Consider the following 43,050-nt stretch of genomic DNA (forward strand, 5'->3'; position numbering starts at 1 on the left):
CCCCCCGACCTAATTCACCTTTACTGTCACCAGCCATACTATCCAGATTCGGATTATTAGCCGCCGAGGCCGCCAGCATTCTGGCATTAGGATTTAAGCGTGGATCGCTATCAAATAACCCATCCTGGTCGGTAAGGATAACTAATACATCGGCTTCCACCAGATTGGCGGTCATTGCAGCCAGAGTGTCATTGTCACCAAAACGGATTTCGTCCGTGGCAATGGTGTCATTTTCATTCACTACTGGCAGAATTCCCATCTCAAGCAAGGTATGCAACGCACTACGGGCGTTAAGATGGCGACCGCGGTCAGCAAGATCAGAGTGGGTCAAGAGGATCTGGGCAGTATGAATACCATGCTGCTCACAGGCTGTCGCATAAGCATGGATAAGTCCCATTTGCCCAACACTGGCTGCCGCTTGTAATTGATGCAAGGCATGGGGACGTCGTCGCCATCCTAATCGTTGCATCCCCGCTGCAACCGAACCGGATGTGACCAGAACAATCTCCTTACCCTGACTTCTCAGCTCAGCGATTTCGCCACTCAGCCAGCGGATACGATCCACATCCAGGCCTTCTCCCGGCTTGGTTAATAAAGCACTACCAATTTTAATCACCCATCGTTTGGTTGATAAAAGTTGCTGATGCGGATGTTCCACAGTTATTCCTCAATGGGGTTAGCGGGAGGCTGCTCACTTTGACGTAAATCATCAAGATATTGCATGATATCTTCACACAACTTCGCGCAGCCTTCACCTGTCTGGCCACTGATTTTATAGACCGGTCCCTGCCAATTCAGCCGGGACAGCACTTCTTGTGTAAGTTCATCACGAATATCGTCCGGGACCAGATCCATTTTGTTGAGGATCAACCACTGCGGTTGCTTGCCAAGGGCTTCACTGTAATGAAGCAGTTCACGATTAATGATATTCACGCTTTCAACCGGATCCTGTTTTACATCTACTGGTGCCATATCAACCAGATGCAATAACAAGCGCGTGCGGGTTAAATGTTTCAGGAACTGAATACCTAAACCGGCACCTTCGGCCGCGCCTTCTACCAGCCCTGGTATATCAGCAATGACAAAGCTGCGTACATCTTTAAGTGTCACCACACCAAGATTGGGGTGCAAGGTAGTAAAAGGATAATCGGCTACTTTTGGCTGAGCGGCTGAAACCTGACTGATAAACGTCGATTTTCCGGCATTGGGTAATCCCAATAATCCGACATCTGCCAACAGCTTCATTTCCAGACGCAAATTGCGTTCTTCCCCCGGTGTACCATCGGAGGTTTGACGAGGAGCACGATTGATACTGGATTTATAACGGGCATTACCTAAGCCGTGCCAGCCACCTTTCGCTACCATGAGTTTGTCGCCGTGCTTGGCAAGATCACCGATGAGTTCGTTGGTATCATCATCCCAGGCTTCTGTACCAACCGGCACTTTGATAATTAAATCTTCGCCACGGGCACCGCTGCACAATTTGCCACGACCATGTTCACCACGTTGTGCTTTAAAGTTACGTTTATAGCGAAAATCAATCAGTGTATTAACCTGAGTATCTGCCAGTAAATACACATCGCCACCGTCGCCACCATCACCGCCGTCCGGACCACCGAAGGGGATATATTTTTCACGACGAAAGCTCAGGCAACCATTTCCGCCGGCACCCGCGCTGATTTTTATTTTCGCTTCATCAACAAATTTCATACTGCCGACCAGATAATTTTTTAATAATTGCCACAAACAAAAAACCCCGCATCAGCGGGGCTTTCAGCTGTTTGCCCCAACGGGCTAACAAATTCTTTATTCAGCGATAACGCTAACAAATGTGCGGTTATTTGCACCTTTTGTTTCGAATACAACTTTACCATTTGCTGTCGCGAATAATGTATGGTCTCTACCGACACCAACATTGCGACCTGCATGGTAACGTGTACCACGTTGACGAACCAGAATATTACCGCCTAATACAGCTTCACCACCGAAGCGTTTTACACCAAGGCGTTTCGACTCGGAATCGCGACCGTTGCGGGTACTACCGCCAGCTTTCTTATGAGCCATGTTAAATCCTCTTTAAATTTGGAAATCTTAGGCGCTGATGCCAGTGATTTCGATTTCTGTATAAGATTGACGATGTCCCATCTGTTTCCGATGGTGCTTACGGCGACGGAATTTGATGATTTTGACTTTGTCCGCACGACCGACTGAGGCCACTGTTGCTGTGACTTTTGCGCCGTCTAAGAAGGGTGCGCCAACTTTAATGTCTTCGCCTTCACCGATCAATAAAACTTCACCCAGTTCAATGGTATCACCCACTTCACCTGGCAATTTTTCAACACGGAGCTTTTCGCCCTCTTTAACTCGGTACTGCTTACCACCAGTCGCGACAATAGCGTACATCGCTTTCTCCAAAAAAATAAATGTTATTGTGGGTAACCCAACAAAAGACCGGGAATTTTAACCGCTTTCTACATACAGATCAAATGCAAATTGAATTATTTGCGAATCACCGTTACCCATGAGAAAGTACGCGTTTAATTAAACTAGACAGGCAGACACAAGCCCCGTGGATATACAATCCATTTACGCACTTATCCAACAGGATATGGATGCAGTTGACACAATGATACAACATCGGCTGCAATCTGAGGTTGTATTAATTAATCAGCTCGGACATTACATCATCAATAGTGGCGGTAAACGCTTACGGCCGGCTATTGCTTTGCTTAGCGCACGAGCTTGTAATCATCAGTCAACCGCGCATATTAACCTAGCGACCATTATCGAGTTCATCCATACCGCGACGCTATTACATGATGATGTGGTGGACAATTCGACTATGCGTCGCGGTCAGGAAACCGCAAACACAGTTTGGGGAAATGAAGCCAGTGTCCTGGTTGGGGACTTTCTCTATACCCGGGCTTTTGAGCTGATGGTAGAACTTGATTCCATGCGCTTGATGAAAATCCTCTCGCACACCACTAATGTCATTGCCGAAGGCGAAGTATTACAGCTGCTCAATGTGCATGATGCCGACACAACTGAAGAACGCTATCTGCAGGTGATTCATCATAAAACCGCAAAATTATTTGAGGCCGCAGGACAGTTAGGTGCCTTAATCAGTAATGCTTCTGCGGAAGTTGAAACGGCACTCGCGAAGTATGCCATGCATCTTGGCAGCGCGTTTCAGCTTGTGGATGACTTACTGGATTACAGTGCCTCCAGTGAAACCATTGGTAAAAACATTGGTGATGATCTGGCTGAAGGTAAACCGACATTGCCGCTTATTTACGCAATGCAACATGGGTCCGGAGAACAATCGGCGGTTATTCGTGAGGCGATTGAACAGGGCCAGCGCAATAAAATTAATGACATTATTGACATAATCCATAGCACTGGCGCTATTGACTACACCGCTGCTGCCGCTCGCAAAGAAGTCGAACAAGCCAAGGCGAATCTCGACATCGTTGCCGACTCAGAATATAAAGCCGCTCTGATTGGACTGGCTGATTTTGCGGTTTCCCGGCAGTTTTAATGACGATTTATGCAAAATAATTCATTTTGTATATTCAACACGGTTTGTTTAGGCTGAACCACTATGGCTGAAATATATAAATATCATATGTTTATTTGCACGCATCAACGTGATGATGGCAGTGACTATTGCGAAGAGCATGGGGCGCAGTCTCTGCGTGATTACGCTAAACAACGTGTCAAAGATCTCAAATTAAAAAAAGTCCGGGTCAATAACTCAGGTTGCCTGAATCGCTGTAAATTGGGCCCAATAATGGTGATTTACCCTGAGGGCGTCTGGTATCAATATCATGACAAGGCTGATATTGACGAAATCATTGATACTCATCTGGTGAACGGCAAAATTGTCGAGCGCTTGCTAAAATGACACCTCAGCAATATTGCCGGGATAAAGCGGCAAAGAGTGGCTCAAGCTTCTATTACAGCTTTCTTTTTTTACCAACCAAAAAACGTGATGCCATCATGGCGCTATACGCTTTTTGTCGTGAAGTTGATGATGCTGTTGATGAGATAAGTGATCCACTCGTGGCGGCACAAACGCTTGCCTGGTGGCGTCAGGAAGTATCAAACACCTTTCTCGGCCAGCCAACTCATCCAGTGGGTAAAGCGCTCACCGAAACCTTGCAGAATTTTGATCTGCATGAAGAATATTTTCACGAGATCATTGATGGCATGGAAATGGATTTAACTCAGCACCGTTATCCAGCTTATAAAAATTTAGCTTTATATTGTCACCGTGTTGCCAGCGTGGTGGGTTTGCTGTCGGCACAAGTATTCGGTTTTTCCGATCGGAAAACGCTGAAATTTGCCGAAAAGCTTGGCCTTGCTTTTCAGCTCACAAATATTATTCGTGATGTACGCGAAGACGCTGAACGCGGCCGGATTTATCTTCCTTTAGACGAGATGCAACAATTTGGAGTCAGCGAACAAAGTATCCTGACTTTGCAACAAACTGATGAATTAACCAGGTTATTGGAGTTTCAGGCTAAACGTGCTGAAGGATTTTACCAGGAAGCTATGCAGCTGCTGCCACCCAAAGATCGCTATCATCAATGCACTGCACTCATCATGGCGGAAATCTATCGCACGACATTACAAGAAATTGCTGCTGATAAATTTCAGGTAATGAAACAACGGGTATCACTCACACCTGTTCGTAAATTATGGCTGGCATGGTGCACTATACGACGTGAAAAAAAGCTCGCTAAAAGTAACCGATAACATGCGCCCCCTCATTATTGGTGGTGGATGGAGTGGTCTTGCGGCGGCGGTTCGTCTAGCGGAAGCAGGACATAACCCCATAGTTTTTGATGCCGCAAAACAACTTGGTGGGCGTGCCCGCACCGTCAAATGGCAAGATCGCGAACTAGACAATGGTCAGCATCTGATGATTGGTGCATACCAAAATATGCTGGATCTGCTTAAGCGAATCGACATCGAAGAAAACAGCGTTTTTCAACGAAGACCATTGGATCTTAAAATCATTGATCCCGACTTTCCACCACTGCATTTATCAGCACATCCATCATTACCCTGGCAAATAGCCCTTCTGCCAAAGCTTTGTTCGAGTCTAGGCTGGCAGGATCTCTTGCGATTTTTACGTATTGCAGTTCAGATAAAATCGGCTTCCTATTCCGAAAACATCACGGTGCAACAGTGGTGTCAACAGACCAATCAATCATCGCGACTCGTTACTCAATTGTGGATGCCTTTATGTCTGGCGATTATGAACACGCCCATAGAGCAAGCATCAGCCAGTGTATTTGCCTCCACGCTGAGAGACAGCCTGTTGGCCAAAAGGCACTCAGCTGATTTATTAATACCCAATAAACCTCTTGGGGATTTAATACCGCAGCCCGCGAGGCATTTTATTGAAGAACACGGTGGTGAAGTAAGATTACAAAATCGTATTGAAAAAATAGTGATTGAGTCTGGCAAGGTTTTGGGTGTGGTTACAAGTCACCATGAATTTATTGCTACCAATAATCTTATTGTAGCGGTATCTCCCCATATGCTTTACAAGCTCTTGGGTGAAGAGCTTACTCTTCCAAAAGTTATCGACTATCCAATCAGCACCATCTACTTACAATATTCCCCGAATTTTCGACTGGGCACGCCTATTATTGGTTTGAGTAATTCATTGCCTCAATGGGTATTGGATCGGTCCAACCAGTCTCCAGGTTTAATCGCCGTCGTTATCAGCGGACCTGGAGAACATGAATCACTGACAAAAATGCAACTGACTGAACAGGTCCTTATAGAGTTAACAAAGCTTTTACCGGAATTACCGGCTAACTATCAAACCGCGCATGTGATCAGAGAGAAAAGAGCTACATTTTGTTGCGGTGTGGTTGAGAACAAACAAAGACCAAGCTGTAAAACAACAATTGATGGCCTTTGGATTGCTGGTGATTACGCTGAAAACCGTTATCCAGCCACATTAGAAAGTGCCGTTATAAATGGCTATCGTGCTGCTGAAAGCATTTTAATGGGAAATTTACCTTAGACATGTCGATATCCTTGCGATTGCTTGTTATACTCGGATATTAGTTCATTAAACCTAAAGAGGGGATGCCATGTTAAATCGTATGCGTTTAATTTTTACCGGTCTTTTTCTGAGTCTGGCCCTGATCGCCTGCAGTGATGAAAGTGATACTGCTGTTACAGATAGCAGCGAAACAGAAACATCATCTCCTGCAACTGCTGAATCAGCACCCGAAGCGACAGAAGCAACCTCTGAAGCTAACGAAAACGGTATTCAAGCTGGAATGACCAGAGACGAACTTATCTCGGCTTATGGTGAACCAGATATTGCTCAGGAAAGAACTTTAGATCAAATGAAGATGGAAACGCTTGAATGGCATAATGATGATGCTTTAATCAGCGCACAATTATTAGATGGTAAAGTCACCTACGGTCGTATTGTTCCTAAATCCGAATAAATATACATGTTGTCACAAGCTGAGCAATCTATACTCAGCGGTAAAGTTGTGCTTGTTACCGGTGCCCTTGGCGGCATCGGTAGCGAAGTAGCTTTAGCCTATGCAAGACATGGTGCGACAATAATTCTGCTAGACAAAAATATTGCCCAGTTAGAAAAATTGTACGATGTCATTCTTCAGGAAAGTGGTATTGAACCCGCCATATTCCCTGTGGATTTCAAAGGCGCGAAAGCTGATGATTACCAGCAACTTATCCAAAGTATTCACGATACATTTGGTCGCCTTGATGGATTGGTCCATTGTGCAGCGGATGTCGGTCAATTAGCGCCGATTGCTAATCAGGACATCAAGCAGTGGTGCGATACGCTACAGGTGAATTTGACTGCAGCATTTTTATTAACCCATGCATGTCTTCCTCTGCTGCAAGCTAATGAGCAGCAATCCTTCATTATTTTTACTACTGACAGCCAACATGATAAGGCTTATCGTGGCGCTTATGGATTGAGTAAAGCGGCCTTGGAGTGTCTATGTCATCAATTATCGCTAGAAATGGCTGCCGCCGCTAAGGTCAGAGTAAATTGTATCGATCCTGGCCAAGTAAAAACCAAATTGCATGCCAGAGTCTATCCAGCTGCCGATGCTCAACATCTACCAGAACCCACTGCTGTCATTCCGGCTTACCTCTACCTTGCCAGCGATCAAAGCGGCCATTTACATGGTCAATGTTTGAATGCGCAGATGGAACTCCCCGTCAAAGTTTTGGCATAAAAAATAACGCATTGTATTTATTGATAATTTAAACCGTGGCATACATTTAGCATGGTTTTAATACATTATTTTATTTACGAGCGTGTTTATGATCCATTCACTCCCCTCAGACACCACCAATTTGCGGCGGTTAGAACAAAATACGGTTTCTGTTGTAACGGCCAAACCGGCTTCTGTTGAGCGTGATGATACGTTAGTAAAATTACCTTTAATTTTGCAGACCTCGTTGGATACCAGACAATTGCTGAGACTTTTTGACGAACAGATCAAACCTCTTCTGGCCCATAGTGGCCTGCAGTTTACGCATCCTGATAATAAATTTGAGTTTAGACTTGGGTCAAAACGCCACCATAAATGCAATTATCAATTGGAAATTGACCGTGAGTATCTGGGACAAATCACATTAAGCCGTGCTTATCGCTTCTCTGACTCCGAGATTCATCTGGTAGAAGATTTACTGTGCAAGCTGGTCTATCCGCTTAGAAACAGTCTGCAATATGCTCGGGCATTAGACGCTGCATTAACAGACACATTAACTCAGCTTCCAAACAGACAGGCTTATAAAAATACGATTGAACGTGAAGTCGACCTTGCCCATCGTTTACGATTGCCACTTTCACTGTTAATTTTAGACATTGATTGCTTTAAAAAAATCAATGATATCTTTGGTCATCAGGTGGGCGATGAAACATTATGTCGTGTGGCCGATGCATTGTTTTCAAGTCTGAGACGTAGTGATGCTCTGTTTCGTATTGGGGGTGAAGAATTCGCAGTTGTACTTAGTCACAGTCACCATGAAGCCGCTCTACTTGCAGCAGAACGGCTTCGCCTGGCAATTTCCGACTTAAATCAATTCAATATCGAACAACAATTTCCACTTACCATTAGCATTGGTCTGGCAGAGCTATGCGTAGGTGAATCCGCGGAGAGTTTATTTCTGAAGGCCGATGAAGCGCTGTATCAGGCAAAATTTGCCGGCCGCAATCAGGTCGTCACCTCGCGCAGTGATATTTAACGTTCACTCCGACCACGAACACGCGGGCCTTTTTTAGTTTGTGGCACTTCACGTTTTCCTGATCGGGGAGAGGTGCTCTTTGTTGCCGCTTTTGCTGATTTATCTGGCCATTTTGGTTTTGCCGCTTTTTCGACATTGGCAGCTTTAGCCGGCACACCTTTTTCGGCAGCTGCTTTGGCGCCTCGTTTAGCAGCTTTGGTTTTCAAGCCCGCCTCTTCATAGAGATACTCTAATTCTTTACCTTCCAGCATCATCCAACGTCCCGGTTTAAGCTTATTAGGCATAATCACCGGTCCGTAACGCAAACGGACTAAACGGCTCACCTGGACACCCTGGCTTTCCCATAACCGTCTTACTTCACGATTACGGCCTTCCTGGATAACCACATGAAACCAGCTGTTTGCACCTTCACCACCGCCTGGCTGAATATCAGAAAAATGTGCTTTACCATCTTCCAACTCAACCCCATCGCGTAATGTCTGCATCATTTCGGATGTCACATCACCCAAGACCCTAACCGCGTATTCTCTATCCATTTCATTGGATGGATGCATTAATTGATTCGCCAGTTCCCCATCGGTCGTCAGAATAATCAAACCACTGGTATTTAAATCCAGACGCCCAACACTGACCCAACGGCCCTCTTCTGGAACCGGTAAAGATTGATAAATGGTTCTACGGCCTTCCGGATCGTTGCGGGTGCAAACTTCACCAACCGGTTTGTGATACAGCAAAACCTGAGGCATAGCCTGTTGCCAGATACGCTTGGATGATAAAGGCCGGCCTTCAAGCGTAACTCTGTCTTTCTCAGAAATCTGATCACCCAATGTGGCTGGCACACCGTTGACCTGCAATTTGCCATCTTTGATCCAACTCTCAATCAAGCGGCGTGAACCGTAACCGGCACGCGCCAGTACTTTTTGTATTCTTTCAGACATAATGATTATTCCTTGGGCTATTTACTGGGGCTATTTATAAGCCAGACCCATTGCTGCACGCACTTCACTCAATGTTTCCTGAGCCACTTCTCTTGCTGCAGCACTACCATCATCAATAATACGTCGTACATCTTCTGGATGTCGGCTGAAATCTTCCGCACGTGTGCGGATGGGTTTAAGTTCGGCAATCACCGAATCAATAAGCGGTCCTTTACAATCCAGGCAACCGATTGCAGCTGAACGGCAACCTTCTTGAACCCATTGCTTTTGCGCTTCGTCAGAATAGACTTCATGTAATTGCCATACAGGACATTTTTCCGGCTCACCCGGATCAGTACGGCGCACCCGATTTGGATCCGTTGGCATCCGTTTAATTTTTTCGGCTACAGACTGATCCGATTCTCTTAATGAAATCGTATTGCCATAAGACTTGGACATTTTTTGGCCATCCAATCCTGGCATTTTCGACGCTGGCGTCAGTAATGCTTTAGGTTCAGGCAGAATGACCTTTCCGCCACCTTCCAGAAAACCAAACAAGCGTTCCATATCGCCGAGCGCCAGACTTTGCTGATTTTTTAACAGTTCACGCGCAGTCTGCAACGCTTCTGCATCACCCTGTTCCTGATAGGCTTTACGCAAATGGTTATATAATTTCGCGTTTTTCTTACCCATTTTCTTTACGGCTGCTTCGGCTTTTTCTTCAAAATCCGCTTCACGTCCATAAATATGATTAAAACGACGGGCAATCTCCCGTGTTAATTCAACATGCACGACCTGATCTTCACCAACTGGAACTTGTCCTGCCCGATAAATCAATATATCTGCACTTTGCAGCAGGGGATATCCCAAAAAACCATAAGTCGATAAATCTTTTTCTTTCAGTTTTTCCTGCTGATCTTTGTAGGTCGGCACACGTTCCAGCCAGGAAAGAGGCGTAATCATAGATAACAATAAATGCAGTTCGGCATGTTCGGGCACACGCGACTGCAGGAAGAGTGACGCAGAGGACGGCTCAATACCTGCTGCCAACCAATCAATGACCATTTCCCAGACACTGTCTTCAATCACCCGGCTATCTTCATAATGCGTCGTCAAGGCATGCCAGTCAGCCACGAAAAAGAAGCAATCAAATTCATGTTGTAATTTAATCCAATTTTTCAGTACGCCATGATAATGCCCCAAATGCAATTGCCCTGTAGGGCGCATGCCTGAAACAATACGTCGTGACTGATAAGCTACCGTGTCCAAAATAATCTCCTGATGAGCTTGCTCAATTCAGTGTTCTACAAAATAAAAAATACTTGCATCGGCATATCAAAAATAAATGCCAGCAATCCCATATAAGCCTGCATCAACGGCCATAAAATCATCATAACGATGCCAAAATAGAGTAATGCCAGCAAGATAAAAAAACCGTAAGGTTCAATTTTTTCCACTCGCCAGGCCAGGTGAGGCGGCAAAATACTCACTAATACTCTACCGCCATCCAATGGTGGCAGGGGTAATAGGTTAAGCAACATCAACATACCATTGACCAGAACACCCGCTACACCCATATAAATCATAGGGCCAGATATAAGCACATCCTTTACCGCCAACAATAAACCGAGTTTGGCCACCATAGCCCATAAAAACCCCATGACCAGGTTGGCGCACGGTCCAGCTAAAGCGACCCATGCCATATCTTTTTTTGGATTGCGCAAATTCTGGAAAGTCACCGGGACGGGTTTGGCCCAGCCAAACATAAATCCGGTAAACATTAATAATAATCCAGGCACGAGAATCGTCCCTAAAGGATCAATATGTTTAATGGGATTAAGCGTCAGACGCCCCATCATCTGGGCGGTTTTATCACCCAGCTTTAATGCGGCCCAACCATGTGCAACTTCATGTACGGTAATCGCAAATAAAACCGGTAATGTCCAGATAATGATCTTCTGGATCAGACTAAACTCATCACCCATGAATTTTATCCACACCGCCCATATAGGCACGAAGTGGCTCGGGGATAATGATACTGCCATCGGCCTGTTGATGATTTTCCAGAATAGCTAATAAGGTCCGCCCCACAGCCAGACCGGAGCCATTTAATGTGTGGACCAGCTCCGGTTTACCGGTTTGAGGATTACGCCAGCGCGCTTGCATGCGGCGTGCCTGAAAGTCACCAAAGTTACTGCAGGAAGAGATCTCACGATAAGTATTCTGGCTGGGTAACCAGACTTCGAGATCGTAAGTCTTCGTTGAAGAAAACCCCATATCGCCAGTACAAAGCAGCATTTTACGATAGGGTAAATCCAGCATCTGCAGGATTTTTTCAGCCTGTCCGGTCAACTGTTCATGCGCATCAGCCGATGCTTCCGGCGCAACAATTTGTACCAGTTCGACTTTTTCGAATTGATGCTGACGAATCAACCCACGCACATCACGACCATGAGAACCGGCTTCGCTACGAAAACATGGCGTATGCGCGACAAACTTCAATGGCAACTGTGCGGCATCAACAATACTGTCACGCACAATATTTGTCACTGGGACTTCAGCAGTCGGGATTAAATAAAGCTGACCATCATCAACAGCAAACAAATCTTCGGCAAACTTGGGTAACTGACCGGTACCACGTAATGAATCGGCATTGACCAGATATGGTACATAGGTTTCGGTATAGCCATGTTCGGTGATATGGGTATCCAACATCAACTGGATTAAAGCCCTTTGCAGACGAGCCAGCTGACCGGTTAATGTAACAAACCGCGCACCGGTAATTTTTGCTGCCGTTTCAAAATCCATCTGCTGCAGACCGGCACCCAGATCGACGTGATCTTTTGCTTCAAACTCAAATTGCCGTGGCGTGCCCCAACGGGAAACCTCGACATTGTCCTGTTCATCTTTCCCTGCAGGCACATCGTCCTGTGGGATATTGGGAATACCCATAGCCAGATCATTAAGCTGATCCAGCACTTTGGCTAACCGGGCCTCTGCAGCCTTATGTTGATCGCCTAAATCATCAATTTCAGCGAGCAATGGTGCAATATCTTCACCCGATGCTTTTGCTTTACCAATCATTTTTGACCGAGCATTACGTTCCGTTTGTAATGATTGTGCATCAAGTTGTGCCTGACGGCGCTCTGCTTCGAGTGTTTCCAGCAGCTCGACATCCAACTTAAAGCCACGACGAGCCAAAGCCGCAGCGACTGATTGCGGTTCAGTTCGTAATAATTTTAGGTCTAACATGTTAAATTCCGCTTTGCACTGGCCAGCTGACTATATGATCAGCTTCAACCATTGTTTTTATTTTGTTGATGATATCGTTTATTTGCTCAGGTTTATCAAAAAACTCAATAACCATTGGCAGATCCGAAGAAAGATCCAATATGGAGGCTTTGTGAACTAAACCGTCGGAACCCAGGCCTGCGATGCCCCGAAACACTGTAAATTGAATCTTGTTTTGCTCAAACCATTGAATCATCTGCCGCACTTCATGTCGTCCATCAGATAAATAAACTCTTACCAATGTCAGATTCATAGTTGTCTTCCAAGACTAATACCTAACCAGGTTGCGGCCAGACATAACACAACGCTTAAGAACACATTTAATCCCGCTTTAAGAAAAGCCCCATTTTCCATCAACGTAAAGGTTTCCAAAGAAAATGTTGAAAAGGTTGTGAAAGCGCCAAGTAACCCAACCAATAAACCTGCACGCCACTCTGTTGCTATAGCCAGTTTTTCAATCAGCAGGATAAACAATACTCCAATGAGCAATGAACCAAGTACATTGACCGCTAATGTTCCATATGGGAACTCGCGACCAAATAGTTTATGGACACCGTTGGACATAACAAAACGCAATAAAGCTCCAACAGCGCCACCAATAGCGATAGCAAAAAGTTGTAACACGGGATAAGCCCTGTGATTCGCAAGTAGGTTATTTTACCTGAATCATGACAAAGACTGGCAGCGAATGTATTAACCTCTGTCTGTTACTCATGATCAGTCGAGAAAAAGCAATGATTGATCCTAACTCCTGAGCAAATCAACACTAATTTACCTGGGGTGCCAGTTCGCCACTACGATAACGTTCTACCATGTCATGTAATGAAATTGGCTTGATCTTGCTGGCATGACCCGCACTACCAAAAGCTTCATATCTGGCCTGACAAATGGATTGCATGGCTTTGGTCGCTGCTTTATAAAACTTACGCGGGTCAAATACCGCTGCATTTTTTTCATCGCTCAAAAACTGTCGGATAGCCCCGGTCGACGCCATCCGCAAATCGGTATCAATATTCACTTTGCGTACGCCATACTTAATGCCTTCCACAATTTCTTCAACGGGCACGCCATAGGTCTGACCAATATTGCCGCCATGAGTATTGATGATTTCCAACCAGTCCTGAGGCACTGAACTGGAACCATGCATTACAAAATGCGTAGTTGGCAGACGCTGTTGTAAGGTTTTCAAATGGCTGATGGCTAATACATCCCCGGTCGGTGGCTGGGTAAATTTATAGGCACCATGGCTGGTTCCAATCGCCACGGCTAAAGCATCAACATGGGTTTGTTTCACAAATTCAACAGCTTCATCAGGATCAGTTAACAACTGACTATGATCCAGTTTGCCCTCGGCTCCATGACCATCTTCTTCTCCCATCATGCCGGTTTCCAGTGACCCCAGACAACCGAGCTCTCCTTCTACCGAAACCCCACAGGCATGTGCCATTTCACTGACTTTACGAGTTACTGTCACGTTATAGTCAAAATCCGAAGGCGTTTTCATATCCTCCAGCAATGAGCCATCCATCATCACCGAGCTGAAGCCGGATTGAATGGAACGGGCACATATCGCGGGATTGGCACCATGATCCTGATGCATCACTAAAGGAATGTGAGGATAAGCTTCAACCGCGGCGAGAATTAAATGACGAAGAAATGGCTCACCCGCATAATCACGGGCACCGGCACTGCCCTGCATAATCACGGGGCTGTCTTCGGCATCGGCAGCCTGCATAATGGCATGCACCTGTTCCATATTACTGACGTTGAATGCAGGAATAGCAAAGTGATGTTCAGCAGCATAATCCAGTAACTGTCGCATTGATACTAATGCCATTTGCTAATCTCCACACACTGATATTTATTCACTAGCGTTTCCTTGAGAAGGAAGCTCAACCAGTTCACCCACCTTTACAATTTTGATTGTATTGGTGCTGCCCTGTACTTCAAGATCACCTTTGGTAATGATCACTATATCACCATCTTTCACGACGCCGCGACGCTGCAATTCTTCAATAGCTTCCTTATTGAGTGCAACGTGATCGGTATGTTCAACCACAAAGCTTACCGGGTATACCCCCCGATATAGCGTCACTTTGCGTGCTGTCGCCACATGCGGCGTTAACGCAAAAATGGGAATACCGGAACTGATACGCGACATCCACAAAGGCGATGAGCCCGATTCTGTCATGGCCGCAATTGCTTTGACATCGAGATGGTTAGCCGTATACATGGCTGCCATAGCTATGGCTTCATCAATACGTTCAAATTTTGAATCGATGCGATGCCTGGAAACACGAATCTCCCGCTGTTGTTCAGCCTGTAAACATATGCGGTCCATCGCTTCAATTACCTTGACAGGATAATGGCCTACCGCCGTCTCACCTGACAACATAACGGCATCAGTGCCATCCAATACGGCATTGGCTACGTCGAATACTTCTGCCCGGGTAGGAATCGGATTTTCAATCATGGATTCCATCATTTGGGTCGCTGTGATGGTCAGTCGGTTCATCCGCCTGGCTTTAGATATAAGCTGCTTTTGAATGGGGGGTAACGCAGCATCGCCCATTTCTACCCCTAAGTCGCCTCGGGCGACCATAATTCCTTCGGAAGCCTCAAGAATGGCATCAATATCGTCCAACGCTTCCGCCCGTTCAATCTTGGCAATAATACCGCCATGTCCTCCGGCATCACGTAGTAAACGACGTGCTAAATGGATATCTTCAGCGCTGCGAGGAAATGAGACAGCAAGATAATCGGCCTGCATCGCAGCGGCGGTCTTAATGTCGGCCATGTCTTTGGCAGTCAAAGCCGAAGCCGATAATCCACCACCCTGTCGGTTTATGCCTTTATTATCGGTCAGCAACCCGCCAACGCTGACACGACAATGAATTTGTTGCCCAATGACCGTTTCAACCAACAGTACAATCCGCCCATCATCAAGTAATAAGGTATCACCCCGCTTTACATCGTGAGGAAGGGATTTATAGTCGACACCAACCTGATGATTATCGCCTGCATCGTTCGCTAACGCGGCATCTAACACGAAATGCGCATTTTCAGTCAGTTCTACCCCACCCTGTTTAAAGCGGGAAATACGTATTTTCGGTCCTTGTAAATCAACCAACACACCGATCTGGCGATCAAAAGCCTGAGCCCGGTTTCGAACGCGTTCCGCCATATCAATATGAGTTTGTGCTGCGCCGTGGGAAAAATTGAGCCGCACTACATCCATACCTGCGGCTATCAACGCGTCAAGGACAATAGAGTCTTTTGTCGCAGGCCCCAAGGTAGCAACAATTTTCGTTCTTCGACGCGCTGGCATATTAATAACTCATTGATTACTCACGGGCTCGCTGTTCCAGGATGTCCACAGCCGGTAATTTTTTGCCTTCCAGAAATTCCAGAAAAGCACCACCACCCGTAGAGATATATGAAACATCATCACAAATTTTGTATTTTGAGACTGCTGCAAGGGTGTCACCGCCACCGGCAATTGAGAAGGCATCAGATTCTGCGATAGCCATCGCAATCTCTTTGGTGCCTTCACTAAACTGGCTGAACTCAAAAACCCCAAGTGGTCCATTCCACACCACCGTACCAGCTTGTTTGATTATTTCAACCAGCTCAGCGGCTGATTTCGGCCCGATATCAAAAATCATGTCGTCATCCGCCACCCTATCAACCGGCTTTAATTCGGCTTCCGCATTTTCAGCAAAATATTTACCACAGACAACATCCCGGGGGACAGGGATACTACCACCACGACTAATTGCTTCCGCTGATAGTCGTTTACAGGTATCCACTAAATCAGGCTCATATAACGATTTACCAACATTGTAGCCAGCAGCGGCAATAAATGTATTAGCAATACCACCGCCGACAATTAACTGATCCACTTTTTTAGACAGGGTTTCCAATACCGTCAGTTTGGTGGACACCTTGGAACCACCCACGATGGCGACCATCGGTCTGGCAGGATTGTCCAATGCCTTGGATAACGCTTCTAACTCTGCCGAGAGTAAAGGACCGGCACAAGCAGTAACGGCATATTTCGCAATACCATGAGTTGACGCATGCGCGCGATGAGCCGTGCCAAAGGCATCCATCACAAATACATCACACATTTTGGCCATTCGCTTTGCCAGCGCATCATCATTCGCTTTTTCGCCAATGTTAAACCGCACATTTTCACAAAGCACAACCTCTCCGACTTCGACTGGAATAAATTCAGGTTCAAGCCAGTTCTGTTCAAGCCGAACCGGCATTTCCAATAATGCTGAAAGATAATTGGCTACAGGCGCTAACGAGTATTTATGTTCATATTCGCCTTCCGTAGGCCTTCCCAGATGGGACATGATCATCACTTTGGCACCTTTTTCCAATGCCAGTTTAATGGTCGGTAAAGAGGCATGGATGCGAGTGCCATCTGCTACAACGCCAGACTTGAGCGGTACGTTCAAATCCTGTCGTATTAACACCCGCTTTCCTGCCAAATCCAAATCGGCCATTTTTATTACTGACATAAGGTCTTGTCCTCTCTTATAAATTTTGTGAACTAGTTCTGATTATAGCCTTCACGTTACATAAAAAAAGGCTTCCTTTGCAGGAAGCCTTGAATTAATCAACGAATTTGATGATTAAGTCATCATTAAACCGCTACATGTTGAACCAAACGCATCATGTTGCAGGTATAGCCATATTCATTGTCATACCATGCCACGACCTTAACAAACGTGCTGTCCAGCGCAATTCCTGCTCCGGCATCAAAGTTTGATGGCGCAGTGTGACCACGAAAATCGGTTGATACTACATTCTCTTCGGTATATCCCAGAACGCCCTTCAGCTCACCTTCCGCAGCTGTTTTCATTGCCGCGCAAATCGCTTCATAGCTAGCGTCACTGTTTAACTCAACGGTTAAATCGACCACTGAGACATCTGATGTAGGTACGCGGAAAGCCATACCAGTCAATTTACCATTTAATTCAGGCAGCACCTTACCAACTGCTTTAGCAGCGCCAGTAGAGGAAGGAATGATATTTTCAAGAATACCGCGACCACCGCGCCAATCTTTCATAGATGGACCATCTACCGTTTTCTGTGTCGCAGTGGCAGCATGTACCGTGGTCATCAAACCACGTTTAATACCAAAGCTGTCATGCAACACTTTGGCAACTGGAGCCAGTGCATTGGTAGTGCAGGATGCCGCCGACACAATTGCCTGACCAGCATATGAATTATGATTCACACCATAAACAAACATCGGTGTGTGATCTTTAGAAGGGGCGGATTGAACGACTTTCCTGGCACCCGCCTCGATATGAGCCTGACAGGACTCTTCGGTCAGGAAAAATCCCGTGCATTCGATAATCAAATCAGCACCGACCTCATCCCATTGCAAATCAGCAGGATTACGTTGAGCTGTTACACGGATGGTTTTACCGTTCACAACCAAATGTCCATCCTTTACTTCTACATCACCGTCAAACCGACCATGCACAGAATCATATTTGAGCATATAGGCCAGATACTCGGGATCAAGCAGGTCGTTAATCGCGACTACCTCGATCTCAGGAAAATCTTTGGCAGCCGCCCTAAATGCCATACGACCGATACGGCCAAAACCATTAATACCCACCTTGATAGTCATTCTGTTTCCTCTGAATCGGTTTGATATCGTGTCTCAGAACTGAAATCTTTTAAAAACTGCAGTTATCAGACAAGGATCTGTTTATCTTTAGAAAAATGACCAGTAGATTTTCATCTACTGGTCATTCCCATTTAGCTCGCTAAAAACAGTTCTTTAAATTACAGAACCGATTTAACCGTTTTAACTACATTTTCGACAGTAAAGCCGAAGTGTTTCATCAAAACACCACCTGGAGCAGATTCACCGAAGGTATCGATACCAACAGTGCCGCCTTCCAGACCAACATATTTACGCCAGAAGTCAGTAACACCTGCTTCAACAGAAACACGTTTTACGCCTGGTGTCAGAACGCTGTCTTTATATGCCTGATCCTGACGATCAAAGACATTGGTAGAAGGCATAGACACAACGCGAGCGTTGATACCTTCTTCAGCGAGTGCTTCCTGAGCTTTAGCCGCCAGATCCACTTCTGAACCGGTTGCGATCAGAATAACGTCAGCCTTGCCACCTTTGGCTTCAGACAGAACATAACCACCTTTACGAATCGCTTCAAAGTCGGCTGCATCATGTTTACGGCCTGGGATGCCTTGACGGCTCAATACCAAGCTGGTCGGACCATCCATACGTTCTACGGCGAATGTCCAGGCAACAGCCACTTCAACTGAATCTGCAGGACGCCAAACATCCATATTCGGGATGTAACGCAAACCAGCAGTATTTTCGATGGGTTGGTGAGTAGGACCATCTTCACCCTGACCGATTGAGTCATGCGTCAACACAGCGATAGTACGTTGTTTCATCAACGCAGCCATACGCAGAGCTGATTTCGCATAGTCAGAGAACATGTGGAAAGTACCGCCAAATGGCAGCAAACCACCATGCAACGCCATACCATTCATGATCGCGTACATACCAAACTCACGAACACCATATGAAATGTAGTTACCTGGCTCTTTACCAGAAACATGTTTGAAACTTGGGCAGCTTGTCAGGTTAGAACCAGTCAAGTCAGCAGAACCACCCAGGAATTCAGGCAGGATCGGTGCTAAAGCAGTAATTGCTTTTTGCGAAGCTTGACGTGAAGCCAGGCTTTCCGCTTTTTCATTGGTTTCAGCGATAAATGCATCAGTTGCCTGTTTCCAGTTAGCTGGCAAGTCACCCGCCATACGACGTTTGAATTCAGCAGCTAATTCTGGATATTCTTTTTCATAGGCTGCAAATTTTTCATTCCATGCCGCTTCTGCAGCATCGCCTTTATCTTTGGCATTCCAACCAGCATAAACATCTTCTGGAATGACAAACGGCTCATATTCCCAACCAAGTTGTTTACGAGTCAGTGCAACTTCTTCTTCACCCAATGCAGCACCATGGCAATCATGGCTTGAACATTTGTTTGGTGAACCGTAACCAATGATGGTTTTGCAGCAGATCAGTGATGGTTTGTCTGTGACTTTCTTCGCTTCTGCAATAGCTTTGTTGATTGCATCGGCATCGTGACCATCAACAGATTGGACGTGCCAGCCGTAAGCTTCAAAACGCTTGACGGTGTCATCGGTGTACCAGCCATCAATGTGTCCGTCGATAGAGATATTGTTGTCATCCCAGAATGCGATCAGATTGCCCAGACCCCAGGTACCGGCCAAAGCACATGCTTCATGAGAAACACCTTCCATTAAACAGCCATCACCCATGAAAACATAGGTATGGTGATTAACGATGTCATGACCAGGTTTGTTGAACTGATGCGCCATTAACTTTTCAGCCATCGCAAAACCAACGCCGTTGGAAATACCTTGACCTAAAGGACCCGTCGTCGTTTCTACACCCGGTGCATAACCATATTCAGGGTGACCAGCACATTGTGAGTGCAGTTGACGGAAAGTTTTGATTGAATCCATCGGCAAGTCATAACCACTCAAATGCAACAATGAGTAAATCAGCATAGAGCCGTGGCCGTTAGACAAAATGAAACGATCACGATCAGCCCATTTCGGGTTGTTCGGGTTGTGTTTCATGTGGTCATTCCACAATACTTCAGCAATATCCGCCATACCCATTGGGGCACCTGGATGGCCGGAATTCGCTTTTTGCACTGCATCCATACTTAACGCACGGATTGCATTTGCTAAATGTCTACGTGTAGCCATTATCTACGTTCTCCTATTAAAAAAAATTAAGCTGCTCGCCATTTAATGGAACAGCCCATACTGGGTATCTGTTGTTCTGGACCGTGACCCGTTTCAGCAACTTGTTTCATCGCTTCAAATAAATCACGGCGTACGTCCGCTGGAGCGGCTTCTTTACGGCTGGCATCAAGGCGGCCACGATACTGCAAGGTCAGATCTTTGTTATAGCCAAAAAAATCCGGGGTGCATACCGCGCCATAAGCTTGCGCAACCTCTTGGCTTTCGTCATACAGATATGGAAAAGAAAACCCGTTTTGTTCGGCAACCGTTTTCATGTTTTCGAAAGAGTCTTCAGGATAATCAGCGACATCATTGGCAGAAATTGCCACAGAATTGATGCCCAGCTGTTTGAGTTCATTAGTATCACGGACTAGTCTATCCAACACAGCTTTAACATAAGGACAGTGATTACAAATAAACATAACCAAAAGGCCTTTTTCGCCACGACAGTCATTTAAAGTCCAAATCTTGCCATCCGTTCCCGGCAATGAAAAGTCGATGGCTGGCTTGCCAAATTCACATATTGGTGTTTCTGTACTAACCATAGGCTTCCGTTAGATTTTTAAGATTTTCGGCGCATATCAAACCGAAAATGACCGTTATGGAAATAAATTGCGACTCGGGATCGTACCAGAAAAAATTTAACAACGCTAAATTAGGAATTTCAGCAGAAACCACAACTTAGTAGCAGATGGCGACATTGTCGAATCAGTTTACAATATGTTATCTGCAAAGTTTGTCCTGAGACTATGCCGGCACTGGAAGAAAATTAGAAGGACAAGAAGACATTAACGTAAAACCTGATGAAACTACCTTAATATTTTGCTGACATATGCAGTCCGCCCTTTATATCAATTTAATACTTTAAGATCCCATTGTGACCAAACATAAATCATTCAAAACTAAAAAATCAAAATCAGTCTTTCGCCGCGTAATGAGCGCAAGAGTCATTCTGTTTTTGTTGTTGCTTGTTACTGTCAGCGGAGCGGTCGGCATTGCCATTCTGGATTTCCGAGTTCGTAGTGAGTTTGAAGGTAAACGCTGGGCCTTGCCAGCTAAAGTGTATGCCAGACCACTTGAACTCTACAGTGGCGCGCAACTCTCAATCGATGATCTGAAAATTGAGTTAAAGGCATTGGGGTATCACTTTGTAGAACAAGTTGATGCAACTGGTGAAGTCGCTTTCTCTCGTTCCAGTGCAACACTTTCCACTCGTGGCTTTCAGTTTCCAGAGGAGTATGAACCTGCCAGACAACTCATCTTGGAGTTCAATGGTGACAGCTTGAATCAGATGCGTTCAGCAGATCAGCAACCACTGACCTTAATTCGTCTGGAACCGGCTCTGATTGGCGGTATTTACCCTCTGAATAACGAAGATCGCGATTTAATTCAGCTTGAAGAGGCGCCTCAGGCTTTTATTGATGCTCTGATCGCCATTGAAGATCGCGACTTTTACGATCACTTTGGGATTTCTCCAAAAGGTATTGCCCGCGCGATGTGGGCTAATCTTCGGGCAGGGGCATTTGTACAGGGTGGCAGTACGTTAACCCAACAATTAATCAAGAACTTTTATCTGACCGCCGATCGCACGCTGCTTCGTAAAATGCTGGAAATACCCATGGCGATGATCCTCGAATGGCATTACAGCAAAGAAGAAATTCTTGAAGCTTATTTAAACGAAGTTTATCTGGGACAATCTGGAAATCGTGCGATTCATGGTTTTGGTCTCGGCGCGGCCCACTATTTTGCTCAACCCATACAGGAGCTCGAACTACATCAATTGGCATTACTGGCTGGACTGGTGAAAGGTCCGTCATATTACGATCCGCGCCGTAACCCTGAGCGTGCCAAAGCACGGCGGAACCTGGTACTTAGCGTTTTGCATCAGCAAGGTTCGATCAATGATGAAGAATATATGTTGGCCTCAACGGCAGAGCTGGATGTCGTGCCAGCAGGTAGTTCCATGAAAGAAGCTTATCCGGCCTACATTGACCTAGTCAAAAGACAGTTACGCCGCGAGTATAAAGACGAAGATCTTGGCTCAGAAGGCCTGCAGATTTTTACCAGTCTCGATCCGATTAGTCAGCATAAAGCAGAAACGTCTCTGGTTAGCACAATTGATGAGTTGACTCGCTCTTATGGTGAAAGCATGACTAAACTGCAGGGCAGTATGGTCGTTACCGATCCCCAGACGGGTGAGGTATTGGCATTGATTGGCGACAAAAACACTCGTTATCAGGGGTTTAACCGCGCTTTGGATGCCAGTCGCCCGATAGGTTCACTGGTCAAGCCAGCTGTTTATCTTACGGCATTAGAGCAGGGCTACACCTTAATAAGTGAGCTGGATGATTCACCTTTTAGCCTCACTTTGCCCAACCAGCAAAGCTGGACTCCCAAAAACTACGATGGACAAACTCATGGTTTGGTTCCACTGCATGCTGCGTTGACACATTCTTATAATCTCTCGACTGCACAACTGGGAATGGAGCTGGGTGTAGAGAAAGTGATCGACACCTTGAAACGTCTTGGTGTTGATCGGCCTATGGATGCTTATCCGTCATTGTTATTAGGTGCGCAAAGTTTATCAACGCTGGAAGTGGCAGCAATGTACCAGACAATTGCTGCTGGAGGATTTCAAATTCCCCCTCGCACGATTCGAACGGTGACAGATAGTGCTGGTGAGCCATTATCGAGTTATCCATTCCAATTGCAACAGAGCATTGACGAAAAGCCTATGTTTTTGCTGCAGTACAATTTGCAACAGGTCACCCGTAGTGGAACAGCACGGAGCATTTATCAACAGTTGCCAATTAATATCAATAGCGCAGGGAAAACAGGAACATCGGATCAACAACGCGACAGCTGGTTCGCGGGATTTACCGGAAATCGACTGGCCGTCGTCTGGCTAGGACTGGATGATAACAGTCCAATGCCGATTACCGGCTCAACTGGTGCTCTTCGAGCCTGGACCAGATTTATTGCACAGGAACCATTACAGTCATTTGAACCCGCCATGCCTGAAGGGATTGAAATGTTATGGGTTGATCCGTTAAGTGGAAAACTTGCCGACGGTTTGTGCGAGAATGCACTACAAATTCCGTTTATTGCAGGTACCCAACCGACTGAGACCGCAGCCTGTGCCCTGCCAGAAGAAACATTTATTGAAAACCCCATCAAACGGTCTATTGATTGGGTCAAAGATATCTTCAGATAGGTTTTAAAATGTTGAATACCGTAGCAAAGCCCTTTTTTATCTTGGCCTTGATGGTCATGTTTTTATCTGCCTGTACTACCGCACCGGTTCAAAAACCACCCGTAGAAAATAGAGAAATACCCGCTCGTTCACAGCCTTCAACTCCGACTCAACCGCAGTCTGACGCAGCGTCAACGGCCAGATCACAAACAATGCCCTTACCACCGGACGTGCCAACTGCCGAGGAACTTCCTGCACCAAAACCTGCACCGGCCCCCACCAATCCAGCAGTATTGGCATTATTAAGCGATGCTGAAAAATACCAACAACAAGGCAATATGTCAGCAGCCCAATCACGATTACAACGTGCTCAACGAATAGCGCCACGCGATCCAAAAGTCTATTACCAGCTCGCAAAAGCACACTATGCGCTGGAAGATTTTCGTTTAGCGGAACAAGTAGCGTTAAAAGGGGTGTCCTACGCTCAAGGCAATAATGCCGAGCAAAAACGCTTTTGGTTATTACTCGCCGATATTCGCATTAAAGCGGGAGATAAAGATGGAGCAAAAACAGCGCGCGAACAGGCGGCACGCTATTAGGCCGCAGTTTGTAGCAGTTAATAACGGCTACCAATGCTCAAACTAGTTTCGTAAATCTAAAACGTCCTGCATATCAAACAGTCCGGTTTGCTGCTCCATCAGCCATTTGGATGCTCGCATTGCACCATAGGCAAAGGTCATTCGGCTTGAAGCTTTATGTGTAATTTCAACACGCTCTCCCTCAGCAGCAAATAACACCGTGTGATCACCAACAATATCGCCCGCTCTGACAGTCGCAAAACCAATAGTATTGCGATCGCGTTCGCCAGTGCGACCTTCACGGCCATAAATAGCACACTCTTTTAGATCACGGCCCAAAGCATCTGCAACCACTTCCCCCATTCTCAGGGCAGTACCGGAAGGCGCATCCACTTTATGACGGTGATGGGCTTCGATAATCTCGATATCAACACTATCGCCCAATACGCGCGCAGCCATATCAAGCAATTTCAGGGAGAGGTTCACGCCAACGCTCATATTGGGCGCTAGCAACGTCGCAATGTTATCGGCAGTTTGTTGAATAAGCTGTTTTTGCGCTTCATCAAATCCGGTGGTACCAATGACCGGGCGGCATTGATTCCGGGCACATAACGGTAAAAGCGCCATTGTGGCTTCAGGTATTGTAAAGTCAATGATGATATCGGATTGCTGAGTTGCCACATCCAGATCGGCTGACAATATAACGCCTAATTTACCGACTCCCGCCAACTCGCCAGCATCTACACCAATTAACGACGATTCAGGTCGATCAATGGCAGCTGAAAGCTGTAAACCATCAGTTTCAGCGACAGCTTGAATCAGACAGCGGCCCATACGGCCAGCGGCACCGTTAATCGCAATATTAATAGCCATGACTTATTCCTTATGGCGGTAATCAGAAAATAAAAAAGCTGGCTGGCAAAAATAGCCCAGTCAGCTTCCTGTTGGCAAATGTCTTATTCAAAAAAACGTTTTACAGCATCAAGCCACGATTCGTGTTTTGGACTGTGGGTTGCTCCCGAACCCTCCATCGTTTCAGCAAATTCCTGCAACAACTCTTTTTGTTTTTTTGATAATTTAACCGGTGTTTCAATAATCACGCGGCACATTAAATCGCCGACGTCACCGGTGCGCACCGATTTGACACCTTTACCCCGCAGTTTAAATTGCTGGCCGGTTTGAGTCCCTTCAGGCACTTTCAATATGGCTTTACCCTGCAATGTGGGAACTTCCAGTTCGCCTCCCAGGCAGGCAGTGGTAAAGCTGATAGGCACATCGGCAAACAGGTTATTGCCATCACGGGTAAATACATCGTGTCGTTTAACCGCTACTTCAACATATAAATCACCCGCTGGAGCACCTCGGCTACCGGCTTCACCTTCACCAGCAAGGCGAATGCGATCACCCGTATTCACACCGGCAGGTACTTTAACCGAGAGCGTTTTATGTTCCTGCACTACCCCTTGTCCGTGACAATCACCACATGGGTCCTGAATCATCTGACCCGTACCACGGCAGTGCGGACAAGCCTGTTGCACCGTGAAAAAGCCTTGTTGGATACGTACCTGACCATGTCCACCACATGTGGTACAGGTGACAGGTTGAGTTCCTGGCTTGGCGCCTGAACCATTACAGGTTTTACATTCGACATTGACCGGAATACGGATCTTCGCTGTAGTGCCAGCGACGGCTTCTTCCAGTGTCAAATCAAGTCGATAGCGTAGATCTGCACCACGAAAGCTTTGCCCAGCCGCACCGCCGCCACCGAAAATATCATTGAAGACATCACCAAAGATGTCACTGAAACCGCCCGAACTTCTGAATCCGCCGCCTCCGGCGCTGTTATCTACACCAGCATGACCAAACTGGTCATAAGCAGCACGCTTTTGGGAGTCTGAAAGAATTTCGTAAGCTTCTTTGGCTTCTTTAAACCTGGCTTCGGCAGTAGCATCATCCGGATTACGATCAGGATGATATTTCATCGCCATGCGACGATATGCTTTTTTAATTTCAGCTTCTGTCGCCGTGCGCGATATACCAAGTAGTTCGTAATAGTCTTGTTTGGCCATGTATGTGTTTTCTTGTATCTCTTAAACAAGACAGGCGTAAGCTCGATGCCTACGCCTGTTTATCTTAGTTAATTTTATGAAAGATTATGAGTTTTTCTTGTCGTCATCGACTTCTTCAAACTCGGCATCCACCACATCATCATTTTGCGCTGATGTGTCTTCAGAAGCAGTGCCATCACCCGCTTCAGCATTTTCAGCATAAGCACGTTCAGCCAGTTTACCAGCCGCTTCAGACAGTGCGGCTGTTTTGGCTTCGATATCTGCTTTATCTTCACCTTTCAGCGCTTGTTGCAGCTCTTCAATGGCGGCTTCAATCTTGGCTTTTTCATCCGCTTCCACTTTATCACCCAAATCAGTCAGTGATTTATTTGTGGCATGAATCAGGCCATCAGCCTGGTTTCTTGCAGTCACCAATTCGTGGAACTTACGGTCTTCATCAGCATGCGCTTCGGCATCTTTAACCATTTGTTCAACTTCTTCATCGGACAGACCACTCGAAGCTTTAATCACAATGGACTGCTCTTTACCGGTCGCTTTATCTTTAGCCGATACGTTCAGAATACCGTTGGCATCAATATCAAAGGTAACTTCGATCTGTGGGGTACCGCGTGGAGCCGGTGGAATATCCGCCAAATCAAAACGCCCCAGAGATTTGTTTGCTGATGCAATTTCACGCTCACCCTGTAATACATGGATGGTCACCGCAGGCTGATTATCATCAGCGGTTGAAAACACCTGATTCGCTTTAGTCGGAATAGTGGTGTTTTTCTCAACCAGTTTGGTCATCACACCACCCATGGTTTCGATACCCAGACTTAATGGTGTTACGTCCAGCAGCAAGACGTCTTTCACGTCACCAGCCAAGACAGCCGCCTGAATTGCAGCACCAACAGCAACGGCTTCATCCGGGTTCACATCACGGCGTGGTTCTTTACCAAACATATTTTTAACCGCTTCTTGCACTTTAGGCATGCGGGTTTGCCCACCGACCAGAATAACTTCGTTGATATCAGAAATTTTCAGGCCCGCATCTTTAAGCGCCATTTTGCATGGCTCCATGCTGCGAGTGATCAGATCATCAACCAGTGATTCCAGTTTGGCACGTGTCAGACGAATTTCCAGATGTTTTGGACCACTGGCATCTGCAGTAATATAAGGCAAATTTATATCGGTCTGTTGACTTGAAGAAAGTTCAATTTTTGCTTTCTCCGCAGCATCTTTTAAACGTTGCAGTGCTAAAGGATCCTTGCTCAGGTCAACGCCTTGATCTTTCTTGAATTCAGCCACAAGATAATCAATGATGCGTTGGTCAAAATCTTCACCACCCAGGAATGTATCCCCGTTGGTAGCGAGTACTTCAAACTGATGCTCACCTTCGATGTCGGCAATTTCAATGATCGATACGTCAAATGTACCACCACCCAAATCGTATACAACGACGGTGGAATCACCCCGTTTTTTATCCATGCCGTAAGCCAGAGCTGCAGCAGTAGGTTCGTTGATGATACGTTTGACTTCCAGACCCGCAATCTTGCCGGCATCTTTGGTTGCCTGACGTTGTGAGTCATTAAAATAAGCAGGAACAGTAACAACCGCTTGAGTGACTTCTTCACCCAAAAATTCTTCAGCGGTTTTTTTCATCTTCATCAATACGCGTGCTGAAATTTCTGGTGGGGCCATTTTTTTGCCATTGGCTTCTACCCAAGCATCACCGTTATCTGCTTCAACGATTTTATACGGCACCATATCAATATCGCGCTGTACCACATCGTCTTTAAATTTACGACCGATTAAGCGTTTGATCGCATAAAGTGTATTTTTAGGATTGGTGACAGCCTGACGTTTAGCAGACTGGCCAACCATCACTTCATTATCTTTATTAAATGCCACAATTGAGGGGGTTGTGCGATCACCTTCACTGTTTTCGATGACACGGGCTTTGCCGTCTTCCATCACTGCGACACATGAGTTGGTCGTACCCAAATCAATACCAATAATTCTACCCATAATCTTTTACTCCATCGTACTTAGTTCGTCTGGCTATTCCAGCCGTTGTGATATAGATGGGGCAGGAAATTTTGATTTCAAGCCCTTAAATTTCGTCAGGTTATTGAGAAACCACTACCATCGCAGGGCGTAATAAACGTCCGTTAAACCGATAGCCTTTTTGCATGACGTTCAAAACCTGGTTAGCTTCTACTCCTTCTGCCGGCTGCATTGCCATAGCCTGGTGCAAGTCGGGGTCGAATGCTTCCCCTTCAGGATTTAACTGTTCAAGACCGAACTTACCGATTGAGCTCATGAACATTTTAAGCGTCATTTCCATGCCATCACGCACCGTATCGAGATTGGCATCTTCATTTTTTGCTGCATTGAGCCCAAACTCGAGACTGTCACAGATCGGCAATAATTCAGCGATGAATTTATCCAGTGCGTGTTTGTGGGCATTTTCCAGGTCACGGCTATGTCTGCGACGCATATTTTCCAGATCAGCTCTGGCACGCAGTAATTCATTCCAATTTTCATCGGCTTTATTACGTGCGTCTTCCAGCTGCTTCACAATATCGCTGTCAGGCGCCGTAGCAGGCTGTACTGACACAGTTTCAGCTGTTTCTGGGGAGGGATCGACTGACTCGGCTTCTGTCGTCGATTTTTCAATTTCTTCATTGCTCATGATTTATCAGATTCCGCTTTGCTGAACACAAAGCTGCTATTTGGGGGTCAAAAATCTGATTTCAAGCGGAGAAGACAAACTTTTTGTTGAATTGATTTTAACTTTGTTTCAGCCAGACGCAGTTTCCATCGCTGCTGGCTTGCAGTTTTTCCAACATAGCCTGATGAGCGGCTAACTCAGTAGTATCTGCCTGAATGACTTTTAAAGCAGTTCGTGGACGTACCACTGTACTGATATCAGTTTGCTCGGCATCCTGTGGAGCTTCTAATTGCTCTGCGGCAAGGGACAAGCTGACCTGTCCCCCCGTCATCATGAGATAGACATCAGCCAGAATTTCAGCATCCAATAAAGCGCCATGTAATTCGCGGTTGGAGTTATCCACACCGTAACGCTTACACAATGCATCCAGATTATTTTTTTGTCCGGGATGTTTATCTCTGGCCAGCTTCAATGTGTCAAGCACTGAGCAGATATCTTCAATCTGAGCGGTATGGCCTAATTTGGCAAATTCATGATTGAGAAATCCCACATCAAACGCTGCGTTATGAATAATCAGTTCCGCACCATCAATAAAGCGCAGGAAATCCGTTGCTATATCTGCAAATACAGGTTTATCCGCCAGCGACTCATTGGTGATGCCATGCACTTCAATCGCCCCGGCATCAATAGCTCGTTGTGGATTGATATATTGATGAAAAGTTTCCCCGGTCAACCGGCGGTTTACCAGTTCCACACAACCAATCTCGATAATCCGATGATCATCGGCGGTGCTCAGGCCCGTGGTTTCCGTATCTAAGACGATTTGTCGCTGACTGGTTTGTTCGGCCATGAATTAATCCTGTTGAGCAATTAGAGTGCGGGCATCGACAGCAAGTTGATCGGCTCGCTCATTTTCGGGATGACCGTCATGGCCTCGAACCCACTCCCACTCCAGTTTATGTGGTTGAGCGGCAGCATCCATACGCTGCCATAGATCCGCATTTTTTACGGGTTGTCTGGCGGCGGTTCGCCAATTTTTGGCTTTCCAGCCTTTTAACCATTCAGTCATACCTTTCATCACATATTGTGAATCGGTGGTGATCGTAACATGGCAAGGTCGTTTTAATGCTTCCAGACCCGCAATTACCGCCATCATCTCCATCCGGTTATTGGTGGTCATTTTTTCGCCACCGGACAGTTCCTTTTCCAAACCTTTGGCACGTAAAATGGTACCCCAGCCTCCTGGCCCCGGATTACCGCTGCATGCACCATCAGTAAAAATTTCAACGTGTTCCATTAATGCTCTTTTCGTGTTGCGGAAGGATTTACCAGCTGGGGTCTGGGAAATAGATTTCTATTTTGCCATCGGCTTTGTAACGGGGTCACTATTAATGTGCGTTTTTTGGCAACAATGGCGGTTACACCACCAAAATAAGGCCAGAGACGTTGCCCCCATCTCTCCAAAAAGCCACTACGTTTTATCCATCGTTCATTTTGCAACGGCGGACAATAGATAATGGAGCGGGCTTCGACCACATCAAAATCCAATAATGCCAGCCAATCTTTTAAACGCTGTCGCGAGAAAAACTGTCCACGCCAAGGCAAACGATCCTGCCATGAAATCAAGCGTCGCAAACCCCAAAAACTAAAAGGATTAAAACACAATAAAATTAGCGTGCCATCATCATTTAATACCCGATCCGCTTCACGTAATAATTGATGTGGTTGTCTGGAAAACTCCACTACATGCTGCAATAACATCACATCCACACTGTCTGATTTAAACGGCAACTGTTCGATTTGTGCATGAAACTGGCCACCGCTTCCCATTAATGCCTGATAACAATGTCTTAAAGACGGCGGTAATATAATTTTTTGTCCGCCAAACTGCAGTTGAAAAAATCCGTGTAATTTTGCTTGTTGGTGCTGTAACCATTGCTGCTCTTGAGTTTGCAGGTAGCGAGCAAGCGAAGTTTGCCACCATTGTGTCATCTCTTGGTCATGCTCTTTATAATTACACATAGGCCATTCCGGCGGAGTTAAAAATGTTACAAATTCATGCCGTAAAGGCATTCAACGATAATTATATCTGGTTAATTCAGTCAGCCCAGAATCAAGACGTGTTAATCGTCGACCCGGGTGATGCCGGTCCCGTGATTAACTTTATAGAAAAAAATGATCTGCAACCCGCAGCTATTCTAGTTACCCATCATCATTCCGACCATGTGGGTGGCATCCGCCGACTGGATGATTTGTATGACTTACCTGTTTACGGTCCACAACGCGAACATATCAAAACGGTGGATACGCCATTGTATGCTCAGGCTGATCAATTATTACATGCCTCATTTGCTCACTTCAGGGTCATTGATACACCCGGTCATACACCTGGACACATAAGTTACTTAATTGAAGATAACCTGTTTTGTGGCGATACTCTATTTGCCGGCGGTTGCGGTCGTTTGCTAGGCGGCACAGCAGAACAATTGTTTGATTCATTGGAAAAAATCAAACAACTGAATGACAAGACTCAATTGTATTGTGCTCATGAATACACGCTGGCCAACTTGAAATTCGCCATTACGGTAGATCCAGAAAATCCCGCTTTGCTTGAACGTTTAGCACACACCGAAGCATTAAGGGAGCAAGGCTTGGCCACCGTCCCCTCCGTATTAGAGGAAGAAATACATACCAATCCCTTTTTACGCTGTGACAATATAGAAATAAAAAAAGCGGCTGAAGCCTATGCAGGTCAGCCGCTTGATACACCACTCGCTGTGTTCAGTGTTTTACGTGCCTGGAAAGATGCGTTTTAATCCCAGCTCTCAGCTATAGCCCCTGACTTGTCATCCTATGCCGATTCGTTTTTATTCTGGTTTGATTCATTCATCGCATTGACATTATTAAAGTGTACGTCCATTTGCGGATAGGGAATGCTGATGCCATTGGCATCAAAAGCCAGTTTGATTGTTTCGATCAGGTCAGCTCGAACTGAGGCGAAATCTGACGAATTTACCCATGGCCAGACATTAAATGTGATGCTGCTATCGCCCAACTCGGCAATACGGATAACAGGTTCGGGATCTTTCAATACTAATTTATGACCATTGACGATATCCGTCATGATTTGTTTGGCCTTCAACAGATCATCGTCGTACCCGATACCAAAAACCATATCAATTCTGCGTGTGTCGCGTGCTGAGTAATTGGTAATTGTATCAGCATAGATATTGCCGTTAGGAACAATAATTTCCCGGTTGTCCGGGGTACGCATTACGGTATTAAAGATAGTGATTTGTTCCACGATGCCAAGCACACCGGCAACTTCGACAAAATGACCAATTCTGAAAGGTCGATACATAATCAACATGACACCGGCAGCAAAGTTTTGTAACGAATCTTTTAATGCCAAGCCAACGGCCAAACCTGCCGCACCCAACACGGCTATCATTGAAGTGGTATTCACCCCCAGTTGATCTAATGCCGCGATCAACACAAATAGCAGCAATAAGATGCTGATAATCGAGCTGGAGAAATTAATCAGAATCGGGTCCATATTGGCCCTTACCATGACTTTCCGTGACAGCTTCACTAACCAGCGAACCACGATGCGTCCAACAATGACAATGACAGCCGCAAAGAAAATATTCAGCAGAATGTCACCTATGACGCTGCCCGTTCCGGTTTCCATGTTATCTCCTCACTTGAATGGTTTTGACAATATCTTGAATAAGTCTTGGGCCTTGGTATATCAGACCGCTATAAATTTGTACCAACTGGGCGCCAGCATCAAGCTTTTGCATGGCATCCTCAGCACTCATAATCCCTCCTGCTGCAATGATTGGTATTTCCGCGGGCAAGGCTTGTCTGAATTGTCGAACAACTTCAGTTGATTTGGCAAATACCGGTCTGCCGCTTAAACCACCAGCTTCGTCCGCGTGAGGCAACCCCGTCACCGCATCACGTGAAAGCGTGGTATTTGTCGCAATAACCGCATCTATATGGAATCGGCTAAAACACTCAGACAATTGCTGTACTTCTTGCTGACTTAAATCCGGTGCGACTTTGACGGCCATCGGAACATAACGTTGAAATTCTTCCGCTAATTTTGCTTGGCGATTTTTCAACGCATCCAGCAGATTGTCCAGCGCCTCTCCAAATTGCAAAGTGCGAAGTCCGGGGGTGTTGGGTGATGAAATATTAATCGTAATGTAATCGGCATGAGGATAGACTTTTTCCAGCCCGATCAGATAATCATCCAGCGCTCTGTCAACTGACGTATCCACATTTTTACCGATGTTAATACCAATAATGGCATCGGTCTGCGCTGCTTGAACCTGCTCAAGCAAATGATCCACACCTAGATTGTTAAAGCCCATCCGATTAATGATGGCCTGCGCCTCTGGAAGTCGGAATAAACGGGGCTTCGCATTGCCGGGTTGTGGCCGAGGGGTCACTGTACCCACCTCTATAAAACCAAATCCTAAAGCGGTTAAGGCTTCAAGATAGTCTGCGTTTTTGTCGAGCCCAGCAGCCAGGCCCACTGGATTGGGAAATCGCAGTCCCATCACATGAACCGGTACCGTTGGCATTTTGGGCATTAACAACCCTAATAGCCCCGACATTTCTAACCACTTTAAACTGTTCATTCCAAGATGGTGTGATGTTTCGGCATCCAGTTTAAACATCAGGTTGCGTAGCAAAGGGTACATATAAATCATGCCTTCATTGTTATTTGGTAGCCATTGAACTTGCGAATATTCAACACACCTTTATCCATAATCAGGTATTGCCCTTTAATGCCCAATAATTTACCGGTAATTTCCGGTGTTTTATCAAAATTCATTGAACTGACTTTTTGTGGATATTGTTGCACAGGGTAGTTGATTTCAAGTGTTTGTTCGTCAGTCAGGGGAGTAATTGCATTTTCACCGAGTTTTTCTTGTAGAAGCTTAATTTCATCAGCACATTCAGCTTGTAACTGATTACGCTGTTCAAGAAGATCTATTTTTTCAGCAGGACCGCGCAACATTTTTCGCCAGTCCGTGCGATCGGAAACATGGTTTTTAAACATGACTTCCAGCAGACCGGAATGGTAACGACTGCTGACTCGGAAAATGGGTAATGCCTGGGTCGCTCCCTGATCAAGCCAACGGGTTGGCATTTGAGAGATACGGGTAATACCCACTTTGATGCCGGAACTATTAGCCAGATAAACAATATGATCTTGCATACAAACCTGAACACCCCATTCAGGTTCACGGCATGTTCCGTGAGCATAATGACAAGTTTCAGGTTTCATAAAACACAGGTCGCATTGCGCCAGTTTTTGAGAACAGGGAAAACAAAAACCACCGCTGTAGCTTTTCTTTGTCAAACGCTGGCAGTTCTGGCAGTGAATCTCACCAGCATAGACAAGTGTTATAGACTCTCCAATCAGTGGATTCATTGCCACCTGCTGATCACCTAAAACCATTTGATAATTTACCGTCGACTCATCGCTCGGCAAATTCGCCAGCATTTTATTCAGTTGTCCTGCAATTTCTGTCACTCAGCTAAACCTTTTGCTCAAATCAACGAGTAGTTTAACGTAGCCTGACAAAGTGACCTACTAAAAGTCTTCATATGAGTAAGTGAAATCACTTCCCATGGAAATCAGTTTGCAAACCTCCAGCGACTTACTACTGCATCTTTTTCTCTAAACAGAAAATCAAGTCACCACAACCACCGGCCAAACAAACAAAGACCGTTATATTGATTTATATCCCGCCAGGTCTTCCGTTGACGGATGAGATGGTTTTATTTCTGAGGGCAGACGGATTCTAAATCACGAGAATGTAAAGCTGCGTTAAAGACTGGTCATTAGTGCTCTATTGGGGTATATATTGAGCACAATTATAAGCTTACGACATTATGATAAACCGTTATGTTAAAAATTAAAAACCGGCTATGGCCCCTATTTGCAATGCTTTCGATACTTGTGACGGGCTGTAGTACCACCACAAAACATACTGAAACGGTCAGCGCAAATCTACCTCAAAAAACCTCTAAAGCTCATCTTTCCAAACAGACAAAGTGGAAAAAAAATCAGATAACTCAATTGAGCCCTCTTGAACTGGATTTTTCTGTTTTAGAAGATGATTCGGATGTAGGGCCTCAAACCAATGATGTCTGGCAAAGAATTCGTGACGGTTATGGAATCTCTGACTCTCTTAGCCTGCATCCTGAAACACAGAACCGGCTCAGCTGGTTTGTCAGTAATCCGGAATATGTCGACAAAGTCGTTGAACGCTCACGTCCATATCTTTTTTATATAGTAGAAGAGCTCGAACGTCGCGATATGCCATTGGAAATTGCCTTGTTGCCTATCGTAGAAAGTGGCTATCAACCTTTTGCACTCTCATCTGGACAGGCTGCGGGCATTTGGCAATTTATTCCTGCAACCGGTCGTGTTTTTGGCCTGGAACAAAACTGGTGGTATGACGGACGCCGCGATGTCATTGAGTCCACACATGCAGCCTTGGACTACCTGCAAAAACTTCATAATGATTTTAACGACTGGGAGCTTGCGTTAGCCGCTTATAATGCAGGCGAAGGTACCGTTGGTCGTGCGATTAAAAAGAATCAGGAAGCAGGTTTGCCCACCGACTTCTGGTCCTTGGAATTACCTGCAGAAACCACGGCTTATGTGCCCAAGCTTTTAGCTGTAGCACAATTGGTAAAACAACCCGCCCAATATGATCTAAAACTTAATCCCATTGCAAACGAACCCTACATGAGCGTGATCAATGTCGGCAGTCAAATTGACTTATCATTGGCCGCGGATCTGGCAGATATCACTTTAGATGAATTATATCTTTTAAACCCGGGGTTTAATCGATGGGCAACTGCGCCGCAAGGTCCGCACAAATTAGTATTACCGGCAACAAAAGCAAATAACTTCAAAACTGCATTATTAGATCTCTCCGAGGAAGATAGGCTGCGTTGGAAGCGTCATGAGGTTAAACCAGGCGAGTCTCTCAGTAGTATTGCCTCACAACATCAAACAACCATTAATGAAATCAAGAAAGCGAATAAAATCAAGACGAACTTTATTCGTGCTGGTGCACATCTGCTAATACCGATTTCTACTGCACAAGCTGATGAAGCTGAAGCAAATGCGATTGCAAATCGCAAATTACAGCTTGGCAAAAAATTAAATTACGCCGTTAAAGCCGGTGATACATGGTGGAATATTGCCAAAGCTTACGCAGTAGATGTCGTAGATCTGACACAATGGAATAACAAAAAGCCCTCGGATGTCTTACACTCTGGGCAGAAATTGGTTATCTGGCAGCCCAATCAAACCGCTTCAAAACTGAAAGCCATTAACTACACTATTCGTAACGGTGATTCACTTTGGACCATTTCCCGCAAATTTAACGTTACGGTTGATAAAGTGAAGGAATGGAACGGATTAAGTGATCGGACCTTATTGCAACCCGGACAGAAATTAACACTGTACGTTGATCCTGCAATTCAAATCAGTCATAGCTAATCGTGTTACATGTAGCGCTTTATGAGCCGGAAATTCCGCCGAATACCGGTAATATTATTCGATTGTGCGCTAACTCAGGTGCACAATTGCATTTAATTGAACCACTGGCTTTTGTTTTAGATGATAAACGTCTTAGAAGAGCGGGACTGGATTATCACGAGTTTGCACGGGTAAAGGTGCATCCCGACTTTGCCGCCTTCCAACAGTGGCTGACCAATCGTCCTCTGTTTGCCTGCACGACCAAAGCAAAACAGTTTCACCATCAAGCCCATTTTGAGGATGAGAGCGTTTTATTATTCGGTCCCGAATCCCGTGGTTTGCCAGCAAGCATTCTTGACGCAGTTCCTGATAGACAAAAAATTCGTATTCCAATGCATCCTGATAGCCGCAGTTTGAATCTTTCGAATGCAACGGCAATTATTCTCTATGAGGCATGGAAACAATTAGGATATAACGGAGCGGTATAAAATACCGCTCCAGCGAACTTATCTTACTGGGCCGCTTTTATACTACGAGGCCCATCTTTAAGTGGAATAGACTGAACCTGTTTTGCTTGTTGCAAATCAATAACCGATAATGAGTTACTAAACCAGTTGATCACATAAGCTTGTTGCTGATCTGCTGATAGTACAACACTTTCCGGCATTTTCTCGGTTTTAATTGTGTTGGTGATTTTCATACTCTCAGCATCAAACTCTACCAAGGTATTATCGTTCTGATTCACCACATAAAACTTTTTGCCATCTTCACTGACCGCTACACCATAAGGTGCTTTACCAGGCTTTAGCTCAGCGATTTTCTGATAATTATTGGTATCAATAACCGTCAATGAATCGTCCTTCACGCAAGTAACGTACAGATGGTTTTTGTGCGGATTAAAGGCAACGGCATAAGGACGTTCGCCGGTTTCAATCGTAGCAAGCAAATCGGGAGTATCAGCATCCAGGACCATCACCGAGTTACTTTCCCGATTGGCAACAAACACTTTACGAGCATGTGCATCTAAAGCCACTCCAGCCGGACTATCGCCAACAGCCAGCAAATCCACCAATTGCTTACTGGTTGTATTAATGACGAGTAAGGTATTCCTTGACCAGTCAGAAACAAACATTTGTGGCTTTTGACTATCAAGCACCATAGAAAAAGGCTGTCCACCCGTTTTAATCTCACTTACCAACTCATGGGTATTGAGATCGACTACCGATATTTTGCCTTGTTCAGGATGAGATACATAAATGGCATGATTTGATTTATCAATCACTACCATGACAGGATTGCTGGCAACCTCAAACGACCGTTTAATTTCTACAGCTTCCGAATCAAACAAAGAAAGTTGATTGCTGGCCTGACTGGTTATATAAAAATCATCAGCCATCATTATGCCGGGAAATAGGGCCATACATAGAATGATTGGTTTACGTAACATCACAAGTTATTTTTCCAATGAGGCTTTTAAACCTTCCAGACCGGATTTGGCATAATCAGTCATTGCTTTGACAGCCGCTTCATCGTTCAAATTTTCTGGTGGGAAATTGCCGGTATCAGCCCGATAAAAACGACCACTCCAACTTACTTTGCTTCCCTTAGCGTCTGCTTCAACTTCAATCCCGATTGTATAAAAACTAACCGGCATAGCCTCAATATTTTCTGTCAGCAATCTATAACCTACATAATGACGTTCAGCATCTGACTCATCGAGACTTTCCGTAATTTCACCCCCCGTTTTCAATTTAACAACCCGCGTCGTGTCGTCTTGCATTTGAATGGATTCAACTGCCGGGTGCCATTTATCCAATTGGTCAAATGCATTTACTTGCTGCCATACCGCTGCGACATCGGCCTCAATAATAATATGTTCATCTACACGTTGTGGAGTGGGGCCATGAGCAAAAACACTGCTGCTCATCACAATCAAACCTAAACTTGCTAATGACAATTTCTTAATAATTTTATTCACGTTCTAACCTTTCACTTTTAGCTAAAATAAAAAAATCACCTCGGACTTCTATTCGTATTACCTAGAGTTTCAATATAATTATTTATAATCCCAATTTGGGTATATTTATATGTTTTATCACTTCCACCAACTTGAACTATATCCTTATAAATCCAAAACTCCACTGTTCCACTTTCATTTTCACGCTTCATTATTTCTTCTGGTTCACCCAGTTTAGATCTAACAAAATCCGCATCTTTTCCAGAGAAAATTTTAACGAATTCAAATTCTGCTATTGGTATTTTAAGTTCGTCTTCTGAATAAGCGATATTTATGGCAGAGATCGCCAGGAAGGCAGATAAGGCAATGGTGTTTAAAAATTTATTCATTAAAAATGACTCCAGTAAAAACTCGACTTATGCTACAGAGTGTTTGTTACAGTCATATAGAGCAGATGGCTCATTTGAGATAGGGAATATGTCACGGTTATTGTTATGACTTTTTCCTGTTTTTATTTTTTTCTAATTATCCGTAATATTGGGATATACATATCAAAATTAATCATCATAAAATAGCTCATTAATACTAAATAAAATATGGACGAACTTTAAATGATGTCAACTAAATTCCCCTTTGCTGATAAGAAAAACAGGGGCAAAATTGATTTGGCTATCATTGCGACGGCATCCATGCTGACTTATGTTATTGCTGGGTACTTTGATTTGGCTGAACGCTGGATTAACTGGGCAGCTCTTGGAGAGTTTTACCAGCTGGATGAAATTATTTTTGTTTTGTTGGTATTGAATAGTGGCTTAATGTGGTTTGGCCGGCGACGCTACAACGAATTGCAAGCGACATTAAAACGTAACCTGGAAATTAAAACCAAACTTGAAACGCAAAATGCGGACAATGCAAAACTGCTATTACAAAACAGGGCACTTATTAAACATATCACCCAAGTAAGAGAAGCAGAACGTAATCACCTGGCATCTGAGCTACATGATGTTTTCGGTCAATACCTGGCGGCAATTGATGTAAATGCTTCTGTCGCCATAAAATACAAAACTGACGATCCTAAACTTCAAGCTATTCTCAAGACGATACAAGATAGTGCCAGCTATCTTCGAAATGTTACCCGCTCACAACTTCGCAGTCTTAAACCACCTGGACTTGAAACCGTTGGATTGTCCGCCGCTATTGAAGATCTTATTTCGCAATGGCAAATGTCTTTTCCAAGCTACGAAATTCATATCAATATTGAAGTAGATGACAAACTGGTTGGCTATGACACCGCCCTGACAATTTACCGATGTTTGCAGGAAGCATTAACCAACATCACCCGACATGCTGATGCCGACAAAATTCACATTGATTTAGTCACGCATAAGAAAGCTTCGCAATACAGCGAAATCAGCTTAACAATTCGTGACAATGGTAAAGGTTTTGAGCCAAATGAAGGGATGGGCAAAGGACTAGGGCTCATTGGAATCAGAGAGCGGGTACATGCCCTTAATGGGCATTTCAATCTGCATCAGGCTGACCCGACAGGTACCGTTTTAGCATTAAACATTCCGTTATAGAAAAACATGGAATCTTAATTATTTAGTAATGAGGCATATATAAGAGATGAACAAACAACGAACTACTATCTTATTAATAGATGATCATGCCATTTTGAGAGAAGGTTATCAGCAACTGCTTGAATCAGCGGGATTTGAAGTCATTGGGCAGTCTGGCAATGCAGAAGATGGCTATCAGGCTTTCATAGCTTTACAGCCCAAAGTCTGCATTATTGATCTGACTATGCCTGGTACCGGTGGATTGGAATGTGTCAGACGAATCTGTAATAGAGATAAAGATGCTCGAATTCTGGTTTGCAGTATGCATGAAGAAACAACACTGGCCATGCGTGCACTTGAGCTCGGTGCAATGGGTTACATTACAAAATCCTGCTCTTCTGATGTATTAATTGAGGCCGTTAAATCAGTTGCTGAAAAACGTCATTATCTGGGAGCAGAGGTAGCTCGCTCCATTGCGATGGAAAAGCTCATCAAAACCGATCAGAAAATTGATTCACTGTCACACCAGGAATTTGCTGTTTTCAGAATGGTTGCCGAGGGATTGAGTATCGAAGAGATCTCCAAAAGTCTTACTCTGGCACCCAAAACTGTCTCCAACTACAAAACCAATATGATGCGAAAACTTGGCACAACCAAGCTCGCCGATATTATTTTCCTGGCCCAAAAAATTGGTTTGATACATCCACCAAACAATCAATAGGTCAAAATATCAGCAAAAACCTTTGCCAAGCCTATGACCCTGACAATTATGTGAACACTTCCCTACAACACAGGTGGCGCAGCTCTCTATCCCCTACCCCCACTAAAAACTGATGATATCACCGGTGCACAGCCGCATTTTCGAATGTGTGCTGAGACACAGGGTCAGCGCAAGCTGACATCCAGTTAAAATAGGAGGATATATGAGAGAGAAAAAACTAAGCCGGTTAACAAAAACCGGTTCAGCTGCTTTGGTAAGCTCTGTCATCGGTATGATGACAGTAGGCGTTGCATTCGCCAATGACAAGCTTGTTGAACTTCAAAAGGATGAAGCAAACTGGGTTATGCAGGGTAAAAACTATTCTGCTGATCATTACAGTACTTCTAAGCAAATCAATAAAAAGAACGTCAGTAAACTGGCTCCATCTTGGACTTTCTCCACAGGTGTTTTAAGCGGTCATGAAGGTGCGCCACTGGTTGTCGGTGACATGATGTACATTCATTCACCGTTTCCAAACAATACCTTTGCCATCAACTTAAAAGATCCTGGCACCATCGTCTGGGAACACAAACCAAAACAAGATCCAGCTGCTCGTGCAGTTGCATGCTGCGACGTTGTTAACCGTGGTCTGGCTTACTGGCCTGGCGACGATAAAACTCCAGCAATGATTGTGAAAAGCCAGCTGGATGGTCATGTTGTTGCATTGAATGCTGAAACCGGTGAACTTCACTGGCAAGTTGAAAATGGTGATATCAGTGTGGGCCAAACCCAAACACAAGCACCATTCGTTGTAAAAGACTTGGTTATTCAGGGTTCTTCTGGTGCTGAGCTGGGTGTACGTGGTTACGTCACCGCTTTTGATATTCACACTGGTGAAATGGTTTGGCGCTGGTATGCCACTGGTCCTGACTCAGAAATCGGTCTGGCTGACGACTTCAACAGTGCTAACCCACATTACGGCCAAAAAGGTCTGGGGCTGAAAACCTGGGAAGACGAAGCCTGGAAAATCGGTGGCGGTACTAACTGGGGTTGGTATGCCTATGACCCTGACTTAGAGATGTTCTACTACGGTTCAGGTAACCCTGCCCCTTGGAACGAAACCATGCGTCCTGGTGATAATAAATGGACCATGACTATCTGGGGTCGTGATGCGGATACCGGTTTAGCCAAATTCGGTTATCAAAAAACACCTCATGATGAATGGGACTACGCTGGTGTTAACGTCATGATGCTTTCTGAGCAAAAAGACAAAAACGGCAAAATGCGTAAACTGCTGACTCACCCAGATCGTAACGGCATTATTTATACACTGGATCGTGAAACCGGTGATTTAGTTTCTGCAAACAAAATGGATGACACTGCAAACTGGGTGAAAAAAGTTGATCTGGAAACAGGTCTACCAATTCGTGATCCAGAATTCAGTACCAGAATGGGTCACCGTTCACGTGATATCTGTCCTTCAGCCATGGGCTTCCACAACCAGGGTATGGATTCGTACGATCCTGAAAGACAAAACTTCTACTTGGGTATCAACCATCTTTGTATGGATTGGGAACCGTTCATGCTGCCTTACCGTGCAGGTCAGTTCTTCGTAGGTGCAAACGTATGGAGCTATCCAGGACCTAAAGGTGATCGTCAACGTGGTATCGGTTCTGGCCAGGTTAAAGCCTACAACGCCATCACTGGTGAGTTTGCTTGGGAAAAAATGGAAAAATTCTCAATCTGGGGCGGCACCATGGCGACAGCTGGTGGCTTGGTATTCTACGGCACACTCGATGGCTTCATCAAAGCTCGTGATGCAGACAACGGTGATCTGTTGTGGAAATTCAAACTCCCTTCTGGCGCTATCGGCCATCCAATGACTTATACCCATAATGGCATCCAATATGTTGCGATTAATTATGGTGTAGGTGGCTGGCCTGCCGTTGGCCTGGTCTTTGACTTGAATGACCCATCAGCCGGTCTGGGTGCGGTAGGTGCCTTTAAAGAACTGGCACGTAACACCCAAATGGGTGGTGGTCTGATGGTCTTTGCTCTGGAGGGTAAAGGACCATACGACGATCTGAGCGTTGGCGAATACGAAATGTAATCACTGACTCTCTATATAACTTCAGAAACATCAAGTTATATCGTCGTGTTCAATCTGGCTGGCAACACAATGATTGTGTTGTCAGCCCCTTCTGAGAGTGTAAGACATGTTAAAAAATGATTCTAAAATCAATAAAACAACAGCCAGTACTAAATTATTAGCTAAATGCACTATTTTAGCTGCATCACTTTTAACAGTACTGAGTCCTGTACACGCAAACAATGCATTACCCGATACATTAAAAGTCTGTGCGGCAGGCAATGAAATGCCTTATTCAAATACGCAACAGCAGGGTTTCGAAAATGAAATCGCCAAAGTTCTCGCTGAAAGCATGGATATACCTGTGGAATTTGTCTGGTCTGACAAAGCGGCGATTTTTCTCGTTACAGAACATTTATTAAAAAAT

44 protein-coding genes and 1 pseudogene are annotated in these 43,050 nt (G+C 45.1%); 16 read left to right on the forward strand and 29 right to left on the reverse strand.

Features of this window, described 5'->3' with window-relative positions; translation table 11 throughout:
- The 4 genes from proB to rplU all read right to left on the reverse strand — a co-directional run.
- Positions 1-658 (reverse strand): glutamate 5-kinase (gene proB, locus LGT40_RS05465; RefSeq protein ID WP_226343170.1); only part of this gene is annotated, 658 nt, incomplete at its 3' end.
- A gap of 2 nt (positions 659-660) precedes the next feature.
- A complete protein-coding gene (gene cgtA / locus LGT40_RS05470) occupies positions 661-1,710 on the reverse strand; it encodes an Obg family GTPase CgtA (protein ID WP_226076781.1) in 1,050 nt (349 codons plus the stop codon).
- Between the two features lie 96 nt (positions 1,711-1,806).
- Positions 1,807-2,064 carry a 50S ribosomal protein L27 gene (gene rpmA, locus LGT40_RS05475; RefSeq protein ID WP_226076747.1) on the reverse strand — a complete coding sequence of 86 codons (258 nt, stop codon included), beginning with the start codon at positions 2,062-2,064 and terminating at the stop codon, positions 1,807-1,809.
- Positions 2,065-2,091: 27 nt separating this feature from the next.
- Complete coding sequence (gene rplU / locus LGT40_RS05480) at positions 2,092-2,403, reverse strand: 50S ribosomal protein L21 (protein ID WP_226076743.1); 312 nt, start codon at positions 2,401-2,403, stop codon at positions 2,092-2,094.
- A gap of 166 nt (positions 2,404-2,569) precedes the next feature.
- Between rplU and ispB the strand changes: the two genes are divergently transcribed.
- From ispB to LGT40_RS05515, 7 genes are all read left to right on the forward strand, one after another.
- Positions 2,570-3,538 carry an octaprenyl diphosphate synthase gene (gene ispB / locus LGT40_RS05485; RefSeq protein ID WP_226076741.1) on the forward strand — a complete coding sequence of 323 codons (969 nt, stop codon included), beginning with the start codon at positions 2,570-2,572 and terminating at the stop codon, positions 3,536-3,538.
- A 63-nt stretch (positions 3,539-3,601) separates the two neighbouring features.
- The gene (locus LGT40_RS05490; protein WP_226076739.1) at positions 3,602-3,904 is read left to right on the forward strand and encodes a (2Fe-2S) ferredoxin domain-containing protein; all 303 of its coding nucleotides are present in this window, start codon (positions 3,602-3,604) and stop codon (positions 3,902-3,904) included.
- Positions 3,901-4,758, forward strand: a complete 858-nt coding sequence (hpnD, locus tag LGT40_RS05495) for a presqualene diphosphate synthase HpnD (protein WP_226076737.1) — start codon at positions 3,901-3,903, stop codon at positions 4,756-4,758. Before LGT40_RS05490 ends, hpnD begins: the two co-directional genes overlap by 4 nt.
- A gap of 1 nt (position 4,759) precedes the next feature.
- Positions 4,760-6,043: a hydroxysqualene dehydroxylase HpnE gene (gene hpnE / locus LGT40_RS05500; protein ID WP_226076726.1), complete on the forward strand. Its 1,284-nt coding sequence runs from the start codon at positions 4,760-4,762 to the stop codon at positions 6,041-6,043.
- 70 nt (positions 6,044-6,113) lie between these two features.
- A complete protein-coding gene (locus LGT40_RS05505; RefSeq protein WP_226076703.1) occupies positions 6,114-6,479 on the forward strand; it encodes a hypothetical protein in 366 nt (121 codons plus the stop codon).
- 6 nt (positions 6,480-6,485) lie between these two features.
- Entirely contained in the window at positions 6,486-7,247 is a 762-nt protein-coding gene (locus LGT40_RS05510) for an SDR family NAD(P)-dependent oxidoreductase (protein WP_226076700.1), read from the forward strand.
- A gap of 88 nt (positions 7,248-7,335) precedes the next feature.
- Positions 7,336-8,262: a GGDEF domain-containing protein gene (locus tag LGT40_RS05515; RefSeq protein ID WP_226076697.1), complete on the forward strand. Its 927-nt coding sequence runs from the start codon at positions 7,336-7,338 to the stop codon at positions 8,260-8,262.
- Here the strand turns inward: LGT40_RS05515 and rluB are convergent.
- The 12 genes from rluB to LGT40_RS05575 form a co-directional block, all read right to left on the reverse strand.
- Positions 8,259-9,200, reverse strand: coding sequence for a 23S rRNA pseudouridine(2605) synthase RluB (rluB, locus tag LGT40_RS05520; RefSeq protein ID WP_226076694.1), 942 nt, complete (start codon positions 9,198-9,200; stop codon positions 8,259-8,261). The genes LGT40_RS05515 and rluB overlap by 4 nt on opposite strands.
- A gap of 30 nt (positions 9,201-9,230) precedes the next feature.
- On the reverse strand, positions 9,231-10,448 hold the full coding sequence (locus LGT40_RS05525; RefSeq protein ID WP_226076691.1) for a tryptophan--tRNA ligase: 1,218 nt from the start codon (positions 10,446-10,448) through the stop codon (positions 9,231-9,233).
- 35 nt (positions 10,449-10,483) lie between these two features.
- A complete protein-coding gene (locus tag LGT40_RS05530) occupies positions 10,484-11,164 on the reverse strand; it encodes a site-2 protease family protein (RefSeq protein ID WP_226076690.1) in 681 nt (226 codons plus the stop codon).
- The gene (serS, locus tag LGT40_RS05535; protein ID WP_226076683.1) at positions 11,157-12,431 is read right to left on the reverse strand and encodes a serine--tRNA ligase; all 1,275 of its coding nucleotides are present in this window, start codon (positions 12,429-12,431) and stop codon (positions 11,157-11,159) included. The genes LGT40_RS05530 and serS overlap by 8 nt, the downstream gene beginning before the upstream one ends.
- 1 nt (position 12,432) lies before the next feature.
- Positions 12,433-12,723, reverse strand: a complete 291-nt coding sequence (locus LGT40_RS05540; protein ID WP_226076681.1) for a DUF190 domain-containing protein — start codon at positions 12,721-12,723, stop codon at positions 12,433-12,435.
- Positions 12,720-13,094: a fluoride efflux transporter CrcB gene (gene crcB / locus LGT40_RS05545; protein WP_226076679.1), complete on the reverse strand. Its 375-nt coding sequence runs from the start codon at positions 13,092-13,094 to the stop codon at positions 12,720-12,722. Before crcB ends, LGT40_RS05540 begins: the two co-directional genes overlap by 4 nt.
- A gap of 142 nt (positions 13,095-13,236) precedes the next feature.
- A complete protein-coding gene (gene fba / locus LGT40_RS05550; RefSeq protein WP_226076676.1) occupies positions 13,237-14,307 on the reverse strand; it encodes a class II fructose-bisphosphate aldolase in 1,071 nt (356 codons plus the stop codon).
- 24 nt (positions 14,308-14,331) lie between these two features.
- Positions 14,332-15,798: a pyruvate kinase gene (gene pyk, locus LGT40_RS05555; RefSeq protein WP_226076672.1), complete on the reverse strand. Its 1,467-nt coding sequence runs from the start codon at positions 15,796-15,798 to the stop codon at positions 14,332-14,334.
- Between the two features lie 16 nt (positions 15,799-15,814).
- Positions 15,815-16,999, reverse strand: a complete 1,185-nt coding sequence (locus LGT40_RS05560) for a phosphoglycerate kinase (protein WP_226076670.1) — start codon at positions 16,997-16,999, stop codon at positions 15,815-15,817.
- Positions 17,000-17,124: 125 nt separating this feature from the next.
- Positions 17,125-18,123 carry a type I glyceraldehyde-3-phosphate dehydrogenase gene (gene gap / locus LGT40_RS05565; protein ID WP_226076668.1) on the reverse strand — a complete coding sequence of 333 codons (999 nt, stop codon included), beginning with the start codon at positions 18,121-18,123 and terminating at the stop codon, positions 17,125-17,127.
- Positions 18,124-18,281: 158 nt separating this feature from the next.
- The gene (tkt, locus tag LGT40_RS05570) at positions 18,282-20,270 is read right to left on the reverse strand and encodes a transketolase (RefSeq protein WP_226076666.1); all 1,989 of its coding nucleotides are present in this window, start codon (positions 20,268-20,270) and stop codon (positions 18,282-18,284) included.
- A gap of 26 nt (positions 20,271-20,296) precedes the next feature.
- Positions 20,297-20,854, reverse strand: a complete 558-nt coding sequence (locus LGT40_RS05575; protein WP_226076664.1) for a thioredoxin family protein — start codon at positions 20,852-20,854, stop codon at positions 20,297-20,299.
- Positions 20,855-21,186: 332 nt separating this feature from the next.
- Here LGT40_RS05575 and mrcB point away from each other — a divergent pair, with 332 nt between their 5' ends.
- Entirely contained in the window at positions 21,187-23,523 is a 2,337-nt protein-coding gene (gene mrcB, locus LGT40_RS05580) for a penicillin-binding protein 1B (RefSeq protein WP_226076661.1), read from the forward strand.
- Positions 23,524-23,531: 8 nt separating this feature from the next.
- Positions 23,532-24,101: a tetratricopeptide repeat protein gene (locus LGT40_RS05585; protein ID WP_226076659.1), complete on the forward strand. Its 570-nt coding sequence runs from the start codon at positions 23,532-23,534 to the stop codon at positions 24,099-24,101.
- A gap of 42 nt (positions 24,102-24,143) precedes the next feature.
- Here the strand turns inward: LGT40_RS05585 and dapB are convergent, their stop codons facing one another.
- The 7 genes from dapB to LGT40_RS05620 form a co-directional block, all read right to left on the reverse strand.
- Positions 24,144-24,953 carry a 4-hydroxy-tetrahydrodipicolinate reductase gene (dapB, locus tag LGT40_RS05590; RefSeq protein ID WP_226076657.1) on the reverse strand — a complete coding sequence of 270 codons (810 nt, stop codon included), beginning with the start codon at positions 24,951-24,953 and terminating at the stop codon, positions 24,144-24,146.
- 83 nt (positions 24,954-25,036) lie between these two features.
- The gene (gene dnaJ / locus LGT40_RS05595; protein ID WP_226076655.1) at positions 25,037-26,149 is read right to left on the reverse strand and encodes a molecular chaperone DnaJ; all 1,113 of its coding nucleotides are present in this window, start codon (positions 26,147-26,149) and stop codon (positions 25,037-25,039) included.
- Between the two features lie 84 nt (positions 26,150-26,233).
- Complete coding sequence (gene dnaK / locus LGT40_RS05600; RefSeq protein ID WP_226076641.1) at positions 26,234-28,156, reverse strand: molecular chaperone DnaK; 1,923 nt, start codon at positions 28,154-28,156, stop codon at positions 26,234-26,236.
- Positions 28,157-28,256: 100 nt separating this feature from the next.
- Positions 28,257-28,823, reverse strand: coding sequence for a nucleotide exchange factor GrpE (gene grpE / locus LGT40_RS05605; protein WP_226076638.1), 567 nt, complete (start codon positions 28,821-28,823; stop codon positions 28,257-28,259).
- A 97-nt stretch (positions 28,824-28,920) separates the two neighbouring features.
- Complete coding sequence (dnaQ, locus tag LGT40_RS05610; protein ID WP_226076629.1) at positions 28,921-29,652, reverse strand: DNA polymerase III subunit epsilon; 732 nt, start codon at positions 29,650-29,652, stop codon at positions 28,921-28,923.
- Between the two features lie 3 nt (positions 29,653-29,655).
- Positions 29,656-30,099 carry a ribonuclease HI gene (gene rnhA, locus LGT40_RS05615; RefSeq protein WP_226076627.1) on the reverse strand — a complete coding sequence of 148 codons (444 nt, stop codon included), beginning with the start codon at positions 30,097-30,099 and terminating at the stop codon, positions 29,656-29,658.
- Positions 30,099-30,824, reverse strand: a complete 726-nt coding sequence (locus LGT40_RS05620; RefSeq protein ID WP_226076625.1) for a class I SAM-dependent methyltransferase — start codon at positions 30,822-30,824, stop codon at positions 30,099-30,101. The genes rnhA and LGT40_RS05620 overlap by 1 nt, the downstream gene beginning before the upstream one ends.
- A 23-nt stretch (positions 30,825-30,847) precedes the next feature.
- Here LGT40_RS05620 and gloB point away from each other — a divergent pair, with 23 nt between their 5' ends.
- Complete coding sequence (gene gloB / locus LGT40_RS05625) at positions 30,848-31,618, forward strand: hydroxyacylglutathione hydrolase (protein WP_226076622.1); 771 nt, start codon at positions 30,848-30,850, stop codon at positions 31,616-31,618.
- Positions 31,619-31,653: 35 nt separating this feature from the next.
- Here gloB and LGT40_RS05630 read toward each other — a convergent pair whose 3' ends face one another.
- Genes LGT40_RS05630 through LGT40_RS05640 form a run of 3 tightly spaced genes read right to left on the reverse strand, consistent with a single transcriptional unit; the run spans position 31,654 to position 34,323 of the window.
- Positions 31,654-32,493: a mechanosensitive ion channel family protein gene (locus tag LGT40_RS05630; RefSeq protein WP_226076619.1), complete on the reverse strand. Its 840-nt coding sequence runs from the start codon at positions 32,491-32,493 to the stop codon at positions 31,654-31,656.
- A 1-nt stretch (position 32,494) separates the two neighbouring features.
- A complete protein-coding gene (locus LGT40_RS05635) occupies positions 32,495-33,514 on the reverse strand; it encodes a quinone-dependent dihydroorotate dehydrogenase (protein ID WP_226076617.1) in 1,020 nt (339 codons plus the stop codon).
- A 5-nt stretch (positions 33,515-33,519) separates the two neighbouring features.
- Entirely contained in the window at positions 33,520-34,323 is an 804-nt protein-coding gene (locus LGT40_RS05640) for a DUF2797 domain-containing protein (RefSeq protein WP_226076780.1), read from the reverse strand.
- Between the two features lie 579 nt (positions 34,324-34,902).
- Here LGT40_RS05640 and LGT40_RS05645 point away from each other — a divergent pair.
- Positions 34,903-36,339, forward strand: a complete 1,437-nt coding sequence (locus LGT40_RS05645) for a LysM peptidoglycan-binding domain-containing protein (RefSeq protein WP_226076614.1) — start codon at positions 34,903-34,905, stop codon at positions 36,337-36,339.
- Between the two features lie 2 nt (positions 36,340-36,341).
- Complete coding sequence (trmL, locus tag LGT40_RS05650; RefSeq protein WP_226076611.1) at positions 36,342-36,806, forward strand: tRNA (uridine(34)/cytosine(34)/5-carboxymethylaminomethyluridine(34)-2'-O)-methyltransferase TrmL; 465 nt, start codon at positions 36,342-36,344, stop codon at positions 36,804-36,806.
- Between the two features lie 23 nt (positions 36,807-36,829).
- Here the strand turns inward: trmL and LGT40_RS05655 are convergent, their stop codons facing one another.
- From LGT40_RS05655 to LGT40_RS05665, 3 genes are read right to left on the reverse strand one after another with little or no spacing between them, the layout of a single operon-like run.
- A complete protein-coding gene (locus tag LGT40_RS05655; RefSeq protein WP_226076777.1) occupies positions 36,830-37,765 on the reverse strand; it encodes a YncE family protein in 936 nt (311 codons plus the stop codon).
- Positions 37,766-37,771: 6 nt separating this feature from the next.
- A complete protein-coding gene (locus LGT40_RS05660; protein ID WP_226076599.1) occupies positions 37,772-38,296 on the reverse strand; it encodes an SRPBCC family protein in 525 nt (174 codons plus the stop codon).
- 35 nt (positions 38,297-38,331) lie between these two features.
- Positions 38,332-38,664 (reverse strand): hypothetical protein, encoded by a 333-nt coding sequence (locus tag LGT40_RS05665; protein ID WP_226076596.1) that lies wholly within the window; start codon positions 38,662-38,664, stop codon positions 38,332-38,334.
- 222 nt (positions 38,665-38,886) lie between these two features.
- Between LGT40_RS05665 and LGT40_RS05670 the strand changes: the two genes are divergently transcribed.
- The 4 genes and pseudogenes from LGT40_RS05670 to LGT40_RS05685 all read left to right on the forward strand — a co-directional run.
- Complete coding sequence (locus tag LGT40_RS05670) at positions 38,887-39,855, forward strand: sensor histidine kinase (RefSeq protein WP_226076593.1); 969 nt, start codon at positions 38,887-38,889, stop codon at positions 39,853-39,855.
- 46 nt (positions 39,856-39,901) lie between these two features.
- The gene (locus tag LGT40_RS05675) at positions 39,902-40,555 is read left to right on the forward strand and encodes a response regulator transcription factor (protein WP_226076590.1); all 654 of its coding nucleotides are present in this window, start codon (positions 39,902-39,904) and stop codon (positions 40,553-40,555) included.
- Between the two features lie 202 nt (positions 40,556-40,757).
- Positions 40,758-42,644 (forward strand): methanol/ethanol family PQQ-dependent dehydrogenase, encoded by a 1,887-nt coding sequence (locus LGT40_RS05680; protein WP_226076587.1) that lies wholly within the window; start codon positions 40,758-40,760, stop codon positions 42,642-42,644.
- Between the two features lie 106 nt (positions 42,645-42,750).
- A pseudogene (locus LGT40_RS05685) lies at positions 42,751-43,050 on the forward strand (methanol oxidation system protein MoxJ); the annotation flags it as partial.

Origin of the sequence: Methylophaga pinxianii (genome assembly GCF_020447225.1) — a bacterium.
In the GTDB taxonomy this organism is placed as follows: Bacteria; Pseudomonadota; Gammaproteobacteria; order Nitrosococcales; family Methylophagaceae; genus Methylophaga; species Methylophaga pinxianii.

Bases quoted from the DNA above. Each gene is read 5' to 3' on its own strand.
- fba (WP_226076676.1), bottom strand. From the start codon at position 14,307: ATGGCATTAGTATCAATGCGACAGTTACTGGATTATGCTGCTGAACAT.
- LGT40_RS05655 (WP_226076777.1), bottom strand. From the start codon at position 37,765: ATGTTACGTAAACCAATCATTCTATGTATGGCCCTATTTCCCGGCATA.
- pyk (WP_226076672.1), bottom strand. From the start codon at position 15,798: ATGCCAGCGCGTCGAAGAACGAAAATTGTTGCTACCTTGGGGCCTGCG.
- cgtA (WP_226076781.1), bottom strand. From the start codon at position 1,710: ATGAAATTTGTTGATGAAGCGAAAATAAAAATCAGCGCGGGTGCCGGC.
- LGT40_RS05505 (WP_226076703.1), top strand. From the start codon at position 6,114: ATGTTAAATCGTATGCGTTTAATTTTTACCGGTCTTTTTCTGAGTCTG.
- rnhA (WP_226076627.1), bottom strand. From the start codon at position 30,099: ATGGAACACGTTGAAATTTTTACTGATGGTGCATGCAGCGGTAATCCG.
- LGT40_RS05540 (WP_226076681.1), bottom strand. From the start codon at position 12,723: ATGAATCTGACATTGGTAAGAGTTTATTTATCTGATGGACGACATGAA.
- LGT40_RS05515 (WP_226076697.1), top strand. From the start codon at position 7,336: ATGATCCATTCACTCCCCTCAGACACCACCAATTTGCGGCGGTTAGAA.
- gap (WP_226076668.1), bottom strand. From the start codon at position 18,123: ATGACTATCAAGGTGGGTATTAATGGTTTTGGCCGTATCGGTCGTATG.
- LGT40_RS05665 (WP_226076596.1), bottom strand. From the start codon at position 38,664: ATGAATAAATTTTTAAACACCATTGCCTTATCTGCCTTCCTGGCGATC.
- LGT40_RS05530 (WP_226076690.1), bottom strand. From the start codon at position 11,164: ATGGGTGATGAGTTTAGTCTGATCCAGAAGATCATTATCTGGACATTA.
- LGT40_RS05680 (WP_226076587.1), top strand. From the start codon at position 40,758: ATGAGAGAGAAAAAACTAAGCCGGTTAACAAAAACCGGTTCAGCTGCT.
- LGT40_RS05630 (WP_226076619.1), bottom strand. From the start codon at position 32,493: ATGGAAACCGGAACGGGCAGCGTCATAGGTGACATTCTGCTGAATATT.
- LGT40_RS05585 (WP_226076659.1), top strand. From the start codon at position 23,532: ATGTTGAATACCGTAGCAAAGCCCTTTTTTATCTTGGCCTTGATGGTC.
- LGT40_RS05490 (WP_226076739.1), top strand. From the start codon at position 3,602: ATGGCTGAAATATATAAATATCATATGTTTATTTGCACGCATCAACGT.
- LGT40_RS05640 (WP_226076780.1), bottom strand. From the start codon at position 34,323: ATGCTGGCGAATTTGCCGAGCGATGAGTCGACGGTAAATTATCAAATG.
- dapB (WP_226076657.1), bottom strand. From the start codon at position 24,953: ATGGCTATTAATATTGCGATTAACGGTGCCGCTGGCCGTATGGGCCGC.
- dnaQ (WP_226076629.1), bottom strand. From the start codon at position 29,652: ATGGCCGAACAAACCAGTCAGCGACAAATCGTCTTAGATACGGAAACC.
- grpE (WP_226076638.1), bottom strand. From the start codon at position 28,823: ATGAGCAATGAAGAAATTGAAAAATCGACGACAGAAGCCGAGTCAGTC.
- hpnE (WP_226076726.1), top strand. From the start codon at position 4,760: ATGCGCCCCCTCATTATTGGTGGTGGATGGAGTGGTCTTGCGGCGGCG.
- LGT40_RS05670 (WP_226076593.1), top strand. From the start codon at position 38,887: ATGATGTCAACTAAATTCCCCTTTGCTGATAAGAAAAACAGGGGCAAA.
- rluB (WP_226076694.1), bottom strand. From the start codon at position 9,200: ATGTCTGAAAGAATACAAAAAGTACTGGCGCGTGCCGGTTACGGTTCA.
- dnaK (WP_226076641.1), bottom strand. From the start codon at position 28,156: ATGGGTAGAATTATTGGTATTGATTTGGGTACGACCAACTCATGTGTC.
- gloB (WP_226076622.1), top strand. From the start codon at position 30,848: ATGTTACAAATTCATGCCGTAAAGGCATTCAACGATAATTATATCTGG.
- dnaJ (WP_226076655.1), bottom strand. From the start codon at position 26,149: ATGGCCAAACAAGACTATTACGAACTACTTGGTATATCGCGCACGGCG.
- LGT40_RS05620 (WP_226076625.1), bottom strand. From the start codon at position 30,824: ATGTGTAATTATAAAGAGCATGACCAAGAGATGACACAATGGTGGCAA.
- rpmA (WP_226076747.1), bottom strand. From the start codon at position 2,064: ATGGCTCATAAGAAAGCTGGCGGTAGTACCCGCAACGGTCGCGATTCC.
- LGT40_RS05635 (WP_226076617.1), bottom strand. From the start codon at position 33,514: ATGTACCCTTTGCTACGCAACCTGATGTTTAAACTGGATGCCGAAACA.
- LGT40_RS05575 (WP_226076664.1), bottom strand. From the start codon at position 20,854: ATGGTTAGTACAGAAACACCAATATGTGAATTTGGCAAGCCAGCCATC.
- LGT40_RS05675 (WP_226076590.1), top strand. From the start codon at position 39,902: ATGAACAAACAACGAACTACTATCTTATTAATAGATGATCATGCCATT.
- rplU (WP_226076743.1), bottom strand. From the start codon at position 2,403: ATGTACGCTATTGTCGCGACTGGTGGTAAGCAGTACCGAGTTAAAGAG.
- tkt (WP_226076666.1), bottom strand. From the start codon at position 20,270: ATGGCTACACGTAGACATTTAGCAAATGCAATCCGTGCGTTAAGTATG.
- serS (WP_226076683.1), bottom strand. From the start codon at position 12,431: ATGTTAGACCTAAAATTATTACGAACTGAACCGCAATCAGTCGCTGCG.
- LGT40_RS05560 (WP_226076670.1), bottom strand. From the start codon at position 16,999: ATGTCAGTAATAAAAATGGCCGATTTGGATTTGGCAGGAAAGCGGGTG.
- hpnD (WP_226076737.1), top strand. From the start codon at position 3,901: ATGACACCTCAGCAATATTGCCGGGATAAAGCGGCAAAGAGTGGCTCA.
- LGT40_RS05510 (WP_226076700.1), top strand. From the start codon at position 6,486: ATGTTGTCACAAGCTGAGCAATCTATACTCAGCGGTAAAGTTGTGCTT.